Here is a 56,861-nt window from a genome sequence, read left to right on the forward strand (position 1 = left end):
GGCCCTGCCGGGGGCTAAGCTTTTGAAAAGTTCAACAAACAGGTCTTAAAGAAACCTCCGGCGGCCCTGCCGGGGGCCAAGCTTTTGAAAAGTTTGATAAACAGGTTTTGAAAATAGATTGAGTTTAATCTGAGCCAATGGCGAATGCGATTTTCCCTGAGGAACGAAGGGGAAAGCGCATTCGCAACCTGCTTTCAAGGTGGCACACCTTGCCGCCGGAGGCATCTTTTTGTTTACTTTTCCGGCAGCAGCAGGCCCAGAAGGGGCGTTGCGGCCAGGGAGCAGAGCATGCCCAGGGTGCCGGCTTCCGGCGAGCTGGTGCCGGTGGCGTAGAGGCCCAGGCACAGGGCCAGGGAGACAAGGGCTGCGGCCATGGCTCCCCTGCCGTGGACGGGGGCTCCTTTGACAAAGAGTCCCCAGATAAAGGGACCGAGGAAGAGGGAACCGATGGCGCCCCAGGAGATGCCGAGGATGGCCACGATGGTGGCCGGTCGCATCCAGGCCAGGGCCACGGAGATCACGACAAAAAAGATACTGGCTCCGCGCATGAAGCGGGTGAGCCCTTTTTCCGTGGCATCTTTGTTGATGAATCCCTGGTAGATGTCCTTGACCAAAGAGGAACTTGAGATCAGCACCAGGGCGGCCAGGGTGCTCATGGAGGCGGAAAGGACCAGAAGGAGCATGAGGACCGACAGGGAGTCGGGGATGACGTTGGCCAGCAGCTCGGGCATGAGGGCATCGAAGAGGGGTTTTCCTCCTTTAAAGGCTCCGGGTGTGTTGGCAGGGGTCAGGAAGACCCGCGCCGTGGCCCCGGTGAAGTAGGCGATGCCGCCGATGAGCAGGGCAAAGAAGGTGGAGGCGACCATGCCCACCTTGATAGCCCGGTCATCCCGGATGGCGTAGAACTTCTGTACGAGCTGGGGCATGCAAAAGGGAGCCGCGCTGGTGAGAAAAACCAGGCAGAAGAGGGGCCAGGCGCCCGGAGGCCCTACAGGGGCGGTGAGCCTGGGGTCGACGGCGGCAAGGGAGGCGGTGAGGTTTTCAAAGCCGCCCCCTGTCTTGACGGTGAATCCGAGGAGGGTGAGGACCCCTGCCAGCATGATCATACCGAACAGGACGTCCAGGGAAGCCATGGCCCGGTAGCCTCCCATGCTCATGTAAAGGGCCGTGAACCCGCCCATGAGGACCAGGGCCAGGGTGTAGGGGAGCTGGAAGTTGGACTGGAACAGGTAGCTCAGCCCCATGAACACCGCCGAGGTGTAGGGAATGAAAAAGACGAAGACGGCGCAGGAGGCCAGGAGCTTGAAGGCCGGGCTTTTGTAACGGGCCTCGAAGAATTCGGGCATGGTGTGGACGCAGAGCTCTTCGGTCATGCGGCGGATGCGGCTGCCCATGAAATACCAGACCCCTAAGACCCCCACAAAGGCGTTGCCCAGGGCGATCCAGAGACCGGAGTAGCCGAAGCCCCAGCCGATTTTTCCGGCAAAGCCGATGAAGAGCACGGCCGAGAAGTAGGCGGTGGCATAGGTGAAGGCGCTCATCCACGGGCCGATGGCCCGTCCGCCGAGGAAAAAATCCCCGAAGGAGCTGCTTTTTTTGAGGTTGATGATGCCCACAAAGGCGATGACGGCCGCATACACGGCGATGACTGCCACTTTGAATCCCATGTCGATCTCCCGGAGTCCCTGGTGAAACACTAATAACGGCGTGCGAACACGCTCAATTCGGTCCGGGGATCATATAGAAGGCCGCGCCTTTTGGCAACAGAGCCTGTGGGATAAATCCTTTGGGGTACTGGTTGAAGTGGCACAACGCTTCTGCGTGGGACCCGAAGAAAAAAAGTAAATAGTCAGCCCCAAAAAGCGTGCCTCCGGCGGCAAGGTGTGCCACCTTGAAAGCTGGTTCCGGATGCGTTTTTCCCCTCGTTCCTCGGGGGAAATCACATCCGTCTTTGACCAAGGCTGGACAAAACCAATATTTTTTAAAACCTATTTGCTAAACTTTTTAAGCGTTTAGCTCCCGGCAGGGCCGCCGGAGGCATACGCTGAATAGTTACGAAAAAAACAGAGATGATTCATTGACAGGACGTGTCAGTCCTTAGCCTATCACCTATCACCTATCACCTATCACCTATCACCTATCACCTATTTCCCTGCCTTCCCTATCTCCTCTTTCATCTCCCTGGATCGCCGGGCAGCAGCCAGCATCCCTTCCCGAATGCCGCCTTCCACGCCGCGGGCTTTCATCTCGTTGATGGCCGCCTCGGTGGTCCCTCCCGGAGAGGTGACCTTCCGGCGGAGGTCTTCGGGTTCATCGTCGCTTGCAAGGAGGAGTTTGGCGGCGCCGTTGATGGTGCCAAGGGCCAGCCGTTTGGCGTCCTCGCCTTCAAAGCCCATCTCCTTGGCGGTGTTGATCATGGCTTCCACCACGTAGAAGAAGTAGGCGGGCCCGGAGCCGGAGACGGCGGTGACGCCGTCCATCTGGTCTTCGGTGACGCGCAGGACGTCCCCCATGGCCGAGAGGATGGTCTCAGCCATGTCCATGTCTTCGGGGCTGGCGTGGCGGTTGCCGCAGAGCCCCGACATGCCGGCCAGGACCAGGGAGGGGGTGTTGGGCATGACGCGCAGGATGGGCAGGAGCCCGGTGCTGGCTCCGGGGATCCCGTCATAGAGGATCTCCTCATAAAAGGAGAGGGGCAGTCCTGCGGCGATGGTGATGATCTGTTTGCGTTCGGTGACCCGGGTGAGTCCCTTGTCCCGAAGCTCTTCGAGGAGGGCGCCCATGCCCTGGGGCTTCACGGCCAGAACCACGGTGGTGGCCCCGTCGAATGTCTCTGCGGCCGAGGCCGAGGTGTGGACGTTGTACTGGGTTTCAAGGTAGGTGAGTCGGTCCTGCCTGAGATCGCAGAGGGTGAGCTGTCGGCTCTGGACGTTGCCGGAAGAGATCATGGCTCCGGCCATGGCTTCGGCCATGTTTCCTGCACCGATAAAACCGATGCGACTATCTGATGCGCTCATGGGAACTGCTCCTTGAGAGGGTTTTCTGGGGATGAAAAGAGGGTAAAATTCCGGGAAAAAACCGGTGCTTCACGGCGTGGGATAGGGCGGTTCAGCTTGGCGTTCTCGGACAAAATACCTTGACTTATCACCGGTATATAACATATTTTTATCAAGATATCTATTCACGCCGACCCCGTGTATGGGGGTCCTCCCCAGTTTGAGGCTCTTTCGAAAGGTGCTGTCAAAAAGCTATGTTTATTTTAGCCAATTTTATCAAAGCGATGGCCGTTGTCCTTGACATGGCCCTGACCCTTTACCTGTTTATCGTGATCGCCCGCGCCATCCTGTCCTGGGTCAGTCCGGATCCTTACAACCCGATTGTTCGGTTTATCCACAACGCCACCGAGCCGGTACTCTACAGAGTTCGCTCCAAGATTCCCTACCTGGGTGGGCTTGACCTCTCCCCCCTGGTGGTAATCGCCGCGATTTATTTCATGAGAATTTTTGTGGTGGATTCCCTGTACCACATGGCACGAAGCATCATGTAGCGAATCCGGGGGCTGAGCTCCCGCCAGCCGTACAGGCCACGTATCGGCCCGCCCGTCTACAGGGTTCCCTGTCGGTATGATGCCGATTTGAAACAATCAGGAGTGACTATCCATGGCAAAGATCGATGCGTTCTTCAAGCTGATGCACGACCAGGGTGCGTCCGATTTGCACCTTGCGGCCGGCCAGCCCCCGGCCCTGCGAATCAACGGCGAAATCGAGAGGGTAAAGTACAAGGTTCTGGACAACAACACCCTGAAGGGGATGATTTACGAGATCGCCCCGGAGAGCAAGATCAAGGTGTTTGAAGAGACGGGCGACGTGGATTTCGGCTATGAGATCCCGGGCCTTGCCCGCTACAGGGCCAACTTTTTTATGCAGCGAAACGGGGTCGGGGCGGTGTTCCGGGAAATTCCCAGCCAGATCATGACCGCCGAGCAGCTGGGGCTTCCCCCGGTGATCTCCCGCCTGGCCACCCTTCCCAGGGGGCTGGTGCTGGTGACCGGGCCCACGGGCAGCGGCAAGTCCACGACCCTTGCCGCCATCCTCGATGTGGCCAACCGCATGCGCCAGGACCACATCATCACCATCGAAGACCCCATCGAATTTGTCCACCAGAGCAAGGGATGCCTCATCAATCACCGTGAGGTGGGAAACCACACCCAGAGCTTCAGCGCGGCCCTGCGGGGCGCCTTGAGGGAGGATCCGGATATCATCCTCGTGGGCGAATTGCGGGACCTTGAGACCATCAGCCTGGCCATCGAGGCGGCCTCCACCGGTCACCTGGTCCTTGCCACCCTGCACACCTCCAGCGCGCCCAAGACCGTGGACCGCCTGGTGGAGGTTTTTCCTGCCAACCAGCAGGCCCAGGTGCGCTCCACATTGTCCGACAGCATCCGGGCAGTGGTGGCCCAGACCCTGTTCAGGCGGACCGATCGCAAGGGGCGCTGCGTGGCCCTTGAGATCATGATCGCCACGCCGGCGGTGCGGAACCTGATCCGGGAGGGCAAGACCCACCAGATCCCCTCGGCCATCCAGGTGGGCCAGAAGTTCGGGATGCAGCTGCTGGATGATTCCATCATGGAGCTCTACAACAAGGGCATGATCAGCTCCGAAGAAGCCTACAGCAAGTCCTACGACAAACAGAGGTTCAGGCCGCTTCTTTCGGGAACGCCGGATGATTTTACCGACGGATAAATCGAGGCCGTCATCATAGAGGGTAGGATATGAGAAAACAGGAGATGGATTACATCCTTTCACGGATGCTCGATTCTCACAACAACGTCTCGGATCTCAACCTGACCGTGGGGCGCCCCCTGCAGGTGGAGAGTTCGGGCAAGCTGCTTAAGGTGGATCTGGAGCCGGATATCAAGGAGCTCACCCCGTTCCAGACGGAGCAGATCGCCATGAACCTGCTGGGGCAGGATCGCCGACTGACCGAGGCCCTTATCCGTACGGGGTCCTGCGACCTCTCCTACAGCCTGCCGGGAAAGGCCCGTTTCAGGGTCAATATTTTCTCCCAGTCGGGCAACTACTCCATTGTGCTGCGTCGCCTGGAGACCACGGTCCCTTCCATCAAGGAGCTGAACCTGCCCAAGGCATTTTACGAGGTCCCCAAGCTCTTGAACGGCATCGTCTTTGTGACGGGCGCCACCGGCACGGGCAAGACCACCTCCCTTGCCGCCGTGTTGTCTGAGATTAACGCCACGCGGCCTGTTCACGTGATTACCCTGGAAGACCCCATCGAATATCAGCACGCCCATAAGATGGCCACCTTCAACCAGCGGGAGCTGGGAAGCGATTTTGAAAGCTTTGCAAGCGGCCTCAGGGCTGCCCTCCGCCAGGCTCCCAAGGTGGTGCTTGTGGGGGAGATGCGGGACAAAGAGACGGTGGAGATCGGCCTGCGGGCGGCGGAAACGGGGCATCTTGTGCTTACCACCCTGCACACCAACAGCGCCGGGGCCACCATCAACCGTATCCTGGGGATGTTTGAAACCGATGAGGAGAAGCAGCTGCGCCTGCGCCTTGCCGACTCGGTACGCTGGATCATCTGCCAGCGCCTTTTGCCCAAGGTGGGCGGCGGGCGGGTGGCGGCCTTTGAACTTCTGGGGACCAGCCTCAGGGTCAAGGACCTGATTCTCCACGGAGAGTCCGACGGCAAAACCTACGATGACGTCATGGAGCAGGGCAAGCATTTCGGGATGTCCACCTTTGACAATTACATTGTCCAGCTCTACGAGCAGGGTCTTATTACCCAGGAGACCGCCATGGTCTATTCCAGCCACAAGGCGGTGGTGGGGCGGGGCATCGACTCCGTGAAGAGCGCCCGGGGTGAAAAAACCACCGACATCGACTCCCTTGAGATCGATCACGGGTACAAAGAGAAAATGAAGTGAGGCACTTCGGGAGGCGATCATGAACATCACATGTGAAAAGTGCAGCGGTAAATTCAATTTTCCCGATGAGAAGGTCCCTGAAGACCGGACCTTGACCCTGAGCTGCCCCAAGTGTGGCAACAAGCTCTCGGTGGGGCCCCGCGGCGGGGCTCCCATCAGTACCTCCATGGGCTTTGAAGAGGACGACGAGCGAAAGCCCTCCATCCGTTTTGACGAAAAGGAGGCCGACAGCTACGATGACGATGAACGGCCCTTTGATTTCATTGAAGAGGAGGGGCTCACCGCCATTGTGTGCGTCAAGGACGAGGCGAGGCGTGAGAAGGTGCGCATTGCCCTGGATCTTCTGGAGTACAGCGTGACCGAGGCTTCGGACACACGGGATGCCCTGAAGAACATGCGGTATCACAGCTACGACGTGGTGGTGCTCGACGCCATGTTTGACTCCCGGAACCCGGACGTGAACGGGGTGATGATCTACCTGAACCGTCAGCCCATGGTGACCCGGCGGCACATGACGGTGTTCCTCATGTCGGATACCCACCGCACCCGTGACGAGATGGTTGGGTTCCATAAGAGCGTGAACATGGTGGTGAACAACCGGGATATCGATAAAATTGACATGATCCTGCAAAAAGGGGTGAGGGAAAACTCGCTTTATTATCGGATCTACAACGAATTCTCAAGGTAGGGCCATGGCAACGCGTAAACCTGGAGATCCGTATACCTGCGGAGACTATCGTCAGGAGATGGTGCTTTTGGGGTTGAAAAAGCGCCTGGCCGAAGGGGGGCTTACCCCGGAGGAGAAGGCGGTCATAGAAAAAGAGATCGCAACCCTTGAAAAGGAGATGGGCATGGACTGATGGGGCCGTGTCTGTGGTATTTTTGCGGAGCACCGAATGGGCCGCCTTCCGGGAGACAGATCCCGAAAGGCGGTTTTTTTTATGGGGAACCGAAAAGGGGCTTAGGGCACGTCCCTTAGGGTTAAAGCACAGCGGCAACCAGCTTTCAAGGTGGCTCACCTCGCCGCCGGAGGCAAGCTTTATCCCATCCCTTACTCCTTGAGGACCAGGTCGATGCACATGACCGCGGCCACGATCAGTTTGCGGGAGGGGTGGCCTTCGGGAACCGAGTCCGAGATTTCAAGCATGTAGTTGTCGGCGCTGGTGAAGAGCTCTTTTCCCATGCCCGCCCATTTTTTGCTGACGTGGGCCAGCTGGTTGTCTTCGAGGAGGAAGCGGAAGTCCCAGCCGGTCCATTTTCCCTTCAGGGCACAGACGGGCTTGTCCTTGGCGTCCAGGACATTGAATGCCCCGCCGATGGAGAAAAATTTCTGTTTGAACCCGCCGATGACCTCATCGTTTTCGTCAAAGACCGTTACCTTGGACAGGAAGAAAGAGACCCCCCGGGAGACCCGGATCAGCTGATTCCCCTGGGTATCGCGAATGATGATGTTGAAAGGGGTCATGGTCTTGTACTTGGTAAAGCGGAATATCTTGGTGAACAGGCCCAGGCCCTCCTCCCTGCATTCCATCCAGGTGTCGCCGCTTTCGGGGTCGAAAATGTCAAAATTGCTTGCCGCTTTGAACATTCCCACATGCTCTTTAACAAAAAACAGGTTGTTACTCAGTACGTCCGGCATGGTCTTTCCTTCCATTTGTGGTTTGGTGTGGTCGATTTGATTATGGGTGAGGGCAGGCGGAGAAACGATACGTCCCCCATGGCATGGTGCCACAGGGAGGCTGTCCATCCGATTATGTATTTTTGCCCGAATCCTTAAAATGTGGTTGAAGGTGCCGCCCGGCGGGGATTCCGAATGGGCTGGCTGGGTGTGGCTGGCGGGTCGTGGCCCGGTGGTTGGGAAGGCAAGGCGGTTGCTTCGCCTTCCCTGTGTGTTTACAGACGCTCGCTGATGATCCGGAGGCCCTCCAGGGTGAGTTCGGGTTCCACGGACTCGATGGTTGAGGAGACGTGGCTGATGAGGGTGGCCAGGCCGCCTGTGGCGATGACCTTGGGCGTGCAGCCCAGCTCTTTTTTGATGCGTTCCACCATGCCGTCCACGAGGCCCGCGTACCCGAAAATGATACCGGATTTCATGCTTTCGGCGGTGTCCAGGCCGATGACCCGTTCGGGGGGTGAGCAGATCTCCACACGGGGCAGTTTGGAGGCGTTGGCAAAGAGGGCTTCGGAGGCGATCATCACCCCGGGAGAGATGGCTCCTCCCATGTATTCGCCCTTATGGGAGATGATATCAAAGGTCGTGGCCGTACCGAAGTCGATGGCGATGATGGCGCAGCCGTATTTTTCATAGGCGGCAATGGCATTGACGATGCGGTCGGCACCCACCTCGGCCGGGTTCCGGTAGAGCACGGGCATGAGGTCTTTGGTGGTCTCGTTGTCCACCCAGATGGGGGCGTGGCCGAGGTACTTGGTGCAAAAGGTCTGGAGGATGTCTTTCACGCGGGGAACGACACTGGAGATCACGGTTTTCCGGATGTGGTTCGGGTTGATCTCCCGCTCTTTGAACAGGCCGTTGACCAGCAGGTTGAACTCATCTTCCGTCATGTTTTTCTGGGAGCGGATCCGCCAGTCGTGGATCAGCTTTTTCCCTTCAAAGAGGCCCATCACCGTGTTGGTGTTTCCCACATCGATAACCAGTACCATAGTCTCCTCATCTTGGCGGCCTTATGGCCTTCTGGGGCGCAAGTCACCGCTGCCGTTTTTTGCGTCGTATGGTCGGCAAAGGCGAAGGGGGCCCATCTGCTGGAATTTACAAAACCCACGCATCCTACCCCATTTGACAGGCCTCGGCAACAGTTCTGCGCTGGGGCCCGGCACAAGCCCGTCGGTGAAAGGCAACCACCGGAGAAGCCAGGGTCGGTGGCCTTTATGAGTCCGGGATGGTGACGGTGAAGAGTTCGGGGCTGGCGTTGATGAGGTCGACCCCTTCGGGGAGGGTGATGGCTGCCCGGCGGACATAGATTCCCGCCTTGAGCTCCCGGGTGTCGATGACGGCGGAGATCCCCGTGCCGGCCTTGAGTTTTTCCACGAGCCTGGCAGGTCCCGTGACTTCGATATTCACGGTTTCGGGGGTAACGGCAATGCGGCGCGGTTCATCCGTGCCGGTGGTGATGGGGATCCCTGGCAGGCGTCTGGTGGCGTGGATTTCTTCCACCTGGACCCGGACGGTGAAGAGTTCGGGGCACAGGGTGAGGAGGTCTTCGTCGGCATTTTCGGCAGGGACCTTGATGGAGAGGGGCGCGGTGGCGTCGGAGACGGAGACGATGGTGGTGCGGATGGCTTTGACCCCTTCAAGCACCTCCGAAGGGCCGGAGGCCAGGGCCAACGAAGGGGTGACCGTCACCTTTCCCAGGCGGAACCCGGGGGCGGGCTTGCCTTCTATACGAACCTGCACCGGAATGTCGCGTTTGACGGATTTTGCCAGGCGGATATGAACTTCGGGCGGGTTGACCTCAAGGACCTCCATGGGGGGGGCGCCCTCAAGGTGGGGGGTGACCGGGTAGGAGCCGTCCAGGGCAGGCTGGTCCGGGAGGTCCACCTGGAGGCGGAGCAGTTCTATGTGGGCCAGGTCGGCGGGCAGGCCGACGACGCGGATCTTGGCCCGGGTGTGGGACTGACGGGCCACGATATACCCCTTGGGCACCCCGGTGACCTCGATGGGAGAGACCAGGGTGTGCTCTTCCATCCGGAGTCTCGGAACCAGGATGAAGGCAAGGAGAACCAGGGCCGTGAGGGCCACAAGGCCAAGGCCCAGGGTAAATCGGGGCAGGTATCTCCGGTTGTGTCGTTCCTCTGCTGTCACCATGGGCTCCGGGGCTGTGCGGTGTGGGGGGATGGGCTCCGGGCAGGGAGCCCTTTGCCTGTTATCGGGCCGTTGCGATCATGTCCATGATGCGGACCGTTGTGGCCGTAGATTTGACGTCATGGACACGGACAATGTGGGCACCTCCCATGATGGAGGCCGAGACCGTTGCCTGGGTTCCGAGTTCGATGTCGGTCATGGGGGCGATGCGGCCGCCTTCTTCAAGGGTCTTTCGGATAAACGACTTTCGTGAGGTGCCCATGAGAACCGGCACGTTAAGAGCTTCCAGGTTTTTCAGGTGCTTGATGATGGTGTAGTTGTGCCCCACGGTTTTCCCGAAGCCGATACCCGGATCCACAATGATCTTGTCCCGGGCGATGCCTGCGGCCTCGGCGCGCGCGATGGCCTTTTCAAGGTAGGCGGTGACCTCTCCTACAGGGTCTTCGTAGGCGGGGTTGTTCTGCATGGTGCGGGGGCTCCCCTTCATGTGCATGAGGACCACGGGCACCTCAAAGTCGGCAACCACCCCGGCCATCTCCGGGTCCCCGGTGAGGGCGGTGATGTCGTTGATGATGGCGGCTCCGGCCTCAAGGGACTGTCTGGCCACTTCGGCTTTTACCGTGTCCACGCTGATGGGTACGTTGATGTGCTTGACGAGCTCTTTGACCACCGGCACCACGCGTCGGAGTTCTTCTTCCAGGGCAACGGCATCGGCGTTGGGCCGTGAGGACTCGCCGCCGATGTCGATGATGTCGGCGCCCTCTTCCACCATCTGGCGGGCTCGGTTGATGGCGTGTTGTGCGTTGAAAAACTGGCCGCCGTCGGAAAAGGAGTCCGGGGTGACGTTTAAAATGCCCATGATGCAGGTGCGGTGCCCGAGGTTGAGTCGGTGATTTTTCCAGGCGATATCATAGGGAATCATGGCAGTGGGGAGTCCTTTCGCCCCGGGCGGGGCCGGGCAGGGGTCACGGGGCCGGAAAGGCCCCGTGACATGGAAACGTCAATCTATACGGTTTCGCCGGGTTCGTCCTGGTTGTCGGGCTCCAGAATCACCTCATCGGGCGTGTCGTGGTCGTCGCCTGAGTCAAGGGGGTTGGAGGGGAGGACAATGCCCGGTCGCATGGCGTGGATGAGGTCGTCAAGCTCTTTGCCCATGATGGTCTCCTTGTCCAGGAGAAGCTCGGAGAGGGCGTGGAGCACGTCGATGTTTTCGGTGAGGACCTCTTTGGCCCTGCCGTAGCTCTCCGTGATAAAGCGGGTGACCTCTTCATCGATGAGCCGGGCGGTGTGCTCGGAGTAATCTTTGTGCTGGGCGATCTCCCGGCCAAGGAAGACATGGTCGTCGGAGTTGGCGTAGGAGAGGGGCCCCAGATCGCTCATGCCCCAGTCCCGAACCATCTTGTTGGCAAGGCCCGTGGCCTGCTTGATGTCGTTGGAGGCACCGGTGCTGATGCGGTTGAAGATAATCTCTTCGGCCACGCGTCCGCCGTAGGCTACGGAGAGTTCGCTGACAAGCTGGTCTTTGTATTTGAAGTCCCGCTCCTCCGGGAGGAACCAGGTGACACCGGCGGCCCTGCCGCGGGGGATGATGGTGACCTTGTTCACCGCGTCGGTGCCGGGGAGGAACCGTGCCACCAGGGCATGGCCCGCTTCGTGGTAGGCCGTGGTCTTTTTGTCCTCATCCTTGATGACCTTGGATTTGCGCTCAAGGCCCATGTACACCTTGTCCTTGGCGTCTTCGAAATCCACCATGCGGAGCTTGTCCTGATCCCTTTTGGCGGCCAGAAGGGCGGCCTCGTTGACCATGTTTTCAAGGTCCGCACCGGAAAAACCGGGGGTTCCCTTGGCCAGGTTCAGGGCGTGGACGTCGTCGGCAAGGGGGGTTTTGCGCATATGGACTTCCAGGATTTTTCTCCGGCCGTTGATGTCGGGCAGGTCCACCACCACCTGGCGGTCGAAACGACCTGGCCTCAGAAGGGCGGGGTCCAGGACATCCGGACGGTTGGTTGCGGAAATCAAGATGACCCCTTCGTTGCTCTCGAAGCCGTCCATCTCCACGAGGAGCTGGTTCAGGGTCTGCTCCCGCTCGTCGTGTCCCCCGCCGAGGCCTGCGCCACGCTGGCGGCCCACGGCGTCGATCTCATCGATGAAGATGATGCAGGGGGCGTTTTTCTTGGCCTGGGCAAAGAGATCCCGGACCCGGGACGCGCCCACACCCACGAACATCTCCACAAAGTCGGAGCCGCTGATGGTGAAGAAGGGCACCTCGGCTTCACCGGCCACGGAGCGGGCCAGAAGGGTCTTGCCCGTGCCCGGAGGGCCTACGAGGAGGACCCCTTTGGGGATGCGTCCGCCAAGGCGGGTGAATTTTTTGGGGTCGCGCAGGAAATCCACCACCTCGGTGAGTTCCTCCTTGGCCTCTTCCACCCCGGCCACGTCGCGGAAGGTGACGCGCTCACGGTCTTCGGAGAGGAGACGGGCTTTGCTTTTACCGAAGCTCATGGCCTTGCCGCCGGCCCCTCCCTGCATCTGCTTCATGAAGAAGATCCAGATTCCAATGAGAATGATCATGGGCAGCCAGGAGGCGATGATGGAGACAAGCCAGTGGGCCTCTGCCGGTGGCTTGGCCTCGATGATGACGCCCTTGTCCCTCAGGGTGGGGAGCAGCTGGAGGTCGTTGGGGGCAAATACCTTGTATGTAGCGTTGCTGCTGTTCGTTACCAGGAGGTTCTGGTCCTGGATGGTCACCCGGGACACATTCCCGCTTTCCACCTGAGAAATAAACTCCGAGTAAGGGACAGTCTGGCCTCCGGGCTGATTCTGATTGAAGATGTTGTACAACATGATCATCATCAGAATGATTACCAGCCAGAGAGAGAGATTTTTATAGAATGGGTTCAAGAAATGGGTCCTCCATGATCTTTCGTCATCGGTTCATCCCTGAATTCAGCGCAGGGTTACCCTCATATTAATCATCATTGCAATTTAGGCAAGACATAATAAGGCGGATTGGGAGGGATTTATCCTTTTTTCTGCCTGCAGAGCACCAGCTCAAGGGCAGGGGCTCCCGGAGGCGGTGGGGTTGCGGCCCCATCCAGGCGGTAGCCCGCCACCCAGATAACGGCGTTTTTTGAGAGCACCAAAGGGATGCGCGACCGGTGTGCCGCCTCCACGCCGCAGTCGGAAAAGAAGCGCCCGATTTTACGGCTGCCGCTGCCTCCTTCGGGCCGGAACCGGTCCCCGGGGCGATGGTTTCGCACCGTCAGGGGAAAGGCGATGGCCGACGGGTCGATGAACACCCGGTTGGCGTTGCGGCTGGAGGGGATTGTCCCGGGGGCGGAAGTCCAGCCAACCGTCAGGGTGTCTCCGGTCTCCTCGATACCAAGGGTGCGGGGGTGGCCCGGCTCGGGGCGGTCCACCGTATAACAGAAGGGGGGGACCTCGGAGAGAAGGTTCGGGCGTGTGTGCCGCAGGCTCCCTGTTTCCGTGGTGAGGTGAAGGCCTCCCCGGGTCAGGATGCCCCGAAGCCCCCTTGAAAGGTCCACAAAATGTCCCGGTTGTCCCTGGCTCAGGAGTTTCGAAAGGCTTTGGACGTGGGCGGCAGAGAGGGTTCGCGTGGATCCGCAGAGGGCCTCCACCGAACGCCTGAGCACCCGGTTTTGCGCCGCCGGGTGAAGGCGGCTGAGTGTGGGGATGGAGAGGGTCAGGTGCCCCTCTTCTTCGGAGATGCGGCAGTCTGTGTAGAGGGACTCGGTCATTTCCCGGAGCCAGCCCTCCTCTTCCCTTAGAAGGGCCGCCGTTCGGGCCAGGGTGTCCACGGCCGAGGGGTTGAACTCGGTTTCCAGCATGGGAAGGAGGCGGTGGCGGACCCGGTTGCGGGTGTAAGCGGTGTCGCTGTTCGAGTCGTCGGTGACATGGCCGATGCCCTCGGCCTTGAGCCAGGCGGCGAGATCGTCCTTGGAGAGGTCCACCAGGGGGCGGATGATGCCGTCGGCCGTCACCGGCTCCATGGCCCCCAATCCCTTGAGGCCCGATCCGCGCAAGAGGTTGAGCAGCAGCTGCTCGGCCATGTCCCCCTTGTGGTGGCCCACGGCAATGCGCCGGGCGCCGCAGGAGAGGGCCACCTCGTGGAGAAAGGCGTAGCGGGCGTTCCGCGCCGCCTCTTCAAGGCCCGTTCCGGCCCGGCGGGCCAGGGCGGGGACGTCCACGGTGTGCGTGACACAGGCAAGGGAGAGATCCTCTGTGGCCCGCTGGGAAAAAAGCTGGTCCCTGTCTGCCGCCTCTCCCCGGATTCCGTGGTTGAGGTGGGCCACCGAGAGGGTGATGCCCAGCTCGGGGGCCAGCCGGTGAAGGATATGCAGCAGGGCCATGGAGTCCGCCCCTCCGGAAAGGGCCACCAAAAGGTGGTCCCCCGGCAGGCACATGGCGTGGCGGGCCAGGGTGGCACGGACGGTACTTACGGGCCTTGTCTGGGGGTGTCGTGTCATGAAGGGGGTATTTTTTTCTGGGTCTGGGGTTAGGGGCGCTTTAAAGAAACTAGGGTCCTGCCGAAGCTTTCATGGCACGACCGACCGGGTGATGATGAGGGTAGAATACCCCCGGATCGGTGTCAACCTGGGAGACGGCGGCAGGGGATTTTGTCGGGGGTGCGTGTTGCGTTACCGCTCGGATATGCAAAGGGATCCGGTCTGCCTGCGGGGACCGTCCGGGGGGAGCTTACGGACCCTTGTTTCCCTCAGACCTCACTTTTGGGTAAAAAGGGGCTTGAAAAGGTCCGGCGTTCGACGTATATGTAACTCTCCTGGCCGTGTCTTGCCGACCGGCCGCCATGCAACAGCCCCGCTCGAACCGTGTCAGGTCCGGAAGGAAGCAGCACTTAGGGATGTGGTCTGTGTCGTGGATCGATCCCGGTCGGCGGATGCGGTCAGGTTTTTTTTTGTTCTGTTTTCTTCTTGATCCCCCTGTAAGAGCCCCTCTGACGCTTTTTTCCCCACTTTTTTGCGTAAACCCCCCATTGACAACTGATCAATACGTATTATTTTTTTCTCGAATCGCATGATGCAAGTGGTTCGTGAATGGTTTAGGCAATAAAGTTCGACTGTTTGTCCTTTATAATATCCGGGTGACTGACCCGGTTCAACTGCGTGGCCCCGAATCCTCATATTCATGGGACTGTGAATCGGCTGCTTGTGAGACGCGATCATCCGCTGAAAATCCGGATGGTCTTTGAAACTGAACCCAGTCAGGTGGTTTCACGGAGCGCGGCGGAGTTTTCCGGGTCGAGAGAATCAGGAGTGAGCATTGGCCAAGAATCGTCAGAACGATACAGAAGCAAAGGGCACAACGCCTGGAGAAGAAACCGTTTCACAGACGGAAGAGGCCGTTGAAGAGGTCACCGGAGAGGCTGTCGCCGAAGAGGCAGAAGCTGAAGCGGAAGAGGCCGAAGATGTCGCCAAAAGCCCCGAGGAGTTGATGGAAGAGAAAATTAAGGCAGCAGAGACCAAGGCAGCGGAGAATTATGATCGCCTGCTTCGGTCCACCGCCGAGTTCGACAATTACAAGAAACGTTCCGCCCGGGAGTTTCAGGAATCGAAGAAGTACGCCAACGAGGCGTTTATCAAACAACTTCTTCCCGTCATCGACAACCTTGAGCGGGCTGTGGAGTCCATCGGGGATGAAGGCGATGATTCCGGACAGGGCGTCATAGAGGGGGTCAAAATGACCCTGTCTGAAATATTTAAAGTGTTCGATAAGTTTCACCTTAAGCCACTGGAGTCTGAAGGCAAGCCCTTTGATCCCAATTTTCATCAGGCGGTGATTCAGGAAGAGACCAACGCGGTCCCTGAAAACACCGTGGTGAAAGAGATGCAGAAGGGGTACCTGCTCCATGACAGGCTTATTCGCCCGGCCATGGTGGTCGTCTCCAAGGCGGCTGCACTCAGCGCAGGTGAAAACGAAAAGGCCGAGGCCGAATAGACCAAGTCCCGGGCCATACACATCAGAACAGTTATTCAGGAAAGACTTATTTGGAAGCCTGCTCTCGGATGCACAGGCATGGAGGAAAAAATGGGTAAAGTAATTGGTATCGATCTGGGAACAACCAACTCGTGTGTCGCGATCATGGAAGGCGGAGACGCCCAAGTTATCACCAACACCGAAGGGGGGCGCACCACACCGTCCACCGTTGCCGTGTCTGAGAGCGGCGAGCGCCTCGTGGGTCAGATTGCCAAGCGCCAGGCCATCACGAACCCTGAGAACACCGTGTTCGGCGTCAAGCGCCTTGTGGGCCGTAAATTCGATTCCGCCGAAGTTCAGCGCGATGCAAAGATCCTTCCCTACGAGCTGAAAAAAGCGGACAACGGTGACGTGCGCATCGATCTGCGCGGCAGCCTGCACAGCCCCGCTGAGATCTCCTCTTTTATTCTGGCCAACATCAAAAAGACCGCCGAAGAGTACGTCGGGGAAGAGGTGACCGACGCCGTCATCACCGTTCCCGCCTACTTCAACGACAGCCAGCGCCAGGCCACCAAGGACGCAGGCCGCATTGCCGGCCTCAACGTCCTTCGTATCATCAACGAGCCCACCGCCGCGTCCCTTGCCTACGGTCTCGACAAGAAGACCGAAGAGAAGATTGCTGTCTTCGACCTGGGTGGCGGTACCTTCGACGTCTCCATCCTCGAGATCGGCGACGGTGTTTTTGAGGTGAAGTCCACCAACGGCGACACCCACCTGGGCGGCGAGGACTTTGACCTTCGCATCATCGACTTTCTGGCCGACGAGTTCAAAAGGGAGCAGGGCATTGACCTGCGCTCTGACAAGATGGCCCTGCAGCGCCTGAAAGAAGCGGCTGAAAAGGCCAAGATGGAGCTCTCCTCCGCCATGGAGACCGACATCAACCTGCCCTTTATCACCGCCGACGCTTCCGGTCCCAAGCACCTGAACGTGAAGCTCTCCCGCGCCAAGCTGGAGTCCCTGGTGGCTGACCTCCTTGAGAACCTTGCCAGGCCCTGCGTCACCGCCATGAAGGATGCGGGTCTTTCCGCAGGGGAGATCAACGAGGTGATCCTCGTGGGCGGCATGACCCGTATGCCCGCCGTTCAGGATCGTGTAAAAGCCATCTTCGGCAAAGAGCCCCACAAAGGCGTGAACCCCGACGAAGTGGTGGCCCTCGGTGCCGCCATCCAGGGCGGGGTCCTCAAAGGCGATGTGGACGACGTGCTTCTCCTGGACGTTACCCCCCTGTCCCTGGGCATCGAGACCCTGGGCGGCGTGATGACCAAGCTCATCGAGAAGAACACCACCATCCCCACCCGCAAGAGCCAGGTCTTCTCCACGGCAGCCGACAACCAGCCCGCCGTATCCATCCACGTACTCCAGGGTGAGCGCGAGATGGCAGAGACCAACAAAACCCTCGGCCGTTTCGACCTGTCGGATATTCCCCCCGCACCCCGCGGCGTGCCCCAGATCGAGGTGACCTTCGACATCGACTCCAACGGCATTGTCTCCGTCTCCGCCAAGGACAAGGCCACCGGCAAAGAGCAGTCCATCAAGATCACCAGCGACAGCGGCCTGTCCGAAGAGGACATTCAGCAGATGGTGAAAGACGCCGAGCTCCACGCCGATGAGGACAAGCAGAAAAAAGCCCTCGTGGAAGCCCGAAACACAGCCGACGCCCTTATCTACCAGACCGAAAAGGCCGTCAAGGAAGTGGGCGAAGGCGCCGACGAAGCCACCAAGGCAAATGTTGCCGAGGTGATCGAAAAGCTCAAGAAGGCCATGGAAGGTGACGACGCTGAGGAGATCACCAAACTCACCGAAGAGCTGACCCAGGCCTCCCACAAGATCGCTGAAGCCGCCTACAAGAAGGCCGCTGAAGAAGGTCAGGGCGGAGCCGAGGGCGCAGCCCCCGGAGACGCACCTGCCGACGACGACGTGGTGGATGCCGACTTCGAAGAGGTCAAAGACCAGAAGTAAGCTCCCGGCCTGCCCAGGCAGGATCATAGAGTCATAAAAAAACCCCGCCTTTTTTTAAAGGGCGGGGTTTTTTTGTGGGGTAAAAAAAAGAATCTGTGGCTTGTGAAGGTGATCAGGGTGCCGTGCCGGGGGCTGCACGTATAAAACGTGTAATATGCAGGCTTAAAAAAACAGACTCGGTTTAATCTGAATCAATAGCGAATGTGTTTTTCCCTGAGAAGCGAAGGGGAAAGCGCGTTCGCAAGCTGCTTTCGAGGTGGCAGCACCGCCCTTTCTGTGTTGGGCATCGCCGGATTCAGTTCGTCCACCCGGTGTCCAGGAGGTGGGTGGTCTCGGCAACGGCGGTGCGCCAGATGGTGAGCATGGCGTCGTCTCCGGCCTGGTAGGCCCCTCCATAGTTGCCGTCTCCCAGGATGGAACGCACCTTTTCAGGGGGGAGCTGCTTCAGGTTATCGGGGTCGCACGGGGCTTTTTCTTCCGGGGGAAGGGGGACCTCAGCAAGGCGGGTCCAGGGAAAATTTTCCATCCAGGAGGCGTGGGAGGCGTTGGGGCTGACCTTGTGGACCGCCTCCATCACCGCCTTGGACGACCACCAGTTGTGAAAGAGGACCCGGCACTCGGGCACCTTGCCCAGCCAGGGGCGGATGATCTCTTCCACCGGGCAGTTGCCTCCGTGGCCGTTGATGATTAATACGCGTTTGAAGCCGCTTTTAACAAGGCTGGCAAGAATGTCCGTCACAAAGTCGCCGTAGGTCTCAGGGCGGATGGTGACGGTTCCCGGGTAGGCGGAGAAGTAGGGGGCGATGCCGTAGGGCAGGCCCGGGTAGACAGGGACCCCACACCCCTCACCGGTCTCCTCGGCCAGTTTGTTTGAGAGGATGAAATCGGTGCAGAGGCTCAAGTAGGCGTGCTGCTCGGTGCTTCCCAGGGGAAGGATGACCCGGTCGTCGGATTTCAGGTAGGTTTCCACCTGGAACCAGTTCATGTCGGCGATCTTCATATCTGTACTTCTTTTTGGATGTGTTGGACTGCCGGGACGAGAATTTCCCGTAAGTACCGTGTTTCTGGTGTGTGGGCGTACTCGAATATCACGCGGACGCCCGTCAGGGCTCTGGCCGTTTCCAGGCAGCTGGTGCTGTAGATCAGGACGTCGGTTGAATCGGCGAGTTCCTGAAGCTTCGGGCTGTTGGCCAGCTCCATGCGGATGGTTCCCGCCTGGGGGGCAAAGCGCCGAATTCCTTCTGCCATGGCAGGGACAAAGGATGCGAAATGGGAGATGGCTCCCACGGTGGTGCCGGGGGGCAGGGCGGCGAGGCTTTCCCGGGTCTCCTTTGAGGGGATGAGATAGGGGGCCATCACCGGAACGGCTTCCCCCACCTTGAGCCGGATTCGGGCCATGCAGTGGGGGATGGTGAGGATGAGGTTGTAGTTGCGGGCTTTTTTGTCCGTCAACAGGTTGAATTGGGAAAAATCCATGTTGTCGAAGCGGGGCTCCCGGCCGAGGAAGTCCCGGATCCTTCGAATGTAGCTCTCGTTGATGCGCCGGGAGTTGCCCACCATGAGGATGCGAAGGGGCACAGGGGCATCTGCCGGTGCTTCCCGCTGGTTGAACATGCCGATGAAAAGAGCCGGGTCGACCTCCAGGACCCTTGCTTTTTCCAAAAGGGCCAGAAATTCCCGGCGAAGGATCTCAAGGCGGTTCTGGTGCTTGAGTTCCCTGGGGTCCCGCACCACAAAGGTCCCCCTGCCGGTGACCGACTCCAGGAGTCCTTTTTCCTTGAGGGACTTGTAGGCCTTGGTGACGGTCATGGGGGCCACCCCGAGCTCGCTGCTCAGGGCGCGTACCGTGGGCAACTGGTTGTTCTCGCGATACGTGCCGGCCATGATGCCGAATTCCACGGCGCCTTCGATCTGGACGGAAATGGAGACAGGCAGGGTTTTGTCGATGGTGATCTTCACAGCTCCTCCCGGGAGAATGAGCCCGGCGGCTCGAAATCGAGGTACGGGGTGTTCGTTTGGGCATGGTGGGGGAGGGCGCCGTCGCCCTCCCCCACGGTTTTGGTCAGGCAACGTGTGGTTGCGCGGTTGCGGCGGGTTCCTCAGGGGCCTTGCCCCGGGGGATCAGCCGGTCGAAATGGCGGGCGATGGTCTCTTTGCTTGCCGGTTGGGTGTAAAGGCTGGTGAGAACCATGACCCACATGGTGGCGGCCCAGCAGACGATGAGGGGGTCAAAGCCGAAGGACCACGTGCTGAATTTGGCCTTCATGGCAATGTAGAGGGCTTCCCCGAAGATCACGGAGACGATGGCCCCGGTTCGGGAGGCCTTTTTCCAGTACATGCCAAGGATCACGGGGGCCACCCAGATGCCCAGCCCGCCGAAGGCGAACCGGATCATGCTGAAAATGCTGGCCGGCTTGATGATGCCGATGGCGATGCCGCAGATCCCGATTCCCACGGTGACCCAGCGGGAGAGTTTGAAAATCTGGGCTTCGCTGGCCCGGGGGTTGATGAGGTTCTGGTAGATGTCCCGGGAGACGCCGCTTGTGGCCACCACGAGCAGGGCGTCGATGGTGCTCATGCCGGCGGAGACCACCCCTGCGATGAGGATGGAGGCCAGGATCGGGTTGAGGTTGCCCTGAAGGAGCATGGGCACGATGAAGTCTGTCTGTTTGCCTGTGAGCCCTTGCACGGAGACGATGGCGTTGGCCCCGGCCCACTCGATGAGGGTGGCGGACAACAGCATGCCCAGGGTACCTAAAATCACCGCCTTGAACATGGTCTCATAATTTTTCATGGTGAAAAACTTGGTGAAGAGGGTGGGCTGCCCGATGGTGAAAAAGCTCCACATGACGATCATGGACATGTAGGAGGCCCAGGGAAAGTTGCTCTTGGCGCCGGGGTGGGTGAGGTAGGCGGGGTTGGCGTCGGCAAGGGAGGCGGTGATGTGGCTGAGACCGCCCCCGGCTTTCACCGAGACCGCAAAGGTGACGATGGCCGTTGTGACCATGAGAAACCCTTGGAGGACGTCGGTCATCATGGCCCCTTTCATGCCGCCGGCCATGCAGTAGCAGATGACGATGACCCCCATGCCCACCACGCCCATCCACTCGGGAAGGCCGGTGAAGGTCCTGAGGATGACGCCGGCCCCCACGGTCTGGGCCCCCATGATGGCCACGAGGAACCCGATCATCATCACGGCGTGGACGGCCCGGATGGCGTTGGACTCGTAGCGGTCGGAGAGGTAGTCGGTCATGGTGAGGAAGCCGTACTTTTTACCCATGATCATCAGCTTGCGCCCCACAAAGAGGGCGGGAATGATCATGGAGAAGGCCAGGCCCGGCACCGAGATGCTCATGCCTGCAAAGCCGGTGGCGTAGGTAATCGCCGGGACGCCCATGAAGGTACTCATGCTGTACTGGGAGGCAAAGTAGGCAAAGCCGCCCACCAGGGCGCCGGCCTTGCCGCTCATGACGAAGAAATCGCTCAGGGTTTTGGTGGATTTGGCCGCTCGCCAGCCGATATAGCCGATGAGGGCAAAGTAGATGGCGATGGATACGAAAAACGGGACCGGGGTGGGGGTCACCAATGTTACGGGATCAGCCATGGTATTGCTTGCTCCTTTCTACTTCTCAGGTTGAATGTCTTCGAAGTTCCGGTACTCGGGACGTTTCAGGGCTTCGCGGCTGAAACGCCAGATCAGGACCAGTACGGCGATGCCGTGCAGGACCCAGGCGTAAACAAACAGGGGGACCCCGCCGAAACCTGCGACGTAGGTCTCGTTGAAATACCAGGGAAAGGGGACCATGATGAGGGCGTACATCGTAAGGATGATGGCGGCCCATCTCATTTCGAAACGGTTGCTGAAAATATCCACATCTCCTCCTTGAAGTAACATGCGACTCCGTTCGTCACCTTAACGGACAAGGAACCGGCACATAGTCAGGCCCCTGGACGAAACGGGCCGTTTTTTCGGCCTGATCCGTGTTCCGGGATTTTGTTTCAACCTGGTGCGTCATGGGCGGTACCTCGCTGCTGCATCGTTTTTCAACTCCCCATGGTGCAGCACGTAACAAGTGTGATGAAAGGGCCGTGATTTGGGGACATGGCGCGGATGAATCGCAACATGTCGCGCGAATGCGAACGGAAGGCTGTCGTCGTCGCTGTTACGAATCGTCGCCGGGATGGTCGCAAGGCGCGGCGGTACGATTCACATGTGTCCCTGTCCCTATGGGATCGGCTGTATGACAATGCGCAGGCAGGTCCCAGGGAACATTTTAAATGTCTCTCTGAGAGTAATGATGCGGTGGCGTCGGGATACAAGCCGGGTCTTAACAAGTAATTTGATATAGAACCATGGCACAATTGTCCATAGGAAAATATTATCCTGAATTTATTTGCGTATATAAAAATACGATTGTGACATTGAAGATCCGCTGGGATTTTGGAAGTCTACGGATGGTGGGGGAGGTAGGAAATAACTTTTTATACGATATTGTGACAGTTGAGTATCCCGATTGACTGTGCTACCCCATGAGAACATGAGATGTTTGCTAAGACAAGGAGGGTGACCATGGAGAGGGTACGGCGCACGATCCGATGCCTGGCTCGTCAGCAGGGGATCAATGTGAAAAGGCTCAGGCGTGGCCAGCGCGTGATGCCCGTGCCGCTTCTTTCGGCCACATTGCGCATGGCCGATGTGGTGCTGGCGGCAAGGGCCCTTGCAAACCGTCGCACCCGTTTCCTGGGCGGGGAGCTTCGGCAGCTCTCCCGGGTGGTAAAGGATCGGTTCGGCGTGACCCACGCCGGGTTTTATATGGGTGGCAGGGCCTCGTTGTGTGCGGTGGTTCGAGCCCTTGGCCTCACCCCGGGGGACGAAGTCCTGATTCCGGCCTTTACCTGTCAGTGCGTGGTCAATGCCCTGCGTTATGAAGGGATGGAGCCTGTGTATGTGGACATTGAGCTCGACACCTACGCAATGGATGCCTCCCTTGTGTCACGGGCGGTGACGGGCAAGACCCGCGCCATGCTCATCCAGCATACCTTCGGCATGCCGGGCAGGGACCTGGACGCGCTCCTTGCCCTTGCCCGCAAGCACGGGCTCTACGTCATCGAGGACTGTGCCCATGCCACCGGGGGCACCTGGCGGGGCAAGCTCCTGGGGACCCTGGGGGATATCGGCTTTTTCAGCAGCGAACGCTCCAAGGTCATCAATACCATCCATGGCGGGTTTGTGGTGACAAACAACCCGGTGATCGGACGTCGCCTGGAAAAGGACGCAGCGCGCCTTGCTCCGGCCCCAGACGATTTTACCCGGCGGGTTCTCTGGACTCTGATCCACAGTTATTTTACCCACAGCTGTCCGCTTCGGTTTGTGACCTCCGGGCTGGTCCAAGGGCTCCTGGCGGACCGGCTCGTGCCCCAGATGCACGAGGAGGAGCTGGCCGGAGCCCCCTGCAGCCAGTATCACTGGAGCCTGCCCGATGCGGTGGCGCCCTTGATGGTGCAGCAGCTCTCCCGGGTGGACCGCCAGCTGGAAGAGAGGCGTCGTGCGGCAAAAAAGTGGGCGGTCTGGTGCGTGAGAAACGGCCTGGAACCCCCGAAACCCTCGCCGGACGCCAATCCCACCTGGCTGAGGTATCCGGTGCGCGTGGACCCGGCCATCAAGAAAAATTTTTCATATCTGGAGCAGCGCCTGGGAGCCACCGTCGGGGTGTGGTTTCAATCTGCGGCCCACCCCCTGCCCATGGCCCTTCAGGAGTGCCCGAAGGGGATGGAGGCGGCAGCCACCTGCATCAACCTGCCCACCCTTGACCCCAACAGGGCCTGACAGGAGACGTACCGACCCTTTGTGAAACGGAAAGAGCGCGCAGGTCAACCCACACATCCAAACCTGCCTGCGCGTGAAAAACCCCAATCCAAATACCTTGGATTGGGGTTTTGTTTTTGACCTGTCCCTGACGCCCCGGGATTAGACCCGGCCCATGGTCTCCAGGATGCGCTGGGCAACGCCATTGCAGACTTCGCGGCCGCGGGGGCCCTGGGAATAGACACGGGAGAGGGGGAAGGGCTCGCCCTTGACCACGAATTCGATGCGGTAGGTGGTCCGTTTTCCGGTTCCGCGGTATCCGATCCTGACGTCTTCCACGTCATCAAACGTGAGCCGCCCCTCCTCGGTGGCTCCGAAAAGCTTGTTGCGGCGCCAGGCGATCTCTTTTTTTTGGCGGTGGAAGACAACGGTCACCTCTTCGGTGAAGCGCCTTCCGGCAAGGCCCGCAATGGCGGCCACGAGAATCCAGTGGAGATAGTAGGCGTAGGCAAGGCCGAAGGCGTGCACCAAAAAGGCGGTGCGAACCAGGGCAAAGGCCATGATGATCCCTGCGACCATGACGATGGTCCGGTTTTTCTCCTCAACCCGGAGGGTGGTTTTGTCGTCCTGTGTGATTTTCATGTGGTTGTCCTGTGCAGGGGACGTGGTCCCCGCGGTTTTGTCTGTCAGGGAAACACAGCCCCTTGGGTTCTGCCGTGACCGGTTTGCTGATCGTAGCTTGCCTCTTGGGCCCTGTATGTGTCGAGAACCTCTTCGGCCAGGCCATTGGCCGCGGCTTCCAGGGCTTGGCAGTTGCTGAGGGCAGGCATCTGCCGGATGGCCTGCTCAATGGCAGCGGTTGCCGCGATGCCGATGTTTTTGTGCCCGTTTTCATGGGTCGCGAGGTGTGCCATGTAGCGTTCCCATCGATGCTGCAACCCGGGACCAGCCTCTTTTTTGTTGACCCATCTGGGGTAGCGGTGCAGTACCGCAACCGAGGTCTCCACGGCCGTGATCCTGCAGCGGCTGGGGCCGGACTCCCAGCTGTACCTCCAGCTGGCAGTCCATGTGGTGAGGGCATCGTAGGTTTTTCCGTCCCGCCACACCACACCGAAGCGCACCATCTGCTCCCGCAGCTCTTCCGCCGTCCATCCGTAGATGTCGTAATACTCCGTCTGGACGGTGACGGCGGGCTGGGCCCGGGCCATGGCCGCTACGCAGAGGAGCCACAGAATCGAGAGAAGGCAGAGTCGTCGTCTTTGCATGATATCCTTTATCCCGTTATCCGGGTTTCAAATCAACCGCAGAATCAGATGGGCCAGGCAAAAAACAGGCCCCATGATAATCTCACGGGTCCTCTTGGGTGTGTCTGTGGGGTGTCTAAGGCGCTAAATTTATATTTTTTTTGAAATCTCACCCGTGGTTCAGTATACTTGTGAATAAGAAAACCCTCATTGCCTTGAAAGGTCGCCGTGCTTTCCCACCATTTTTACCACCCGAATTCATGACATGTAGTGTGTTTCAGGCCGTGCCTGCCGAGTGTTCCCCGTAACCAGACCAACCCATGGGATTTTGGACTTATGATGGATGAACACAACGATATGGATATCGCCAAAGACGCCGTCGCCGAGTTTGCAAAAGATGAGACAGCGCGACAGCAGTCCCAGGAGGGGAAAAAGAAGAAAAAAGACCGTCGTCCCCTGTACTATGCCCTCCTGGTAATCTGTGCTGTGCTTATTGGCTTTCAGGTTCCCAAGATCCTTTCCCTTCAGCAGGAGAACACGAAGCCCCGGCGAGTCGGCACCACTGCCACCGACAGCCAGACGGATGCGTGTATCGATAACCTGTGGCACATTGTGCGGCAGCTTCAGCTCGGTGAGACGGATATCCGGGGGTATGCGTGTCCACTGGACGGAAAACCTTATCTTTTAGTCCGCGATAAGGGCGTCTATTCCGTGGAGTGCCCCAATGCAGAGGCCCATGGATTCTCCCATGTCCGCATCACCACAGCCAAACCCATACCGGAGCTTGTGCCATGAAAACACCAATGACGCATACTGCCGGTTTTTCTCTCCTTGAGCTCATGGTGGTCGTTGCCATCGTCGGGGTGCTGAGCTCTGTGGCCATTCCAAGGTACATGAACTATAAAGAAAAGGTCTACGCCGCCAATTGCCTCTTGCTTCGACGGGATATCGAAATCCAGACCCAGAGTTACTATTTCGAGCATGAGGCATTCACACCTGATTTTATCAGTTCCTATGAATGCCCACGGGGAGGCGTCTATACCTGGAGCAGCTCTTCTATTGATGAACCCGACTTCGGGCAGGTTCAATGCTCCCTGCACCACACCTCGGGGTCACAGCAGAATCAGTCGGATATCGCCGCCGGTGAAAACCTCATTCAGAATTTTGATTTCAACCTGGTCGACAGGAACGTCAAGCGGTGGGCCCCTGTGTCCACCAGTCAAATCGATGGGTGGGACTCCAATACCGGGGCCATTGAAATCTGGAAAAATGGGTTCCTGGGGTACAACTCCCCAAGCGGCGGGTATATCGTGGAGTTGGACGGCGGCCGCCGAAATAGCGACACCATCTCCCAGGAAGTTGAAACGGAAGCCGGCAGAATCTACGAAGTCAAAGTCACAGCCCGTGCCAGAACCGCCAACTCATCGGATTTTTCCGTGGGATGGGGCGGGGAAGACCAGGGGACCTTTTCACCTCCAACCAACGGGTGGCAGGAGTACACCGTCAAGGTGACCGGAACGGGAGATCCCATCAGCCTGTCCCTGTCCGAAGTCGCCGGGCAAAGCAACGGGCTGGGGACCCTGATCGACAGTGTGCAGGTCATTGCAACGGATGCGTACGAGTAGTGCCTTGCTCCTGCTGGGGGGTGATGGCAGGGACCAATGGTCAGCGTTTCGATGATTCGATGCGCCGCTGAAGCAGCCTGTTGACCCTGGCAATGAACCGCTCGTAATTGACCGGCTTTGTCATGTAATCATCCGCACCGACACTCAGCACCTCCACTTCCGATTTCAAATCTTCGTTTGCCGTCAACATGATGACCGGGATCATGCGGGTGGCAATTTCTGCCTTGAGCTTTTTGATGAGGGTGAGCCCGTCCATTTCCGGCATCATGTAATCCGTTACGATGAGGTCCGGCATGGCTTGGTAGACTGATTTCAGCGCTTCAGCACCGTTTGAGGCTTTGATTATTCGGTAGTTCTGGGTTTTTAAAAGGTGGGACATCATTTCGAGTTCGATTTCGTTGTCGTCGACGACCAGCACCGTGGGATGCCCCACGGCCGTGACGTGGGACGTGGGGTCAAAGGCCGGGCCGGTGGTGACGGTTGTGGTCTCTGCCGTCTCTCTGGCCTCTGCGGGGGCGGGGGTCTCCTGGTCAAGGGATTCCGGTGAGGCCACGCGGAGAACCTCTCCGATGGTTGTCAGGCCTTGCCGGGCCTTGTGGACACCATCCATGAAAAAGGGCTGGAACCCCTCTTTCATGGCCTGCGCCTTGATGATGGCTGCCGACACGTCTTTTTTGATGAGGGACTGCACCGACGGGGTGACCCGCAGGATTTCGTAGATGCCGACTCGACCGACATACCCTGAATACCGACACGCCTCACATCCTTCCCCTTTGTAGTATTGGATTTTTTCCTTTCCGTTTCCTTCTCCAGGGATTTTCTCCAGAAACTGGGCCGACAGCTCATCTGTGGTTTTGCACTTGTCACAGATGCGCCTGACCAGCCTCTGCCCGATGCAGGCCACCACGGAGTCCGCCACCACAAAGGCATCGACTCCCAGGTCCAGCAGGCGGGTTATGGCCGACGGCGTGTCGTTGGTGTGCAGGGTCGAGAGGACAAGGTGCCCGGTTTGTGCCGCCTGGCAGGCGATGCCCGCGGTTTCTCCGTCCCGGATTTCTCCCACCATGACAATGTCCGGGTCCTGCCTCAGGATGGATCTGAGGGCTGCTGGAAAGGTGATGCCTGCCTTGGGGTTGATCTGGCCCTGGTTGATGCCGTCCACTTTGTATTCAACGGGGTCTTCCACGGTAATGATGTTGACCTCCGGCGAGTTGAGGCGGTTCAGGCAGGCGTACAGGGTTGTGGATTTCCCGCTGCCCGTGGGGCCGGTGACCAGGATGAGGCCCTGGGGGGAATGAATGCTGGCCTCAAGGTCCTGGTAGTGCTTTCCCTGAAGGCCCAAGTTTTCGAAGCTCATCTTCGCGGATTCAGGGTTGAGAATCCGTATCGTTATTTTTTCGCCGTAGGATGTGGGGAACGAGGAGACCCGAAGGTCATAGGCGATTCCTTTGTATTTTACCTGGGCTCGGCCATCCTGGGGCTTGCGCCGTATCGAGATGTCCATGGAAGAGAAGACCTTGATTCGCGACACCAGGGCGGAATGGATGAGCTTGTCTGTTTTCAGGATCTCACGCATGATGCCGTCGATGCGGTACCGGATGATCACCGAGGCCTGTCGCGGTTCGATATGGATGTCGCTGGCTTTGAGCTTGACGGCGTCGGCAAGGATGCTGTTGGCAAACCGGACCACAGGGGGATCCTCGGCGATGCTGGTCAGCGCCCCCTTGTCCAACTCCTTTTCGTGGGATTCGGTGGTTTTAATCACCTCGATCTGCGCTTCACTTTGGGGGGACTCATCGAAATGGAGCCCTTTCTTGGGGTAGTATTTGTCAATGGCAGCCAGCACATCGCTTTGGGGTGAAACTGCTATTTTTATGCGTTTTTGTGTCATGAAACGCAGGTCGTCCAGGGCGTAGAACTCGAGGGGGTTGGCCATGGTGACCACAAGTTCGTCGTTTTCCTCTTTGGTGGGCAGGAGCAGGTAGGTTTCGGCTATTTCCGCAGAGACCTGGGAGATCACCTTGGGATCGATTTGCATCTCGGGTAAGTGGAGGTACGGGATGTTCAGCTGTGCGGACAAGGCCCTGGCGATCTGGATGTCATCCACGATGCCCATATCCATAAGGATCTGCCCGATTTTTTTGGGGGTGTTTCGTTGGGCGTTCAAGGCTTTTTCAAGGTCTGCGGGAGCAATAACCCCGGCTTCGACCAGTATGTCCCCGAGTTTTTTATGGCTGTGCGCATCAACGGGATTTTCTTTTTCGGCTTCGGGCTTTTTCATCTCTCCTCCTTGGGGTGGGGCACGCCTTCCATGGGGCGGTGTCTGCGATGGCAGGTTGTCTCAAGGGCTTGGTCACAAAAACTCAGGAAAGGGACGGGGATGCATTGATGATGAAAGCAGCAAAAGCGGGAATGTTACTAAGATGATAGGTCATTTTCTCATACGCAGGGAGAAAAGTACATATGGCGACCCTTTGATTGTTTCGCGGGAAAGGCGCCCCCGGATCAATGGGAGATCTCGGGTTTTCTCCAGACGCTTTTTTTGGTGACACCGGGCTCGGGCTCAAGGACGGCATCAAAATCGAAGCCGGGAAACCGTGCCTCGACTTCGTCCCAGAGCCGGGAGAACCCCTGGGCTTCCGTGGGGACGGAGCACCCCTTGCCGTCTCCCACAAAAACCAGCCAGTAGGGGGGAATGGGCGGGGACTCCAGGGCGTTGATGAGAACAATTTCGTGGATCTCTTCCCAGGGGACCGCTTCCCGTTGTCGCCGGGGGTGTTCGCAGGCCAGCTCATGGGGGGTGATCATTACTTGAAAAGGTTCTACCTCCTCATCCTGAGGGGGGATCTCCTGATTCGGGTTGTAGATCAACCGAAGGACAACCAGAACGACGACGGTGCAGACCAACAGGGCAACAAGGGCTGTGGGCATGGGGCCTCCCGAGGGGTAGGGTCACAAGGGCTCAGCAGGGCAGATGACCGGAGAGGGCCGCACAGGGGAGGGGCGGCCCATTCTCCGGGGTGTGTTTATGTTCTCACAGGCGGAGGAAAAAGTACATACGGAGCCATGGCCGTTGACCGGAGCGCTGTCCACAAAAGCTACAGGGGCGATTGCGTGACATAAAAGAGCATACCGAACAGGTGGGAGAGGCTTCCTGCAAGGACAAACACGTGCCAGACAGCATGGTTGTACGGCAGGCGTTCCCAGAAGAAGAAGGCAAGGCCTGCCGTGTAGGCGATACCCCCTGCGAACAGCCAGAAAAAGAGATCCCGTGGGATGGATGCCAACACAGGCTTGATGGCAATGACCACCACCCATCCCATGGCCGCATAGAAAAGGACCGATAATTTTGGAAACCGGTCTGCAAAGAGAAGCTTTGCAACAATGCCGGCAAAAGCCAGGGCCCAGATGAGGCCGAACAGTGTCCAGCCCCAGGGGCCGCGCATGGGCCCTAAGGTGATGGGCGTGTAGGTCCCTGCGATGAGCAGGTAAATGGCGATGTGATCCAGGGTCTGGAACACGCGTTTGGCTTGTGTGTGGACGATGACATGGTAGGCGGTTGAGACAAGGTACAAAAGGATCAGGGTGGTGCCGAAGACGCCGACCCCTGCCATGAGCCAGCCGTCTTCGTGTTTTGAGGCAAAGATGAGCAGGAGTACCATGCCTGCAACACTTACGGCGGCACCGATGCCGTGGGTGAGGCTGTTGGCGACCTCCTCACGGCGGGTTTGGGTGGCCGGATCATCGGTTTTTTTGGGGGGGGGTGTTTTTATATTCATGGGCAAGCTTGACCTGTATTGACTGTTTATGCCCAGGCCGAAACGGCCTGGCAGGCGGCGGCAAAGACCACCGCAGTGATACAATGTTATGACGCAGGACACGCTATTTTATCATGAATCAGGTTGGTTGGGCACGGGTTTGTGGTGGTCGGGGATCATAACGACAAAGCCTCCGGCGGCCCTGCCGGGGGCTAAACTTTTAAAAAGTTTAATAAACAGGTTTTAAAAACAAACTCAGTCCAATCAAAATCAAAGGCGAATGTTATTTTTCCCGAGGAACGAGGGGGAAAGCACATTCGCAATCTGCTTTCAAGGTGGCACACCTCGCCGCCGGAGGCATTGCTTTTGTTTTTGTGAACCCTCTGTGGCCAGGTTTTCCATAGCCGTATGTTGTTGCATTGACTTGGTGCGGGCCACATCATCGGTTTCCATGACCCGCATCAGCGCGGCTACTTGGTCGGTTACTTGATCGGTGGTTACCGCCTCTGTTTTCCCGTTTCCCAGGCAGCCTGAAACTCTTGGGCGGGCATCCTTGATTTGACGTGGGACAGGAGGCCCTTCGGAAGCTTCCAGGCGTCGAAGAGCCCCGCTCCAAAGCCGGAGTGATGAAAGACCCTGCTCAGGTGGGTTGCGGCGTCTTCGTTGTTTTTTTCCATGGCTGAGACGGACGCGTCGGCAAGGGAGAGCAGCAGGGCCAGGTGGGTTTTATGGACCCGGTCGGCAATCTGGCGGGCATGGTTCAGGTGGGCCGTCGCAGCCTCGTTATCCTTGGCCCGGCAGGCGCAGAAGACCATGCCCAGGTGGGCGGAAAACCGGGAGAGGCCGGTTTCCAGAACCGCTTCAAGTAAGGGACGTGCTTTTTCCGGGGCCCCTGATGCAATCAGGATGAGCCCTTTTAAAGCCTGGGCCCTCTGGTATCTGGCCCGGGCAAAGCCAGAGGCCTTGGCGATGCCAAGGGCTTCCTCTGCAAGGGCTGCGGCTTGCTCCAGATCCCCTTTGAAAAAAGCAATGAGTCCCAGCTCTTCGCAGGAAATCACCATGCCGATGGGGGCGTTGAGTCCTTGAAACGTGTCTGCAGCCTCCTTAAGGTGGGCCTCTGCAGTGTCCAGGTCTCCGAGGCACAGGGTTGCAGAACCGATATTGCCCATGGCCCAGGCGGTTTTGATGCGGTCTCCTGTGCGGGTTGCCCAGTGATGGCTCTCCCGGAACCGCTCCCTGGCCTGCTCGATCCTGCCCAATGAGCGCAGGCACAGCCCGATGCGAAGGGAGACCCAGAAGGCGTCCTCCACACCGGGGTGGGCCGCCAGGCTCAGGCGAAAGAACCGAATGGCCCGTTCATGGCGTTTCTGCCTGTGGGCCAGGGCCCCCAGCAGCAAAAAGGCCCTGGCCCTGCCTTGATCATCCCCTTTTTTGACGGCTTGTCCCAGGGTGTCGCGGGCAATCGCTTCGAGCTTATTCTCCTCATCACCGGGGCTGACGTTTTTATCCTGCGTCCTGGGGGGGAACCCTTGCGTCTGCATGTCGAACCAGCACAGGAGGATCAGGCAGAGGCGGGCGTCCGTTTTGGCTTGTGGTTCGTCCATCAGGCGTTCTTTGGCCGGGCGAAAGAGCGCTTCCCCTTCGTGGTACCGGGTGTGCATGTCGAAGTAGACATACAGGCCGGTGGCTGCGCGGCACAGGGCGTTCAGGTTTCCCTGGGACGCGGCCCGGAGCCACGCCTTGCGGATGTTGGCGATATCCGCGTCCATGGCACGTCGGCAGGCAGGCATGTCCCGGCTTGTCAGTTCTTTTACCCGGTTCTGCACCAGGGTGAGGTAGTACTCCATGTGGGCGTTCTGCATGGGGAGGCGGTGGCCCGAGGCCGTCAGGCGCTCGTCGGTGTACTGCCGCAGGAGGGGATGGATGCTGAATCGGCCGGTTTCGGGGTCGGCCCTGAGGATCGATTTTCTTGCCAGGCTCGCCGTGGTCTCGGCTGCCGTCCCGTTTCCCATGCCCGTTACCTTTGCCACGGCGTCCAGGGTAAAGCCGTCCCGGAACACCGTGAGCCTTTTCATGGTCTCTTTTTCCTTGCCGGGCAATCTCTGCCAGGAGGAGTCGAATACGGCGCGCATGCTCCGGTGTCGGGGGGGCAGGTCCTGCATTCCCGTCTTGAGAAAATCCAGATTGATTCGGATCTCATCTGCGATGGCCGACGGGGGCAGGGTGTCCATCCACCCCGCGGCAAGGATCAGGGCCAGGGGCATCCCTCCCGTCATCTCGCAGAGTTCGGCAACGGCAGGGTAACTTGAGGGGGTCAGCTTCGTATCGGGGTTTACCATCCTTGCCGTTGCCAGGAAAAGGGCCAGGGCATCATAGGCCCCTTCCGCGTTTTTAAGCCCCTCATCATCCGGGGCCTGTTCGAACATGTCCGGATGCGACAGGCCCGAGAGGGGAAAGAGGTGTTCTCCTTTGAGCATCAGACGGGTTCTGGAGGTGGCCAGGATGGTGAGTCCCGGGGCTGCCTCCAGCAGGTCGGCTGCCAACAGGGCCCCTTCGGGCAGATGTTCGCAATTGTCCAGGATCAACAGAAGCGTCCTGGGGCGAAGGAAGCTCGCGAGTTGTGTCATGGGGTCCGTTGTTTCATCGAACCAGAGCCCGAATGCCTTGATGAGGTCCGATACCAGGGCGCTTTTCGAGGCAAGGTCCGCAAGGGAGATAAAAAAGACGCCGTGGGCAAATCTGTCGGCCGCACAAGCTCCAGCATGGATGGCCAGCCGGGTCTTTCCGATGCCTCCCGGGCCCGTCAGGGTCAGCAATCTCACCCCGGGGGAGGTGATTCGGTCGACAAGGTCGTTGACCTCCTTGCCCCGGCCCACAAAGGCCGTGGCCTGGGCGGGAAGGTTGGTGACGGGCAGGCGCAGTTTCTGCTTTTTGGCGGGATGTCTTTTGCTTCGGATGGATTCCGAAAGGGCCACGGTCTCTTCGTCCGGCTCGGCGGCCAGTTCGTGTTGGAGCAAGGCTTTGCATGTCTCAAACTGGCGCAGGGCAGCATCCCGCCGACCGGTCTGCATGAAAAGTGCCATGAGCTGCCTGTGGGCTCCTTCGTCCAGGGGGTCCAGCGCCACCAGGCGTCGGGCAATACCCAGGGCCTCTCCGTCTTTTTCCAGTTCCATGTACCTGCCGGAAAGCCCTTTCATGACCTCTGCGGCCTCACGGTTGAGGGCCTCGGCCTCCTCGAACTGCCAGTCGTCGAAATCGGGCGCATCCTTGATGTTGAATCCGGCGAGAAAAGAACCCGTGCAAAGGGACACCGCCTCTTCCATGGCCGGAAGGCTTCCCTTCCTGCATGGTGCCAGCAGGGATCGGAACCTGACGACATCCACCCGGAGGAGCTCGTGGGGCCGCGCTCCGATGCTCTTTCTGTCCACCGCCAGCCAGGTATTGCCAAGGCTGCCGGTGATGTCCGACAGGGCCCGCCGAAGGGACGCTCGGCCTTTGTCCTGCTCATGGTCCGGCCAGAACAGGTCGGCCAGCTTCTCCCGGGTATGGGGCGTGCCCGTGACGGCAAGGTAGACCGCCAGGGCAACGGATTTACGTCGGGATACCCTGATGGGCTCGTCGTTCACCGCGAACCGGGGGGCTCCGAAACATTGTATATGCAACGTGGTCATCATTCTTTTCTCCTGTGGAGAAGGTACCTTAACCCCCTGTGTTTCACAATTTTTATTCAGCGGCAGTATTCCTCTTCACATACCCAAACGTCCCTTTGGTAAACCCGTCCTTGGACAACATCTTGAAATATCATGTAAATCGGTTTTCGATGATCGATGTGGGTTGCCCCGGGGCCAAAAAGCGAGTCCCTGGGCCTTCGCGCATTTTGTCACGCTTTCCGGGACGTTTTGGGGACGGTGGCCTGGTAGGGTGTGGGTAAACGGTTCAATGCGACATCACTGCAATTTGACATGTAAGGAGGAGGTTCCGATGAGTGCCAACTGGGTATTGCCTGCGCTTGTAACCCTTGTGTGCTGGGGGCTGTGGGGTTTTATCCCCAAACTGACCACCCAATACATCAACCCCATGAGTGCCATGATCTACGAAACAATCGGGGCCGCCATCGTGGGGCTGGTCGTCCTCACCCTGGTGGATTTTCGGCCGGAGGTCCACGTGAAGGGGGTGTGTCTGGGCATCACCACCGGGATCATCGGCCTCACCGGTGCCCTGGGCTTTCTCTTTGCCGTCAAGTCCGGGAAAGTGGCCGTGGTGGCGATGTTCACCTCCATGTCCCCCATCATCACTGTGGCCCTGGGCTGCCTGGTGCTCAAAGAGCCCGTGACCTTCAAAGAAGGCCTGGGCATCCTCAGCGCCTTTGCGGCCATCTTTTTCTTTGCCTCGTAGGGCGCATTTTCGATGGAAAATCAGCCTCCGGCGGCAAGGTGGGGGCACCTTGAAACCCTGTAACGAATGCATGGGGGCCGCCGTTATGCATTCGTTTTCGTGGCATTCGCGTGGGGGGTGACATTCAGTAACAGCCTTTGCAGGAGAGGTCTGTTTCATTTTTATGAAAGGACTTAACCGAAAAGTTTTTGCGGAGCTTTTTTCAACTTATTAGGAGGAACCATGCACAAAAAGACGATGAACAGCACAGAATTCAGGGACAGGCTCCGGGCGTTCATGGAGGCCCTTGGTCTGGACGAAGAGCCCATGGGGCTTTTTTATACCGACAAAAAGCCCCACCGTGCGGTGTCTCCCAAGGCGCAGGTTCCGGTGAGTCGCCTGCCGGAAGAATCGGACGGAAGCCTCAACTGGCTTTCGTGCGCCCTGGGCACGGTGAGGCGGGCGCGCCGGAACAAGGCCCCGGCCTGTTTTGACGAGGCTCATTACGGGTGCCTGGGTGCCGCCTTTTACATGGGGTTTAAGCCTTATTACGAACCCTTTGAGCCCGCCCTGATTTCCACGGGGATTCCTGGCGAAATGGAAGGCGAATGCTACCTGGACTCTCCGGAAAAGGGCAAGTCGTTTTACGACGGGGTCATGCCACCCAAGGCTGCGGGGTCACACCTCGTGATCCAGCCCCTGAGCTTGTTTGAAGATGGTGAGCTGCCTGAGATCGTGATCCTGTTTCCCCAGCGGGAGGCCATGATCGCCTTAAACGCCCTGACGGTGTTCCTGACGGGAGACAGCGATGCGGTGCGGATGCCCTTCGGCCAGGGCTGCTGCGGGATGATCTCTTGGCCGCGGCGGTACCGTGAGGAGGGGTGCCAGCTGGCTGTTATCGGAGGGTTTGATATCAACGGCCTGCGGTACCTCAAAAAAGGGGAGGTCTCCTATGCCGTTCCCATTGAGCTGTTTACGACCATGGTGTCCCGATGGGAGGAGGGGATGCCAGGGACCCGGGCCTGGAAGCGGGTGAGGGGCGGATGACCCGGGCGGGCCGAGAAGGGAAATGAAAACGCTGGCGATTTGTGATAGGAACACCTGACAACGATACCCTCAACGCCTGCAAGGAGTGACACCACATGGTTACAGTTGATTCCCCGGCCCTGTGCCCCGCCCTGGTCACCGAGATTCTTGAAGGGAACGCCCTACCCCTTCTTCGAACGGATGAGCTGGATTGGGTGCCTTTAAAGCCTTTGTGTGAAGGTCTGGGGCTGAATTGGGCCGGAGAGCGGAGTCGGCTGAAGCACGACCCGAAATTAACCTGCCGGTTTCTGCCCATGGACGGCTCGGACGGCAGGGCCCGTGAGTTTCTCTGTCTGCCACTTTACCAGCTCAGCGGCTGGCTGCTCTCCGTCAATGCCGATCGGGTCAGGGAAAACGTTCGGGAGACGGTGCGGGCGTTTCAGAAGGAGAGCCTGGAGGCATTGTTCGGGTATTGGCACGGGGCCCGAGGTGGGGCTGAATCACAGGAGATCCCTGGTGAGAGCGATAAAAAAACGGAAAGGGGCGCCGTGGATATCACGACAGACGGTGCTGACGTTCAAGGCGATCAGACCGCTTCCTTTGACGACTCTCCCGTGGTTGCAGAGGCCGGAGATGAGGCGGAAACCCTCGAAAGCCGGGTGACGAGCGTGATTGAACAGGTTCTGGGGGCCTTGGGGCGGAATGGATCTGTTTCCTGAGGGACAGGTATACAAATCATACCTTAAGGCCTCAGTGATTTGACCTCAGGGATATGGGGTAAAGCGCTGCGGTATTGAGCTTTCAAGGTGGCTCACCTTGCCGCCGGAGGCTTCGCTTTTGTCTGTTTTCGTTTTTTGCACCGCCTCTTCATAACTGCGGGCGTCCCAGAAAAAAAGCCGCACAGAGTGCGGCGCTCCAAATCGTTTGCCTTCCTTTTACCCTCCCGAAAATCTACCTGCGAGCCTCCAGAAGGTGGAGGATCTGATCGATTTTATCGTTGGTGGACTGGTCCATGAGCGAGGCCAAGTGAATGGACAGGTAAAAACCGACAAACGGGATGAGGCTGAACAACCCGAAGAGAACTGGGCTTCGTCCTTTTCGCTTTGCAATGACGATGTTCAGGATAACGATTGGGCTGATAAAGATGAGCAAAGGGATAAATGCCGCAGGATCATGGTGTTCGGGTTGCATGGACAGCTCCTGTTAACGGTGAAAAGTGGATTTTATATCGTTTTGTTTTAATGTGGTCAGAATGGTATCGAGTTTTTGATCCGGAGATGAATACGGAACCTTCCTGATGTCGATGACGACCGTTCCTGCAATGAAATCATGCAGTGCTCGCTTTCTTTGGTTGAGCAACATGGTCAAAAATTCACCCCAGATCCATACCTGATAGACGCCGTTAATCCAGCCGTAGAGAGATGGGACCATGCGATTGAGGTAAACGTTTTTTTTAAACCATGTGAGCCCCTCATAGGATGGGTCTGTGATGTGAAAAAGGGTGTAAACCTGAACCATGGCGAGGCTCATCCCAAGAAGGGCATCGATGCTATGCCTCAGGATCGCTTCTTTCCAGTGAATGTTCTCTCCATCTGTTCTTCTCACACGGATTCCCACCATCAACTTTCCAAGACTGCCGCCATATTTCGCGTTCATGACGATCATGTATGCCGCATACATCGCGGTGTGGGGGATGAGCATGACCAGCTGCAGGGTCTTGGAGTGGGAGGATACCCAGAGAATGAAAACACTGAACGGAATGAGTATGAGACAGTCCAACATGTGTGCCCCGAGTCGTTTCCAAAAACCAGCATAGTGCATGAGAATTAACCTTTGCCGATGGCTGTTTTACTGACAACATTGAACATGTTGTGTTTCGATCTATGACTTGTCTTCTTGGCTGGGGGTGGTGTGTGCCTGTCGTGATAACATACACAAAGGATAGGGGGATAATCAAGTTTTGTCGGGGGAAGTATTGCTGTTGATGTCTTTGAAATGTTTTGCCTGAGTGGTTATGCCCTTGCCGCCCGCGGGGCGTTTCTGGAAAAACGTCCGCCTTGGGCTACGCCATGACAAGCTGCAAAAATGTTCCTAATGGAAAAAGTCGAAATTATTTCTGCGGAGCCTGGAAAGGCTTGCTTAAGACCTGTTTATCAAACTTTTCAAAAGTTTGGCCCCCGGCAGGGCCGCCGGAGGCTTTTGCTTTTATTGTTTTTCCATGCCTTTGGTGGAAAGGGTGTCCTGGAGCTGCCGGGCTTCTTCTTGTGTCAGCCAGCATCGCGGGTCGGAGCCGAGGTAGTCTCCGGTGGCGTAGGCCGCCCCACGGCAGCCGCCGCATGCGAACTTGTAGCGGCACTCACCGCATTGTCCGTTGAGAAAGGATCGTGAGTAGCGGAAGGTGTTGAACTTTTCGTTTTTAAACCAGATCTCTTTTAGCGGCCGGTTCTGGATCCGGTCTACGACCACGGGGAAGTAGGGGCAGAACTGCACCACCCCCTGGGGGTTGATGTACATGAGGGAGAAGGCCACGGAGCACCCCGTGACGGCGACCCCGGAAAAGAGCTCCTGGTCGGACTCCACCTCATTCAGCCGTTCGGGGTTGACGAGGAGCTCCGGGAAGGGGTCGCTGAAGCCCACGGTGAGTCCCAGTTCATTGCCTTTTTCCCACACAAAGCGGCTGACGTCCCTGTGTTCCAGGGGATCGGAGATGGCCCCGGTGGCATTTCCGACGGGCACCACGTAGCGGAAGTTGAATGTGGTCACCCCGTGCTCCTTGATCATGACAAGGAGCCGTTCCACCTCATCCTTTCCCTGGCCGAAGTAGGTCATGCGGATGGCAAGGGGCACTCCCCGGGCGGTGAGAAGGTCCACGGCGGAAAGGGTTCGTGCAAACGAGCCCTTGCCCCTCACCGGATCATGCACTTCCGCCGTTGATCCCTCCATGCTGATATTGAATCCGTCCACATACCGGCACAACTCCTCTTCGTTGTCTTTTGTGATGAGGGTGGCATTGGTTAGAAGCTCGATGGAGAGGCTGAGGTTGGTCTTGATGTGGTCCATCAAGGCAATGAGATCGTCTCTCATCAGGGGCTCGCCACCGGCCATGGCCAGGGCTGCGCCCGGGGCCATTTGGTCTACCTGGTTCAGCATGTCCACGGCCTCGGCAAAGGAGAGGTCCCTGTCGTTGCGATCCAGGTTGCTGGCACGGCAATGGCGGCAATTCAGGTTGCATGACGAGGTGGTGTCCCACTGGATGATCTTCGGTGGATGGGTCCAGTTTGCGTCCATGGCGGATCCTTTCTCGAAGGTTGATGTGGCAAGGAAAAATGAATTGAGCTGCCCCGGGTGTTGCGGTTAACGGCAAAACATTACAGGGTTTTCATGAGGTCGCATCCGCCGCAGGGGCCCTCTGCCTGATTCTTGGGAGGGGTGACGACATCGCATCCGCCACAGGGCCCTTCAGCCGTTTTCTCCGGTACTTTGATGACAAGGTCGCAGCCACCACACGGCCCTTCGGCCGGCATGATGGGAATATTATGATTCTCCGCTGCCAGTATCATGTTCTTCAGCTCCGATAAGTTCAGAGCCTCGGCGTTTTTTATGATTTTCTTTGGCATCACATAGCCTCCCCATGTGTGTCATGGTTTATGGGTATGCGGGGCAGCTCAAAGAGTGTTCATCAAAAACGGATTTTTTAATGATGGAACAGTGCCTGCTTTTTTACGGCAGGTCGTGGCTGTTGAGCTGGAAAGTCCCTTGGGAAGGCATGGCAGGCTCGACCGATGGGATCGGCCGTCACTCAGGGTGAAACCGGACGTGGTTGTGGTGTGGGGTTTATGTGTTAATATATCTTTATTTCAACGTATTATCAACGCAATGTTGCCGCGATTGTCCGGCGCTTTAAGCGAGTTTTCCGGCAAACTGTCTGGCCAGGGCGATGAGGGTGAGGACGGGCGGGGTGCCACCTGAAACGGGCATGATGCTGTTGTCGCAGATGTAGAGGTTTTCGATATCGGTTTGGAGGTCGGTGCCCACCACCCTTCCCATGGCCGCGGTGCCGCCGGGGTGACCGCCGATGCCTTTGGCCACGGCGATGGTGCCGGGGCGCACCCCGGCCCGGACCATCACGGCTTTGGCTGCTTCAATACCTTGGGCCATGAGGGCCTCGTCCTTGGGGGTGAAGGCTTTGTGAAAGGAGCCGTCGGCACGGATTTCGCCGGTGGGCTCGTCGCAGAGCTTGACGAACATGCCCGTCAGTTTTTTCATGCGGGCGCCCCGGGGCAATGCGGAAAAATTCTTTGCGGCCACCTGGGCCACAAAGGCGTTGACGGCGCCGACGTTGCCGAAGACAAACTCCCCTTTGCGGGATTCGTCGGCAAAGGTGTAGGTGATTTCCCGAAAAGTGCCTGATCCTTCCTTCATCTCGCCCAGGAGAACGGCCATGGGGTCGGTGAAAAAGTGGGTACCGGCCCCTTTGATACCGGACCAGTGAAGGATTTCAGGCGTCCCCATGCCCCCTGCCGCAAGGACGACCCGGTGGCAGAAGACCGTCAAGGGGCCGTCGTCGGTTTGGGCGCTGACCCCGTTTACCATTCCGTTGACGTGGAGGATCTCCCGAACGTCGCAGCCCGTCACAAGGCGGGCACCCTCATCCACCGCATCGTTTACGTAGGACCGGGCGGTCCATTTGGCGCCCCGCTTGCACCCGAAGAGGCATTTGTCGCAGTGGGGATCGCAAAGGGCGGAATCGATGAAACGCGCCTGGGGCTTCATGGCATGGCCCAATTCCCCTGCGGCCTCCACCAGTCGCCGGGTGCCCGGATAGTTCTGGTAAAAATGATCCGGCACGGGCCGGATGTTCAGCTCTTCTTTGACCTCGGAAACCTCGGCCGCCAGATCGATGCCGAAGTCATCCTTTAAGAACGACGGCGGGTCGTAGGCGTTGCCCGAGTAGATCATGGTGGAGCCCCCGGGGGTGATGCCCCTTCTTACCAGGATTCCCTGCCTGGATCTGCGGATATCGTACATGGCTGCATAGGCCAGGGGGTTGCCCACGGACCAGTCCCGGGCCTTTCCCTTCTCCAGAAGCACCACTCTTTTTTCTTTTTTCGCTAATTCCCGCGCCACCGTCGCTCCCCCCGGTCCGGTCCCGATAACCACAGTTCCCGTTTCCATCATGCGCATGATCGTCCCCCGTTTTGAGTGATAAAAAATAAGCCTCCGGCGGCCCTGCCGGGGGCTAAACTTTTAAAAAGTTTAACAAACAGGTCTTAAAAATGATTGTTGAGTCATTTTTGATTATTTAAGGCGGATGTGATTTTCCCCGAGGAACGAGGGGGAAAGCGCATTCGCAAGCTGGGGTCCAGGGGATCATCCCCTGGCCGCCGGAGGCAGGCTTTTTATCAGTTTTTTGCGTTAAGCAGGTGATCCACCAGGCGTTTGCCGAAGGAGATGAGGGTGATGACGGTGGGGCGGTCCAAGGCTTCGGGAAAGACACCGGCGTCGCAGACATAGAGGTTGTCGATGGCCGTGCGCAGGTTGTCGTCCACCACGGTGCCGATGCCGCAGGTGCCGCTGGGGTGGGCGCCCCGCACCGGGCTTGCCACGAGGGTCGAGGGGTGGCAGCCCGAGGCGGTGAGGATTTCGGAAGCGATCTCTTTGCCCATGGCAAGTTTGTCGAAATCGGCTTGTGTCAGCTCTTTGGACACCTGGCCCCTTTGATCCACCCAGCCGCCGGGTTTGTCTTTGACCTTAATGAGGATTCCCACCATGTGGTCGTAGTGGCGGCCTTTGGGCAGGTGCCTGAGGCCTGTTTTTCCGAGACTGATGAGGGTCATGAGTTTCGGGTCGATGAGGGTGCCCATGCGGACGCCGTGACTGTCGCAGAATTCCCAGGTGTCCACGCTTACCAGGGGGTCGGTGTGGGAGCCTTCAAAGGGGGAGATGCCGTACAGGAGCACCGTGGGGTCGATGACGCAGTGTTTGCCGGCGGTGTCGATGCCCGCTTTGAGAAGGAGGCCCGGGGTGGGGATGCCTCCGGCTGCAAGGATAACCGTATCTGCATAGAGTTCTTCTGTGTCCCGGCCTGCAAGGTTTACCCGCACGCCGGTGGCCCTGCCGTTTCTCATGAGTATCTCGGTGCATTCGGCCCGGGTCCTTAAGTGGGCTCCGTGGGCCACCGCATCTTTGATGTACTCCCGTGCCGTCCATTTGGCACCGCAGGCACATCCCAGGGAGGTCCCCGCCCCGCACTGGCAGCCGTCCTTGACTTTGGTCAGGTCAAAGAGCTTGGGGGTGGGCGTCCACTCGTAGCCCAGGTGGTTGGCCGTCTCCATGATGCGGCGGGAGGCGCTGCCCAGAAGGGATTCGGGCAGGGGGGCGGCGTTAAGCTCCGACCAGGTCTGCTCGGCATAGGGGGTGAGGTCGATGCCGTAGCGCTCTTTGAGCCAGGGAGGCGGCATGGCCGCAGAGGCCGAGTAGACCGTTGTGGCTCCGCCCGTGGAGGAGGCCATGAGCATGGCCACGCCCTCCCTGCTTTTGAAAAAACCGGCTTTTTCAACAATGCTCAGGGCACCCTTGTAGGTTCCCAGGTTCTGGTGGTTTTTTCCCTTTTCAAGGAGCACCACCTTTTTTCCGGCCATGGCAAGGCCCCGGGCCACCGTGGAACCGCCGGGTCCGGAACCCACCACGATGGCATCGTAGGTGTGTTGCATGGAAATCCCTCCTGTAAGGATGACGCGAACAGGTCGTGTGAAGTTATTCTCGTTGTTTTTTATGGGGCATGCCCTGGTGGTGCGCCTGCACCTAATGCACGGGGGCGCAGCAGACAAACCGGACGCCATATCAGGCGGACAAACCTCCACATGGCGCAGTACGTTGCCATGGGTGGTTATATTCGGGATGAGGCATGGTGATACGGACAAGAAAAAAGGCTGGATTGCAAAGACATTGGGGTGTAAACGGCGCGAAGTGGCCAACCGAAACAGGGGTGACCCTGGGCTTCCTCGGTCGGTAATGCTCAGCAGGAAAGTGAGTATTTGTTACTGAATTCTTTGCTTATACTACGGGAAACGTTGCTCGGATTCAATATGTTTATGGTACCCATTCAGTTTTCTGAAACAGTCCTTTATGGTTGACACCGAGTGAGCCACAGAGGGCCCGGAAAAAAATAAAAACAATGCCTTCTATGGTTAAAACCCGATGAACCACAGAGTCAAAAGGGGGAAAAAACAAACGCGATGCCTCCGGCGGCGAGGTGTGCCACCTCGAAAGCAAGTTGCGAATGCGCTTTTCCCTTCGTTCCTCAGGGAAAATCACATTCGCTATTGATTCAGATTAAACCGAATCTGTTTTCTAAAACTTGTTTATTAAACTTTTTAAAAGTTTAGCCCCCGGCAGGGCCGCCGGAGGCTCTTTCTTTATCTGCACAGGGCGTTTTGGTTTCCTTGCGCTTCCCTCATGGCCAGGGTGCCCAGGACCCCTGCTGCCATGGCAAGAGAGAGGGAGCAGGCAAGGGTGATGCCGGGCCAGCCCCACAGGGCCCACACCGGGCCGAGGACCATGGACGAGAGGCTTCCTCCGCCGATGCACACAAGGATGTAAAGGGAGGAGGCGCTGCCCAGGGCTGTTTTGGGGACGCTTGCCCCGATGAGGAGAAAGATCAGGGGCTGGCAGCAGTAGGCGCCGGCAAAGAGCAGGAGGAGGCCCAGGGTGATAAGAGGCACGGACTCGGACCAGCCCATGAGCTGCAGGGCCACAAGGCAGATGCCCAGGCCCGGCAAGCTCACTTTGTAGGGCCCCGTCTGCTGGGAGATGCTCCCTGCAAAAGGGGCGATGAGAGCGGTGAGGCCGGCCAGGCTGATCCATCCCACCTCCCCTGCGGTGAAGAAAAAGGGCGGGGCCGTGAGTCGGTAGGTGAGGAAGGTGACCATGCCGAGGAACCCGAAGAAGAGGAAAAAACCGGTGGCGAAAAGGGCCAGGGGCTTGGGTGTGCACACGAGGCGGATGGCACCCAGGTAAAGCTCGGAGAGCTTTCGGGGAGCCGGTTGCCTTCGGGGCGTGGTTTCCATCAGCCAGGCATATGCTGCAGCCCAAAGGACCATGAGAAGGACGGCCACGATGCGAAAAGCCACACGCCAGCCCAGGTGGGCGGTGAGGAGCCCCACCGCCACCCGGCCGAAGACGATGCCCAGGGTGCCGGAGGCCACCACGGCACCGACATAGAGACCGAGTTTTTTTGGAGGGGCCAGAAGGGTCATGTGGGGGATCATGGAGGCGGGGACCAGGGCTGCGCTGAAGCCGATGAGCCCCATGGCGGTTATGAAATAGGAGAAACTGGGGGCGACGGACGCCAGAAGGATCGCAGCCCACAGGGCCGTCAGGCCTGTGAGGGCCATCTTCGGCAGGTCAAAACGGTCTGCCAGGGGGCCGATAAAGAAGAAGGCCGCCGCGTAGCAGAGGGAGGCCACGCTAAAGGCAAACCGGGCCCGGGCGATGTCCAGTTGAAAGGCTGTGGAGATCTCCAGAAAAATGGATTGGGTCATGAACACGGTGGCCACCGCGGTCATGACCATGAGGCAGGTGGTGGCGGCCTTTGCCCTCAGCGATGGGGGGGATTGGGGGGCTTCAGGCATGGTCCGTCTCTTCTGCGGCAAGCAGGGTGTCAAGGGTCGTGAGAAAGCCATGGAGGTCGCTTTCATCAATGGTGAGGCTGGGGTCGAGTCGCAGGGTGCTGGCCTCCGGCCTGCGGCCCACCACGTAGCCGTGATCGAGCAGGTGTTGATGAACTTTGGTGGTAAAGGGGGTACCGGCGGTGTCCTTAAAGTCCACGGCCACCATGAGCCCCCTGGCCCGGACGGCTTTGAGATGATCGTACTTATTCATGGCGGTATGGAGCCCTTGGGTCAGCAGGGCCGAAAGCTCGTTGCTCCGCCGGATGAGGTCGTCCTCTCGGATGATCCGAATCACTTCCCGGGCAATGGCGGCCCCCAGGGGGTCGTTTTGGTGGGACTGGGAATAGGGGATGGGGGTGCCCAGGCGTTCCATGACCCGCTTCGAGCAGGCGGCGACACTGACCGGATAGCCGTTTCCGATGCCCTTGCCCATGGCCACGATGTCCGGGACGACATCGTAGTGCTGGTACCCGAACCAGCGGCCTGTCCGACCGATACCGGTGGTGACTTCGTTGACGATGAGGAGCCCGCCGTTTTGGTGAATGGTCCGGGCCAGGCCCTCAATGAGTTTTGTCGGAGGGAATCGCACGAACCCCGAGGAGCTGCCGGGTTCAAAGAGAAAGCCCCCGACGGATTCAAAGGGGATGTTTTTCCACAGGTCGCAGGCGCTGCTGCACGGCCCCTGGTGAGGGCAGGCTTCGCATCCGGACCAGTCAAAGGGGAGCCATGCCTCTTTTCCCCGGGTGCTGGCCGAGCCGTAGGCACCGAAATAGGAGTCGGACATGGTCAGGAATAAGGGGCGCTCCGAGAGCTGCCGTGCCACCCTGACGCCGTACTCCACGGCCTCGCTTCCGGAGCAGAGGAAGGTGCAGGCGCCGCCTTCAAAACCGTGCAGGGCAAGGATCTCCAGTGCGGCTTCGTCCACCACCTGGCTTGAGAAGCTGAATCCTGTGTGGGCCAGGCGCTCGGCCTGCCCGGCCATTACCTTGAGAATCCTCGGGTGGGCGTGCCCCACGGAGGTGCACCACACCCCCGATTCCAGGTCTGTGTATCGGCTTCCGTGCTCGTCGTAAAGGGTGCAGTTTTTTGCGGAGACGATGGGGCCTATGCGCTTTTCATGGCCGGGGTACCAGATGACAGGGTCCATGGTCGTGTCCTTGTTGGGGTTGGTGTGAGCTTGTCACCATACTGCGGGTGTTGCCGGGAGAAAAGGCACAGTCGCTGTGATTTGGCATGGGTACAGTTTTACCCCGGGAGAAAGCAGAAGGATACAAAAGGACAGAGCGCCGTGTCGCGATGCCTTCTATGGTCAAATTACATGGGAAAAGCCTCCGGCGGCGAGGTGTGCCACCTTTAAAGCAGGTGGCGAATGTATACAAAAAGAGTTTTTAAGACCTGTTTGTTGAACTTTTTAAACGTTTAGCCCCCGGCAGGGCCGCCGGAGGCGTTTCCCCTTAGTCTCGGGCCATCACCGATTTGACCAGGGTCGCAATATGCACGGCTTTTTTCCCCGCTTCGGTCTTGCGGGAGGTGTAGTTCATGTTGAAAATACAAAAGGGGCAGGTGGAGACGAGGGTGTCTGCCTCGGCTGTGTTCAGGACTTTGCCTGCGATCTTCATGGAGAGGGGGGCGTCAAGGGAGCGGACCCCTGCGCCGGAGCCGCAGCAGAGGGCCTGGTCCCGGTTTTCGGGCAGCTCCGTGAGGGTGGCGCCGCAGGCGGCCAGGATCTCGCGGGGGATGTCGTAGAGACCGTACTTCCGGCCCATTTTACAGGCGTCGTGGACGGTGACGGTCTGATTTGCCGCGTTCAGGGTGAGGCGTCCGGCGTCCAGGAGTTCTTTGATCACCTCGGCCATGTGGAGCACCTTGATGTCGAACCCTTCCAAGAGCCTGGGGTAGTAGCTGGAGAAGGCCCGGTGGCATCCTGCGCAGGGGACGATGATGCGTTTGATCCCCGATTTTTTGAAGGTCTCGGCCATCTCCGTGAAAATGGCTTTGGCTTCGTCCCATTTCCCGGCGTTGTAGGGGTAGATGCCGCAGCAGTACTCGTCCCGCAGGAGTTTCACGTTTTCCCCTGCGGCCATGAGGATCTCCAGGGAGGCGGCGGCTGTTGCCTTGTCCATGTAGGAGGAGAGACAGCCCACGTACAAAAGGGTGTCCCCTTCTGAGTCTTCGAACCGGATTTTTTCCTTAAGGTGCTCGGGAACCCAGGCCAGGCGTTCCTCGGCGGGTTTACCCACGGCGTTGCGGTTTTTAAGGAGGCCTGCGATCATTTTTTCATGTTTGGCAAGGGGGCCGAATCCTTTTTTGACCATCATGACCTTTCCGTCGGCGATGGTCTGGGAGATGGGGATCTCCTGGGGGCAGACCGTATCGCACCGGCCGCATTCGGTGCAGTAGTAAAGGGCCTTCACCTCGTCGGGGAGGGGGGCATAGCCTTTGAGGCTCCGGCCGATGACGGTGAGGCGCTCCATGGGGTTCATGGCGGGGCCGTCTGCGGTATCGGAGGTACAGCACACCTCCAGGCAGGCCTCGCACTGGATGCATTGGTTGGTGGAGTCAAGAAGGGCAGGGACATCGATGAGATCGAAGACGGACATGGCACAAACCTCCGGGAAAATCAGTGATGGAGAAAGACGCGACGGCAAAGGTCATCATCAAAAACATACGTTTGATTTCTATGCCCGGAAGGAGGAGAAAAGCAAACAAAAATTGATCTGCGGGCCCGGGGCGGGACGCAAGGGGTGCTGCTCGGGTGGTAGGGGCTTGCGCAAAAAACAAATGGCCAAATCCCACAAGGATGCCTTCGGCGGCCCTGCCGGGGGCCAAACTTTTAAAAAATTTGACAAACAGGTCTTAAGCAAGCCTTTCCAGGCTCCGCCGAAATAATTTCCACTTTTTCGCGTGCATTTGAAACGTTTTTTGCGGAGCTTTTTTTCAAAAAAACGACCCGCCGGAGGCAGGCTTTTCCATGCATTTTAACCATAGAAGGCTGAACTATCCGGGCTCAAGGCAGGGCAGGGGAGTGCGGAGGCTTTGGGGTGAGGCGTGTGGGGCATCTGGGGAATCAGCTGGCTTTCAGGAGGTCGTCCAGGGCGTCGGGATTTTTTCCGATCCATGTCAGGGCGGAGGCCCAGTCCCGGAACACCCCCACCTTGAACGGGACAAACCCGTTGGTCAGCTGCTCGTACATACGGCTTGTGCCGAAGGTGCGGTCGGCGGGGGCCACGATGGCGTTTCTCGTGACCTTTGCCCCCTTGGGGATCGGAAGGGTTTCGGAGTATTGTGCCATCTTTACGATATCCTGCCTGGAAAAGTCAGTCTTTAAGTCTGTGATATCGGTGATGGTGTCAAAATCATGGGAATAGTCCGGGTCTTTGCGCATGGCATCCAGCTGGCGGATGGTGTCTCGGGGTGATGTCTCACCCCGGTTCCAGATAAGAATCAACGCCTGTTCCGGTTCGATGATGTAGTCGATCATGGGGGGGCTCCATTGCTTCTTGAGGAATGCATATGGGCTGAAGAAAATAAATTTCAGCCATATTGCGTTTACTCCAAATGAAGGCAATGCACAACTTTTTTTACTGAAAGGCGCTCGGGCTATAGTTGTTGGGGCTTGGGTTCCACCAGCCGGCTGGCAAGTTCTTCACCCAGAAAGACAACGGATTCGATGTCCAGGTGGTCGGTGACGGTTTCATCGAACATGAGCTTTGCCTTGGCCTCGAATCCCTCCTCCATGTCGGCGTCCCAGAAGAGGAGAATGACGGGGACCCGTGGAAAGGGAGAGAACAGGAAGGCGATGTCGGCCGAACCCGCGTTTTCTGTTTCCACGGTGCCGCCCTGGTCCAGGGCCCTTTCCTTAAGCAGGAGAAGGTTGTCGGAAAAAGCCCGGGCAATGGGCTCTTCCACGCTGTCCACCATGTTTTTGATTTTTGAGGTGGTGTTGGGAAGCTCGATGAACCCTTTCCACCGGCCTGTGGGGCGTCTGGTTCCGCCCTGGGCAAGGTGGTTGAGGATGAAGACCTGTTCCCAGCGGGTGAGGGCAAGGCCTTCACGGGTGGTGATGGCAAGCTCCCGGATAAGGAGGGTGTCGGTGAAGTAGGGGAGATGGAAAACGGGCACGTCCCTGTCCATGACCAGCTCGCCGCCGAGCCGTGCCTGAAAGGTGGCGGGGTCCATGCTTGACGCACGTTCCCTGGCCCATGCCAGGGCGTCTTCTGCCATATCCCGTCGGGTCCATTTTCCCTTGGCGTATTGTTCCTCAAGTTCAATGGAGCAGCGTTCCACGGTTTCAGAAGAGAGGTAGGGGCACTCGGAGAGGGAGAGGCCGTCGGCAACGACCTGTCCGGCAAAGGCGATGCAGGTGGGATGGCCGCACTCTCCGCAGTTGGTTTTCGGCAGGATATCACGGTAAAGATCGACAACGGAAAGAGCCATGGTGTGCCTCCGTTAGGGTTGTTCTTCCCACGTGATGCAGTCCGCTGGGCAGTTTTTGATGACTTCGTCCACCTCTGGTTCAGGGTAGGTGTCCAATTCCATGACCTGCACGTAATCGTTGGTGTTGATGACAAAGACCTTGGGACACAGGTCGGTGCACAATTCGCACAGGACGCAGTCGGAAAGCTCGACAATGGGGGTACGCTTCATGGAATGATCTCCATAGGGTTAAGACGGTATTTCTTCAAAACTTTCGGGACTATATCACGTAATTTGAAATAGTTCAAAATATGGGTGGGCCTGCGGCTGGGGAGGCCGCAGGCCCTTTCTGTTCCGGGTCGGGAGAGGAAGGGAACAGGTTTTTTTTATTCGCCGAAATAGCGCTTCAGGAGGCCCGCAAAGGCCTGGCCGTGGCGTGCTTCGTCTTTGCACATCTCGTGGACGGTGTCGTGGATGGCATCGAGGTTAAGCTGCTTGGCGCGGGTGGCCAGGTCTTTTTTCCCCTGGCAGGCGCCGTGCTCAGCTTCCACACGCATGGTCAGGTTGGTTTTGGTGTCGCCGGTTACGACCTCACCGAGAAGCTCGGCAAATTTGGCTGCGTGCTCGGCTTCTTCAAAGGCGATGCGCTTGTAAGCTTCGGCCACTTCGGGGTAGCCCTCACGGTCTGCCTGGCGGCTCATGGCCAGGTACATGCCGATTTCGGTGCACTCGCCGGTGAAGTTGGCGCGAAGGCCTTCAACGATTTCTGCGTCCACGCCTTCGGCTACGCCGATGACGTGTTCGTCGGCCCATGCAAGGGGGCCTTCTGCCTGCACCTTGAATTTGGATGCAGGGGCTGCGCACTGGGGACATTTTTCGGGAGCGTTATCGCCTTCATAAACATAACCGCAGACAGAGCATACATACTTGGACATGGTTCATTTCTCCTTAGGGAATTCGAGATCTAATGTTCGAAAGTTGACTTCAGATCGTATGGTTTATTTTTCATCATTCATGCGACCTTTGCATCGTCGCGTTGTGTCTGGGTAGTATGCGAGTGGCGTGCCAAAGTGAAATAAAAAATGCGGGCCAGGGCATTTTTTTTGATTCTTTTATGTCTAATGGCCTGAATCCACAGGTAAGTTTTTTTGCCTCGTGTGCTGGCCTTCCGTCCCGTGCCTTGTTCCGATTCCGTGGCTGTCCCGGTGGGGCGATCTGACACGGTGATACGGGGGTGGGGCGAGGCAGATTTTTAAAAGTTGTGGAAAATACACGAGATAAAAGTGTCTCGGGATATAAATGAGACAGGGGTGGCCCAGGGGAGGTTAATAGGACATAGGGCAGATGGTGAGTGGTGAAGGGCAAAAGGTGAAGGGCGAAGGGCAAAGGGCGTGTTTTTTCTTTCATGGGGCTTCTGGCGCGGGATGTGCTTGTGATATGACATTATGTTTACGCTTCGGTAACAATGATCCTTCGGAGGAAAGACCATGTCTCTTATTCGACCTGTCCTGAGCTTTTACGACACCCTGGAAAGATGCTGGGAGGGGCCCTCGGGCCATCGCCTGGCCGGGAGCCTTCTTGTGGGGACCTTTCTGGTCTGCCTGATGAGTGTGGAACTCGGCCGGGTTGTGACGCTCCCCGGTGCCCTCGCCCACCTGGTGCCGAAAAACCACCTTGCCTCCATCGGTATCGCCCTGACCCTGCTTCTCGTCATCGAGGTCATGGGTCTTGTCTTCAGCATGGTACACTCGGTGAGCACCTCGGTGGGGCGCCAGCTGGAGATTCTGTCCCTGATCCTTTTGCGAAACGTCTTCAAAGAGATCTCCCACCACAACCCCCTCTCCTGGGAGACCCTCGGGCCCGGCATCCCCGGGATTGTGGCCGCTGTCAGCGGCGCTTTGATCGTGTTCGGTATTCTCTCTTTGTATTACCGCGTTAAAAAGCACGCGACCCTTGGCGACCATGAAGAGGACCGCCAGAGTTTTATCGCCGCCAAAAAGTGCATAGCCCTTGCCCTGCTGACGGCCTTTCATCTCATCGCTTTTCGCAGTCTTTTCGGTTACGCCACGGGCACGCCCGCCCCACCTGCCTTTGAGACCGTCTATACCCTTCTGGTCCTGAGCAATATTTTCATTGTGCTGCTCTCCCTGCGGCACGGGCACAACTACCGGGTCGCCTTCCGCAACTCCGGTTTTGCCGTGGTCACGGTGCTCATCCTCATCGCCCTTGTGGCCCCTCCCCTCTGGAGCGCGGGCATCGGCACCTTTGCCGCTCTGTTCGCCCTGGCGACCTTCTGGGTCTTCGGCAGGTTTGAAGAAGACACCCGACAAGCCCTCGGCACCCCCGCCTCCCAACAGGGCGAAGAACCAGTCCTGAAAGCCATGCCCCAGGCCAGGGGGTAACGAATTTGCCAGTGCGTCCGTGATGATGGCACCGATGGCCCGGGTTTCTATCCATACGTCACATGTTGAAACATCACGCCGCTCTATGGAGTGCCGCACTCCGGTGCGGCTTTTTTCTTTCGCCATAGGTTTCAGCGCAAGCTGGCCGAAGGGCGATATCGGTCGTTAAGCGACGGCCCGTAGGGTGCACTCTGTGCACCAGGATGGGGCGGTTCCTGGGGGCTTTGGGTTTTGGGAAGGCTTTCGGGGAGCGTCGTCGGGTTGGCTCTGGTGCGTGGAGGGCACTCTACGGGTCAAGGTGCTTCCGGCGGCTCTGACGGCAAGCAATCTTTTTCGATCGTTGATTGCCCTGGATACTGGCGATGGGGGGTGTGCCTCCGGCAGGGGTGCCGGAGGCAAGGGTCTGGTCTTATTTGAACAGGGACAGGTAACGGTCGTAGCCCTCTTTTTTCAGGTCTTCTTTGGGGACAAACCGCAAGGCCGCCGAGTTGATGCAGTAGCGCAGTCCCGTGGGGGGCGGCCCGTCGGTGAAGAGATGGCCGAGGTGGGAGTCGCTGTGGGCGCTTCGGACTTCCACGCGTTTCATGAAAAAGGAGTTGTCTTCCACCTCGTCGATGTCGGCAGTATCAAGGTGGCGGGTAAAGCTGGGCCAGCCTGTGCCGGATTTGAACTTGTCGGTGGAGCTGAACAGGGGGGCTCCGCTGATGATGTCCACGTAGATGCCCTCATGCTTGTTGTCCCAGTAGGCGTTGTCAAAGGGGCGCTCTGTTCCGTTTTTCCGGGTCACCTGGTACTGGAGGGGGGTGAGCTTTTTTCTGAGCTCTTCATCCGTCCAGGTGGACTGCTTGATGCTTTTCCCGTCTTCGGTCCAGTGTTTATCAAGGAACGTGTCCCGTCCGGAGCGGCTTCTGTAGAATTTGTAGCGAATGGGGTTTTCCTTGTAGTAGTCCTGATGGTAGGCCTCGGCCGGGTAGAAGGTGGTTGCCCGGGTGATTTCGGTGACCACGGGCTTGCCGAAGATTCGTCTCATTTCAAGGTCCGCCTTTGAAACGATGGCCGCCTTTTTCTGGCTTTCGTCATGGTAGAAGATACCGGTTCTGTACTGGCTGCCCCGGTCCACGAACTGGCCACCGCCGTCGGTGGGATCTACCTGTCTCCAGAAGACTTCAAGGAGCTTCTCGTAGGATATCTTTTCAGGGTCGAAGGTGATCTCAACAGCTTCGGCGTGGCCGGTGGTTCCTGCGGAGACCTCTTTGTAGGTGGGATTTTCCTGGTGGCCTCCGATATACCCGGAGACAACGGAAATCACACCGTCCAGGGATTCAAAGGGGTGTTCCATGCACCAGAAGCAGCCCCCTGCGAAGGTTGCTTTTTGGGTGTCGGTTGCCATGGCGTGTGCGACTCCTGTGATAAGGGTCCATGAAAGTGCCAGAATGGCGGCAAAGGTTTTTATGGCTGATTTGTCGAGGTTCATGCGTCACCTCAGTGGCTTTCGGGTTTTCTTGTTTTCAGGGTGTTGTGATGATGTTGCCGGGGGCACCGCTCGTTTCGGGCGGTGTATTTCAGGTCTTCGGCACGTTCAGGGACCAGTCATACTCCATAAACGAGACCTTGAAAGGCTCTTTTGCCCGCTCCATGGCCTGCTTCAGGGGACCTTCGGCGTATTGGTTGATGTAGGCGGGGATGTCGCCCCCGAAGTCGTCTTTGTACCATTTGAACAGCCGGCTGACGAAGAGCTTGTTGCCTTCTATGCGGGTGTTGTCGCTGTCGTTGATAAAGGCCATGGTGGCTTCATCAAGCTGGGCGTCGAGGGTTTCGGCCAGGTAAACCTCCGGAAGCAGCGGGGGGCAGCTTCTGGATGCGCAATTGATGGCAAAGTGGATGCGTGGGTCCTGGTAGACCTCCCTGAGGATTTCGTGTTCAATTTCACCCAGGGTGAGTGTTTTACCGCCGACCTTGACAAATTTTTTCTTCCAGGGCGAGGAGAAGACCGAGCCCAGCTCTTTGATGGATTCGATGTCCGGGTATTTTGTCAGGATGAGCTTCAGGGTCCAGGCGTTGTACATGTTGATCCAGAAGGCCATGGCCTCATCCCTGGAGAGACCGTCGGCGGAGTAATGGGCGGCGGGCGCGAGGTAAGCGTCCAGCCGGGCTTCATCGTCGGCAAGGCCGTCGTAGTCGATGCCGCCACCCCGCACGTGGGCCGCAAGGATGTCGTCTAAGGGTGCGTGGTCGTAAGTCTCCGCCCGCGCGGTGGTGACCATGGCAAGGAGCAGGCTTAAGAGCAGGATCACCCAGAAAGAGGGCGTCGATGCCGGTATAGGCCTTGCAAGGGCCTTGGCCTTTGGGGTGTCTTGCCGGAGCGGATGTGCGGGCCGTCTGTTGGGGTCTGGGTAATGGTATCTCATCATGCACGCCTCCATGCGTGGACTTTTTGTAAGGTGTTCAGGACTTTTTCCGGTTTGTGGGCATTCTTCCAGGTGCCTGCCGTGCCTTTGACCATTTCGGCAAGGGTGGGGTAGATGTGGATGGTGCCCAGGATCTTGTTGAGCCCGAGCTTGTGGCGCATGGCCAGCACGAACTCGGCGATGATGTCCCCAGCGTGGTGTCCCACGATGGTGGCCCCCAGGATGCGGTCGTTTCCTTTGGCGGTGACCACCTTGACGAAGCCGTGGTCTTCGGAGTCGGCGATGGCTCGGTCTACTTCGCCGATCTCGTAGACGGTCACTTCATGGGGGATGTTCTTCTCCTTTGCCTCGGATTCGGAGAGTCCTACCCGGGCCACCTCCGGGTCGGTGTAGGTGCACCAGGGGATGACGCTGTAGTCCGCTTTGAACCGTTTGACAAACCCGAAGAGGGCGTTCACCGATGCGTACCAGGCCTGGTGAGAGGCCGTGTGGGTGAACTGGTAAGGCCCTGCCACGTCTCCCGCGCAGAAGATGTTGGGGACGGAGGTGGCCAGGAAGGGGTCGGTCTCAATGGTCCCCCTGGGGGCCAGGGTGATGCCCAGCTTTTCCAGGCCAAAGCCTTCGGTGTTGGGTTTTCGGCCCACGGCCACGATGATGTCGTCAAAGGGAATCGTCACGGTTTGGTCCCCTGCGCTGCAGAGAAGCTGCTTTTCCCCATCTTCCACGCGAACTTCCGTGGCCGCGTGCCCTGTGAGGACCCGGATCCCCTCGTTTCTGAACTTGCGGGCCACCATCTCCGCCACCTCGGGGTCTTCCCGGCCCATGAGGTTGGGGGCCATCTCCACCTGGGTGACCTCGGCGCCGAAGCGGGCAAAGCACTGGGCCAGTTCGCAGCCGATGGGGCCGCCTCCCAGAACCACAAGGCGCTTGGGGAGCTCGGAGAGGCTCCACACCGAGTCGCTGGTCAGGGGCGTGATGAGCTCCATGCCTTTGATGGGCGGAACAAAGGGCCTGGCGCCCGTTGCGATGATGATGCTTTTTGTGGTGAGCACCCGGCCGTTCACCTTGACCTCAAAGGGAGAGATGATCTCCGCCGCGCCCTGGACGCATTCCACCCCGAGCTTGGTGTAGCGCTCGATGGAGTCGTGGGGTTCCACCTTGGAGATGACGGTGTGGACCCGGGCCATCACCTCTGAAAAATCAAACTCCACGTTGGCTTCTTTAAACCCGAACTCTTTGGCCCGCCGGGTGTAGGCGAGCATTTTAGAGGAACGGATCAGGGCCTTGCTGGGCACACAACCGGTGTTGAGGCAGTCCCCGCCCATCTTGTCCCGCTCAATAAGGGCCACCTTGGCCTTGACCGCCGCGGCGATGTAGGCGGAGACAAGGCCGGCCGAGCCCGCACCAATGACCACGAGGTTGTAATCAAATGCCTTGGGCTTGGTGTAGTCCTTGAACACCCGCCTGGCTTTGACGGTGTCGATGATTTTCCGTGCCGCCAGGGGAAAGATCCCCAAAAGGGCAAAGGAGAAGAGCAGCCCCGGGGAGAGGATGCCGGACAGGGAGTCGATCCGTGCAAGCTGGGTCCCGGCGTTGACGTAGACCATGGTGCCTGCCAGCATGCCGAGCTGGCTCACCCAGTAAAAGGTGCGGGTGCGGATGGGGGTCAGGCCCATGACGAGGTTGATGACAAAAAAGGGAAAGATGGGCACCAGGCGAAGGGTGAAGAGGTAAAAGGCCCCGTCTTTTTTTACCCCCTCGTTGATGGCCCCCAGGCGGTCGCCGAATTTGGTCTGCACCAGATCCCTTAAAAGAAACCGGGAGACAAGAAAGGCCAGGGTGGCTCCGATGGTACTGGCAAAGGAGACGGCCACAAGGCCGGTGAGAAAACCGAACAGGGCGCCTCCCGCCAGGGTCATCACGGCGGCACCCGGAAGGGAGAGGGCGGCCACGGCAACATAGATCAGAAAGTAGACGGCAAGGGTGAAGACGGCGTGTTCGGCATAAAACGCCCCGAATTCAGCCTGCTTTGCCTTCAGGGCCGAGAGAGTGAGCAGCTCCCCCACATCAAAGACAAAAAAGAGCACGACCAGTATGGCGACGATGAGAAGAACAAGAAGTTTGATGTTTCGGTTCATACGGCAGGCTCCTTTGGTTGCTGCTTTGCCGAACCGCTCCTCAAAGAGAGGCTGCGGCCAAAGCGTGTTGAGATTTTAAAAGCAAAGGGGATGCCAGAAGGTGAGATCCGGCGGTATTTTTCTTGAATGGTGCCTCCGGCCCTGTCTATAATCCTGAAACGGAACGGTTTTCTTTTTTGGGCCGGGTACTGTCTATTCGCCACAGGGCAACGGCATGCATGAGTGCTTGGCGGGTGTCTGCATGGCTTTTGACGGGGTGTTGAGACGGCTTTGTGAGACGCTGGGCGGCAGGATGCGGAGCAGCGCGGGCGCCATGCCAGTCACCAATTTATCATACCTGTATAAAAAAGGGGAGTCTGGGCCATGACGCTTTACCGTCACCTGTCGGAGACCTTTGCCCGGCATGCCGCCATCTACTGGACAAGCCTGTCCCATCTCAACACCCTTCTGGTGGTGGCCAACATCTCCCTTTTTTTCGCCACGGGCCTTGTCATTGACGAGGGGTACTATTACACCTTCTATTCCCTGGCCTGCCTGATCATCGTTGCCGCCGGGATTCTCTTTCCCCTGGGCCTTGTGACCCGCCTCTGGTATTACCTGATTTTTCTTTTTTTTGAGTGCGTGGCCATCTGGTTTATCGTGGTGAGCGTGTGGTATTGGGTGAATACAGGGCAGGGGTGAGGCAGGTTATAGGGAAAAAAGGGAATAGGTCATAGTGGAGATTATTCGGTAGGGTGTGGGGAATAGTGGGCAGTAAGTGGTGATGGGGAAAAGGGTGAAGGGGACGCAACCTGGGGGCTCCTGACGGAGCTTTTTTAGATAGGGAAGAGACAGAGACATGAAACACGAGACAATGACATTGCCTTTGGGCAAGGACGCGGGGTTTACGGAGTCCATTGACGCCATGCGGGCAAAACTCCTGGACTTAGGGATCGGTGTGGAGGAGCGCTCCTGGCTGCATCCCGTGGACGGGGCGTGGTCGGTGAACCTGCGCCTTGCAGACTGCCCGAATCTGTACACCAACGGGAAAGGGGGCTCCGAAGGGGCAGCCCTTGCCAGTGCGTATGGGGAGCTCTTTGAACGGCTGAGCACCGGGTACCTGCTTTCGGATCTCTACCTGCCCGAGCCCCCTTTGAACGGTGGTTTTTTCCATGGTCCGGGGGAGGTGTGGCTCGCCCCCGAGATGGACACCTTAAGGCAGGACGCCCTTTCCCCGTTGCTCTGGGATCACTACGACCCCGATGGGGAGCTGGAGAC

General features: G+C 58.4%; 51 protein-coding genes and 1 other RNA gene (1 of these 52 running past the window's edge). 18 read left to right on the plus strand and 34 right to left on the minus strand.

Features of this window, described 5'->3' with window-relative positions:
* Window positions 1–233: 233 nt before the first annotated feature.
* Together BLQ12_RS03125 and proC are read right to left on the minus strand one after the other, a co-directional pair.
* Window positions 234–1,667: a sodium:solute symporter family protein gene (locus tag BLQ12_RS03125; RefSeq protein ID WP_092208175.1), complete on the minus strand. Its 1,434-nt coding sequence runs from the start codon at window positions 1,665–1,667 to the stop codon at window positions 234–236.
* A 477-nt stretch (window positions 1,668–2,144) separates the two neighbouring features.
* A complete protein-coding gene (gene proC / locus BLQ12_RS03130) occupies window positions 2,145–3,017 on the minus strand; it encodes a pyrroline-5-carboxylate reductase (RefSeq protein WP_092208177.1) in 873 nt (290 codons plus the stop codon).
* Between the two features lie 233 nt (window positions 3,018–3,250).
* Between proC and BLQ12_RS03135 the strand changes: the two genes are divergently transcribed.
* From BLQ12_RS03135 to BLQ12_RS27270, 5 genes are all read left to right on the plus strand, one after another.
* The gene (locus BLQ12_RS03135) at window positions 3,251–3,547 is read left to right on the plus strand and encodes a YggT family protein (RefSeq protein ID WP_092208179.1); all 297 of its coding nucleotides are present in this window, start codon (window positions 3,251–3,253) and stop codon (window positions 3,545–3,547) included.
* A 112-nt stretch (window positions 3,548–3,659) separates the two neighbouring features.
* On the plus strand, window positions 3,660–4,742 hold the full coding sequence (locus BLQ12_RS03140; RefSeq protein ID WP_092208181.1) for a type IV pilus twitching motility protein PilT: 1,083 nt from the start codon (window positions 3,660–3,662) through the stop codon (window positions 4,740–4,742).
* A 29-nt stretch (window positions 4,743–4,771) separates the two neighbouring features.
* A complete protein-coding gene (locus BLQ12_RS03145; protein WP_092208183.1) occupies window positions 4,772–5,941 on the plus strand; it encodes a type IV pilus twitching motility protein PilT in 1,170 nt (389 codons plus the stop codon).
* Window positions 5,942–5,960: 19 nt separating this feature from the next.
* Window positions 5,961–6,629 carry a zinc-ribbon domain-containing protein gene (locus BLQ12_RS03150; RefSeq protein WP_092208185.1) on the plus strand — a complete coding sequence of 223 codons (669 nt, stop codon included), beginning with the start codon at window positions 5,961–5,963 and terminating at the stop codon, window positions 6,627–6,629.
* A gap of 4 nt (window positions 6,630–6,633) precedes the next feature.
* Window positions 6,634–6,801: a hypothetical protein gene (locus tag BLQ12_RS27270; protein ID WP_175469461.1), complete on the plus strand. Its 168-nt coding sequence runs from the start codon at window positions 6,634–6,636 to the stop codon at window positions 6,799–6,801.
* A 191-nt stretch (window positions 6,802–6,992) separates the two neighbouring features.
* On the opposite strand, the gene BLQ12_RS03155 is transcribed toward BLQ12_RS27270, so the two are convergent.
* The 6 genes from BLQ12_RS03155 to tilS form a co-directional block, all read right to left on the minus strand.
* Window positions 6,993–7,580, minus strand: coding sequence for an LURP-one-related family protein (locus tag BLQ12_RS03155; RefSeq protein WP_092208187.1), 588 nt, complete (start codon window positions 7,578–7,580; stop codon window positions 6,993–6,995).
* 254 nt (window positions 7,581–7,834) lie between these two features.
* A complete protein-coding gene (locus tag BLQ12_RS03160; RefSeq protein WP_092208189.1) occupies window positions 7,835–8,602 on the minus strand; it encodes a type III pantothenate kinase in 768 nt (255 codons plus the stop codon).
* Between the two features lie 223 nt (window positions 8,603–8,825).
* The gene (locus BLQ12_RS03165; RefSeq protein WP_092208191.1) at window positions 8,826–9,764 is read right to left on the minus strand and encodes a CdaR family protein; all 939 of its coding nucleotides are present in this window, start codon (window positions 9,762–9,764) and stop codon (window positions 8,826–8,828) included.
* 58 nt (window positions 9,765–9,822) lie between these two features.
* Window positions 9,823–10,683 (minus strand): dihydropteroate synthase, encoded by an 861-nt coding sequence (gene folP / locus BLQ12_RS03170; protein ID WP_092208194.1) that lies wholly within the window; start codon window positions 10,681–10,683, stop codon window positions 9,823–9,825.
* Window positions 10,684–10,766: 83 nt separating this feature from the next.
* Window positions 10,767–12,662 carry an ATP-dependent zinc metalloprotease FtsH gene (gene ftsH, locus BLQ12_RS03175; protein WP_092208196.1) on the minus strand — a complete coding sequence of 632 codons (1,896 nt, stop codon included), beginning with the start codon at window positions 12,660–12,662 and terminating at the stop codon, window positions 10,767–10,769.
* A 119-nt stretch (window positions 12,663–12,781) separates the two neighbouring features.
* Window positions 12,782–14,248 carry a tRNA lysidine(34) synthetase TilS gene (tilS, locus tag BLQ12_RS03180; protein ID WP_092208198.1) on the minus strand — a complete coding sequence of 489 codons (1,467 nt, stop codon included), beginning with the start codon at window positions 14,246–14,248 and terminating at the stop codon, window positions 12,782–12,784.
* A gap of 336 nt (window positions 14,249–14,584) precedes the next feature.
* Here tilS and ffs point away from each other — a divergent pair.
* The 3 genes from ffs to dnaK all read left to right on the plus strand — a co-directional run bounded on the left by ffs (window position 14,585) and on the right by dnaK (window position 17,735).
* Window positions 14,585–14,667: signal recognition particle sRNA small type (ffs, locus tag BLQ12_RS03185), an RNA gene on the plus strand.
* 395 nt (window positions 14,668–15,062) lie between these two features.
* Complete coding sequence (gene grpE, locus BLQ12_RS03190) at window positions 15,063–15,737, plus strand: nucleotide exchange factor GrpE (protein ID WP_092208199.1); 675 nt, start codon at window positions 15,063–15,065, stop codon at window positions 15,735–15,737.
* A 90-nt stretch (window positions 15,738–15,827) separates the two neighbouring features.
* Window positions 15,828–17,735, plus strand: coding sequence for a molecular chaperone DnaK (gene dnaK, locus BLQ12_RS03195; protein ID WP_092208200.1), 1,908 nt, complete (start codon window positions 15,828–15,830; stop codon window positions 17,733–17,735).
* A 295-nt stretch (window positions 17,736–18,030) separates the two neighbouring features.
* On the opposite strand, the gene BLQ12_RS03200 is transcribed toward dnaK, so the two are convergent.
* The 4 genes from BLQ12_RS03200 to BLQ12_RS03215 all read right to left on the minus strand — a co-directional run bounded on the left by BLQ12_RS03200 (window position 18,031) and on the right by BLQ12_RS03215 (window position 21,609).
* Window positions 18,031–18,735, minus strand: coding sequence for a creatininase family protein (locus BLQ12_RS03200; RefSeq protein ID WP_092208202.1), 705 nt, complete (start codon window positions 18,733–18,735; stop codon window positions 18,031–18,033).
* Complete coding sequence (locus BLQ12_RS03205; RefSeq protein ID WP_092208204.1) at window positions 18,732–19,694, minus strand: GntR family transcriptional regulator; 963 nt, start codon at window positions 19,692–19,694, stop codon at window positions 18,732–18,734. The genes BLQ12_RS03200 and BLQ12_RS03205 overlap by 4 nt, the downstream gene beginning before the upstream one ends.
* A gap of 103 nt (window positions 19,695–19,797) precedes the next feature.
* Window positions 19,798–21,339 (minus strand): sodium:solute symporter family protein, encoded by a 1,542-nt coding sequence (locus tag BLQ12_RS03210; protein WP_092208206.1) that lies wholly within the window; start codon window positions 21,337–21,339, stop codon window positions 19,798–19,800.
* Window positions 21,340–21,357: 18 nt separating this feature from the next.
* A complete protein-coding gene (locus BLQ12_RS03215) occupies window positions 21,358–21,609 on the minus strand; it encodes an amastin family protein (RefSeq protein WP_092208208.1) in 252 nt (83 codons plus the stop codon).
* Window positions 21,610–22,305: 696 nt separating this feature from the next.
* Between BLQ12_RS03215 and BLQ12_RS03220 the strand changes: the two genes are divergently transcribed.
* Window positions 22,306–23,562: a DegT/DnrJ/EryC1/StrS family aminotransferase gene (locus BLQ12_RS03220; protein ID WP_175469462.1), complete on the plus strand. Its 1,257-nt coding sequence runs from the start codon at window positions 22,306–22,308 to the stop codon at window positions 23,560–23,562.
* Window positions 23,563–23,703: 141 nt separating this feature from the next.
* Here the strand turns inward: BLQ12_RS03220 and BLQ12_RS03225 are convergent, their stop codons facing one another.
* Both BLQ12_RS03225 and BLQ12_RS03230 read right to left on the minus strand, forming a co-directional pair.
* Window positions 23,704–24,183: a hypothetical protein gene (locus BLQ12_RS03225; protein WP_092208212.1), complete on the minus strand. Its 480-nt coding sequence runs from the start codon at window positions 24,181–24,183 to the stop codon at window positions 23,704–23,706.
* Between the two features lie 44 nt (window positions 24,184–24,227).
* Entirely contained in the window at window positions 24,228–24,806 is a 579-nt protein-coding gene (locus BLQ12_RS03230) for a DUF922 domain-containing Zn-dependent protease (RefSeq protein ID WP_092208214.1), read from the minus strand.
* Window positions 24,807–25,121: 315 nt separating this feature from the next.
* Here BLQ12_RS03230 and BLQ12_RS03235 point away from each other — a divergent pair, with 315 nt between their 5' ends.
* Window positions 25,122–25,580 (plus strand): hypothetical protein, encoded by a 459-nt coding sequence (locus BLQ12_RS03235; RefSeq protein ID WP_092208216.1) that lies wholly within the window; start codon window positions 25,122–25,124, stop codon window positions 25,578–25,580.
* Window positions 25,577–26,410, plus strand: a complete 834-nt coding sequence (locus BLQ12_RS26820) for a type IV pilin protein (RefSeq protein ID WP_139163859.1) — start codon at window positions 25,577–25,579, stop codon at window positions 26,408–26,410. Before BLQ12_RS03235 ends, BLQ12_RS26820 begins: the two co-directional genes overlap by 4 nt.
* Before the next feature lie 40 nt (window positions 26,411–26,450).
* Here the strand turns inward: BLQ12_RS26820 and BLQ12_RS03245 are convergent, their stop codons facing one another.
* The 4 genes from BLQ12_RS03245 to BLQ12_RS03260 form a co-directional block, all read right to left on the minus strand.
* Window positions 26,451–28,691 carry an ATPase, T2SS/T4P/T4SS family gene (locus BLQ12_RS03245; RefSeq protein ID WP_092208218.1) on the minus strand — a complete coding sequence of 747 codons (2,241 nt, stop codon included), beginning with the start codon at window positions 28,689–28,691 and terminating at the stop codon, window positions 26,451–26,453.
* Between the two features lie 224 nt (window positions 28,692–28,915).
* Entirely contained in the window at window positions 28,916–29,341 is a 426-nt protein-coding gene (locus BLQ12_RS03250; RefSeq protein WP_092208220.1) for a hypothetical protein, read from the minus strand.
* Window positions 29,342–29,508: 167 nt separating this feature from the next.
* Complete coding sequence (gene trhA, locus BLQ12_RS03255) at window positions 29,509–30,189, minus strand: PAQR family membrane homeostasis protein TrhA (protein ID WP_092208222.1); 681 nt, start codon at window positions 30,187–30,189, stop codon at window positions 29,509–29,511.
* Between the two features lie 476 nt (window positions 30,190–30,665).
* The gene (locus BLQ12_RS03260; protein WP_092208224.1) at window positions 30,666–33,842 is read right to left on the minus strand and encodes an AfsR/SARP family transcriptional regulator; all 3,177 of its coding nucleotides are present in this window, start codon (window positions 33,840–33,842) and stop codon (window positions 30,666–30,668) included.
* Between the two features lie 307 nt (window positions 33,843–34,149).
* Between BLQ12_RS03260 and BLQ12_RS27275 the strand changes: the two genes are divergently transcribed.
* From BLQ12_RS27275 to BLQ12_RS03275, 3 genes are all read left to right on the plus strand, one after another.
* Window positions 34,150–34,563 carry an EamA family transporter gene (locus BLQ12_RS27275; RefSeq protein ID WP_175469463.1) on the plus strand — a complete coding sequence of 138 codons (414 nt, stop codon included), beginning with the start codon at window positions 34,150–34,152 and terminating at the stop codon, window positions 34,561–34,563.
* A 222-nt stretch (window positions 34,564–34,785) separates the two neighbouring features.
* Window positions 34,786–35,589 (plus strand): DUF169 domain-containing protein, encoded by an 804-nt coding sequence (locus BLQ12_RS03270; protein WP_092208228.1) that lies wholly within the window; start codon window positions 34,786–34,788, stop codon window positions 35,587–35,589.
* 95 nt (window positions 35,590–35,684) lie between these two features.
* Entirely contained in the window at window positions 35,685–36,287 is a 603-nt protein-coding gene (locus BLQ12_RS03275; RefSeq protein ID WP_092208230.1) for a phage antirepressor N-terminal domain-containing protein, read from the plus strand.
* 232 nt (window positions 36,288–36,519) lie between these two features.
* Here the strand turns inward: BLQ12_RS03275 and BLQ12_RS03280 are convergent, their stop codons facing one another.
* From BLQ12_RS03280 to BLQ12_RS03320, 9 genes are all read right to left on the minus strand, one after another.
* Entirely contained in the window at window positions 36,520–36,759 is a 240-nt protein-coding gene (locus BLQ12_RS03280; protein ID WP_092208232.1) for a hypothetical protein, read from the minus strand.
* A 12-nt stretch (window positions 36,760–36,771) separates the two neighbouring features.
* Window positions 36,772–37,389 (minus strand): RDD family protein, encoded by a 618-nt coding sequence (locus tag BLQ12_RS03285; RefSeq protein WP_092208234.1) that lies wholly within the window; start codon window positions 37,387–37,389, stop codon window positions 36,772–36,774.
* A 384-nt stretch (window positions 37,390–37,773) separates the two neighbouring features.
* Entirely contained in the window at window positions 37,774–38,856 is a 1,083-nt protein-coding gene (locus BLQ12_RS03290; RefSeq protein ID WP_092208236.1) for a radical SAM/SPASM domain-containing protein, read from the minus strand.
* 80 nt (window positions 38,857–38,936) lie between these two features.
* A complete protein-coding gene (locus tag BLQ12_RS03295) occupies window positions 38,937–39,185 on the minus strand; it encodes a hypothetical protein (protein WP_092208238.1) in 249 nt (82 codons plus the stop codon).
* 283 nt (window positions 39,186–39,468) lie between these two features.
* Complete coding sequence (locus tag BLQ12_RS03300) at window positions 39,469–40,752, minus strand: FAD-dependent oxidoreductase (protein WP_092208240.1); 1,284 nt, start codon at window positions 40,750–40,752, stop codon at window positions 39,469–39,471.
* A gap of 218 nt (window positions 40,753–40,970) precedes the next feature.
* A complete protein-coding gene (locus BLQ12_RS03305; RefSeq protein WP_175469464.1) occupies window positions 40,971–42,281 on the minus strand; it encodes an FAD-dependent oxidoreductase in 1,311 nt (436 codons plus the stop codon).
* Window positions 42,282–42,986: 705 nt separating this feature from the next.
* Complete coding sequence (locus BLQ12_RS03310) at window positions 42,987–44,201, minus strand: MFS transporter (RefSeq protein WP_175469465.1); 1,215 nt, start codon at window positions 44,199–44,201, stop codon at window positions 42,987–42,989.
* Window positions 44,194–45,387: a class-III pyridoxal-phosphate-dependent aminotransferase gene (locus tag BLQ12_RS03315; protein WP_092208246.1), complete on the minus strand. Its 1,194-nt coding sequence runs from the start codon at window positions 45,385–45,387 to the stop codon at window positions 44,194–44,196. The genes BLQ12_RS03310 and BLQ12_RS03315 overlap by 8 nt, the downstream gene beginning before the upstream one ends.
* A 307-nt stretch (window positions 45,388–45,694) precedes the next feature.
* Window positions 45,695–46,840 (minus strand): (Fe-S)-binding protein, encoded by a 1,146-nt coding sequence (locus BLQ12_RS03320; RefSeq protein WP_092208248.1) that lies wholly within the window; start codon window positions 46,838–46,840, stop codon window positions 45,695–45,697.
* On the opposite strand from BLQ12_RS03320, the gene BLQ12_RS03325 reads away from it, so the two are divergent.
* The gene (locus tag BLQ12_RS03325) at window positions 46,839–47,129 is read left to right on the plus strand and encodes a hypothetical protein (RefSeq protein WP_092208250.1); all 291 of its coding nucleotides are present in this window, start codon (window positions 46,839–46,841) and stop codon (window positions 47,127–47,129) included. The two genes, BLQ12_RS03320 and BLQ12_RS03325, sit on opposite strands and share 2 nt — an antisense overlap.
* A gap of 178 nt (window positions 47,130–47,307) precedes the next feature.
* Here the strand turns inward: BLQ12_RS03325 and BLQ12_RS03330 are convergent, their stop codons facing one another.
* The 4 genes from BLQ12_RS03330 to BLQ12_RS03345 form a co-directional block, all read right to left on the minus strand.
* Window positions 47,308–47,721: a hypothetical protein gene (locus BLQ12_RS03330; RefSeq protein ID WP_092208252.1), complete on the minus strand. Its 414-nt coding sequence runs from the start codon at window positions 47,719–47,721 to the stop codon at window positions 47,308–47,310.
* Between the two features lie 119 nt (window positions 47,722–47,840).
* A complete protein-coding gene (locus BLQ12_RS03335; protein ID WP_092208254.1) occupies window positions 47,841–48,677 on the minus strand; it encodes a DUF3786 domain-containing protein in 837 nt (278 codons plus the stop codon).
* A gap of 12 nt (window positions 48,678–48,689) precedes the next feature.
* Window positions 48,690–48,887: a ferredoxin gene (locus BLQ12_RS03340; protein ID WP_092208256.1), complete on the minus strand. Its 198-nt coding sequence runs from the start codon at window positions 48,885–48,887 to the stop codon at window positions 48,690–48,692.
* Window positions 48,888–49,042: 155 nt separating this feature from the next.
* On the minus strand, window positions 49,043–49,591 hold the full coding sequence (locus BLQ12_RS03345; RefSeq protein ID WP_092208258.1) for a ferritin family protein: 549 nt from the start codon (window positions 49,589–49,591) through the stop codon (window positions 49,043–49,045).
* A gap of 552 nt (window positions 49,592–50,143) precedes the next feature.
* Here BLQ12_RS03345 and BLQ12_RS03350 point away from each other — a divergent pair.
* Window positions 50,144–51,058: a hypothetical protein gene (locus BLQ12_RS03350; RefSeq protein ID WP_092208260.1), complete on the plus strand. Its 915-nt coding sequence runs from the start codon at window positions 50,144–50,146 to the stop codon at window positions 51,056–51,058.
* Between the two features lie 409 nt (window positions 51,059–51,467).
* Here BLQ12_RS03350 and msrA read toward each other — a convergent pair whose 3' ends face one another.
* The 3 genes from msrA to lpdA all read right to left on the minus strand — a co-directional run bounded on the left by msrA (window position 51,468) and on the right by lpdA (window position 55,604).
* On the minus strand, window positions 51,468–52,532 hold the full coding sequence (gene msrA, locus BLQ12_RS03355) for a peptide-methionine (S)-S-oxide reductase MsrA (RefSeq protein ID WP_092208262.1): 1,065 nt from the start codon (window positions 52,530–52,532) through the stop codon (window positions 51,468–51,470).
* An 88-nt stretch (window positions 52,533–52,620) separates the two neighbouring features.
* On the minus strand, window positions 52,621–53,469 hold the full coding sequence (locus BLQ12_RS03360; protein WP_175469466.1) for a DUF547 domain-containing protein: 849 nt from the start codon (window positions 53,467–53,469) through the stop codon (window positions 52,621–52,623).
* A complete protein-coding gene (gene lpdA / locus BLQ12_RS03365; RefSeq protein WP_092208266.1) occupies window positions 53,466–55,604 on the minus strand; it encodes a dihydrolipoyl dehydrogenase in 2,139 nt (712 codons plus the stop codon). The genes BLQ12_RS03360 and lpdA overlap by 4 nt, the downstream gene beginning before the upstream one ends.
* 363 nt (window positions 55,605–55,967) lie before the next feature.
* Here lpdA and BLQ12_RS03370 point away from each other — a divergent pair, with 363 nt between their 5' ends.
* Complete coding sequence (locus BLQ12_RS03370; RefSeq protein ID WP_092208268.1) at window positions 55,968–56,285, plus strand: hypothetical protein; 318 nt, start codon at window positions 55,968–55,970, stop codon at window positions 56,283–56,285.
* A 157-nt stretch (window positions 56,286–56,442) separates the two neighbouring features.
* A protein-coding gene (locus BLQ12_RS03375) for a YcaO-like family protein (protein WP_092208270.1) crosses the window boundary here: on the plus strand, window positions 56,443–56,861 show its start. It continues 1,306 nt past the right edge of the window; only the first 419 of its 1,725 coding nucleotides appear in the window; its start codon is at window positions 56,443–56,445; the stop codon falls past the right edge of the window.

The sequence above is a fragment of the Desulfoluna spongiiphila genome (assembly GCF_900101345.1).
GTDB lineage: Bacteria > Desulfobacterota > Desulfobacteria > Desulfobacterales > Desulfolunaceae > Desulfoluna > Desulfoluna spongiiphila.

Bases quoted from the DNA above. Each gene is read 5' to 3' on its own strand.
- BLQ12_RS03245 (WP_092208218.1), bottom strand. From the start codon at position 28,691: ATGAAAAAGCCCGAAGCCGAAAAAGAAAATCCCGTTGATGCGCACAGC.
- trhA (WP_092208222.1), bottom strand. From the start codon at position 30,189: ATGAATATAAAAACACCCCCCCCCAAAAAAACCGATGATCCGGCCACC.
- BLQ12_RS03200 (WP_092208202.1), bottom strand. From the start codon at position 18,735: ATGAAGATCGCCGACATGAACTGGTTCCAGGTGGAAACCTACCTGAAA.
- BLQ12_RS03220 (WP_175469462.1), top strand. From the start codon at position 22,306: ATGGAGAGGGTACGGCGCACGATCCGATGCCTGGCTCGTCAGCAGGGG.
- BLQ12_RS03145 (WP_092208183.1), top strand. From the start codon at position 4,772: ATGAGAAAACAGGAGATGGATTACATCCTTTCACGGATGCTCGATTCT.
- lpdA (WP_092208266.1), bottom strand. From the start codon at position 55,604: ATGAACCGAAACATCAAACTTCTTGTTCTTCTCATCGTCGCCATACTG.
- BLQ12_RS03140 (WP_092208181.1), top strand. From the start codon at position 3,660: ATGGCAAAGATCGATGCGTTCTTCAAGCTGATGCACGACCAGGGTGCG.
- BLQ12_RS03235 (WP_092208216.1), top strand. From the start codon at position 25,122: ATGATGGATGAACACAACGATATGGATATCGCCAAAGACGCCGTCGCC.
- msrA (WP_092208262.1), bottom strand. From the start codon at position 52,532: ATGAACCTCGACAAATCAGCCATAAAAACCTTTGCCGCCATTCTGGCA.
- BLQ12_RS03285 (WP_092208234.1), bottom strand. From the start codon at position 37,389: ATGCACTATGCTGGTTTTTGGAAACGACTCGGGGCACACATGTTGGAC.
- BLQ12_RS03290 (WP_092208236.1), bottom strand. From the start codon at position 38,856: ATGGACGCAAACTGGACCCATCCACCGAAGATCATCCAGTGGGACACC.
- BLQ12_RS26820 (WP_139163859.1), top strand. From the start codon at position 25,577: ATGAAAACACCAATGACGCATACTGCCGGTTTTTCTCTCCTTGAGCTC.
- BLQ12_RS03300 (WP_092208240.1), bottom strand. From the start codon at position 40,752: ATGCGCATGATGGAAACGGGAACTGTGGTTATCGGGACCGGACCGGGG.
- BLQ12_RS03155 (WP_092208187.1), bottom strand. From the start codon at position 7,580: ATGCCGGACGTACTGAGTAACAACCTGTTTTTTGTTAAAGAGCATGTG.
- BLQ12_RS03295 (WP_092208238.1), bottom strand. From the start codon at position 39,185: ATGCCAAAGAAAATCATAAAAAACGCCGAGGCTCTGAACTTATCGGAG.
- BLQ12_RS03315 (WP_092208246.1), bottom strand. From the start codon at position 45,387: ATGGACCCTGTCATCTGGTACCCCGGCCATGAAAAGCGCATAGGCCCC.
- folP (WP_092208194.1), bottom strand. From the start codon at position 10,683: ATGATTCCCTATGATATCGCCTGGAAAAATCACCGACTCAACCTCGGG.
- BLQ12_RS03260 (WP_092208224.1), bottom strand. From the start codon at position 33,842: ATGATGACCACGTTGCATATACAATGTTTCGGAGCCCCCCGGTTCGCG.
- BLQ12_RS03225 (WP_092208212.1), bottom strand. From the start codon at position 24,183: ATGAAAATCACACAGGACGACAAAACCACCCTCCGGGTTGAGGAGAAA.
- BLQ12_RS03250 (WP_092208220.1), bottom strand. From the start codon at position 29,341: ATGCCCACAGCCCTTGTTGCCCTGTTGGTCTGCACCGTCGTCGTTCTG.
- BLQ12_RS03125 (WP_092208175.1), bottom strand. From the start codon at position 1,667: ATGGGATTCAAAGTGGCAGTCATCGCCGTGTATGCGGCCGTCATCGCC.
- BLQ12_RS03280 (WP_092208232.1), bottom strand. From the start codon at position 36,759: ATGCAACCCGAACACCATGATCCTGCGGCATTTATCCCTTTGCTCATC.
- tilS (WP_092208198.1), bottom strand. From the start codon at position 14,248: ATGACACGACACCCCCAGACAAGGCCCGTAAGTACCGTCCGTGCCACC.
- BLQ12_RS03135 (WP_092208179.1), top strand. From the start codon at position 3,251: ATGTTTATTTTAGCCAATTTTATCAAAGCGATGGCCGTTGTCCTTGAC.
- BLQ12_RS03350 (WP_092208260.1), top strand. From the start codon at position 50,144: ATGTCTCTTATTCGACCTGTCCTGAGCTTTTACGACACCCTGGAAAGA.
- BLQ12_RS03310 (WP_175469465.1), bottom strand. From the start codon at position 44,201: ATGCCTGAAGCCCCCCAATCCCCCCCATCGCTGAGGGCAAAGGCCGCC.
- BLQ12_RS03165 (WP_092208191.1), bottom strand. From the start codon at position 9,764: ATGGTGACAGCAGAGGAACGACACAACCGGAGATACCTGCCCCGATTT.
- BLQ12_RS03340 (WP_092208256.1), bottom strand. From the start codon at position 48,887: ATGAAGCGTACCCCCATTGTCGAGCTTTCCGACTGCGTCCTGTGCGAA.
- BLQ12_RS03210 (WP_092208206.1), bottom strand. From the start codon at position 21,339: ATGGCTGATCCCGTAACATTGGTGACCCCCACCCCGGTCCCGTTTTTC.
- BLQ12_RS03335 (WP_092208254.1), bottom strand. From the start codon at position 48,677: ATGGCTCTTTCCGTTGTCGATCTTTACCGTGATATCCTGCCGAAAACC.
- BLQ12_RS03360 (WP_175469466.1), bottom strand. From the start codon at position 53,469: ATGATGAGATACCATTACCCAGACCCCAACAGACGGCCCGCACATCCG.
- BLQ12_RS27270 (WP_175469461.1), top strand. From the start codon at position 6,634: ATGGCAACGCGTAAACCTGGAGATCCGTATACCTGCGGAGACTATCGT.
- BLQ12_RS03325 (WP_092208250.1), top strand. From the start codon at position 46,839: ATGGCACAAACCTCCGGGAAAATCAGTGATGGAGAAAGACGCGACGGC.
- proC (WP_092208177.1), bottom strand. From the start codon at position 3,017: ATGAGCGCATCAGATAGTCGCATCGGTTTTATCGGTGCAGGAAACATG.
- BLQ12_RS03320 (WP_092208248.1), bottom strand. From the start codon at position 46,840: ATGTCCGTCTTCGATCTCATCGATGTCCCTGCCCTTCTTGACTCCACC.
- BLQ12_RS03305 (WP_175469464.1), bottom strand. From the start codon at position 42,281: ATGCAACACACCTACGATGCCATCGTGGTGGGTTCCGGACCCGGCGGT.
- BLQ12_RS03345 (WP_092208258.1), bottom strand. From the start codon at position 49,591: ATGTCCAAGTATGTATGCTCTGTCTGCGGTTATGTTTATGAAGGCGAT.
- dnaK (WP_092208200.1), top strand. From the start codon at position 15,828: ATGGGTAAAGTAATTGGTATCGATCTGGGAACAACCAACTCGTGTGTC.
- BLQ12_RS03160 (WP_092208189.1), bottom strand. From the start codon at position 8,602: ATGGTACTGGTTATCGATGTGGGAAACACCAACACGGTGATGGGCCTC.
- BLQ12_RS03275 (WP_092208230.1), top strand. From the start codon at position 35,685: ATGGTTACAGTTGATTCCCCGGCCCTGTGCCCCGCCCTGGTCACCGAG.
- BLQ12_RS27275 (WP_175469463.1), top strand. From the start codon at position 34,150: ATGAGTGCCAACTGGGTATTGCCTGCGCTTGTAACCCTTGTGTGCTGG.
- BLQ12_RS03230 (WP_092208214.1), bottom strand. From the start codon at position 24,806: ATGCAAAGACGACGACTCTGCCTTCTCTCGATTCTGTGGCTCCTCTGC.
- BLQ12_RS03150 (WP_092208185.1), top strand. From the start codon at position 5,961: ATGAACATCACATGTGAAAAGTGCAGCGGTAAATTCAATTTTCCCGAT.
- BLQ12_RS03370 (WP_092208268.1), top strand. From the start codon at position 55,968: ATGACGCTTTACCGTCACCTGTCGGAGACCTTTGCCCGGCATGCCGCC.
- BLQ12_RS03270 (WP_092208228.1), top strand. From the start codon at position 34,786: ATGCACAAAAAGACGATGAACAGCACAGAATTCAGGGACAGGCTCCGG.
- BLQ12_RS03330 (WP_092208252.1), bottom strand. From the start codon at position 47,721: ATGATCGACTACATCATCGAACCGGAACAGGCGTTGATTCTTATCTGG.